General features: G+C 62.3%; 53 protein-coding genes and 3 pseudogenes. 43 read left to right on the plus strand and 13 right to left on the minus strand.

What is annotated here, in order from left to right:
* Positions 1–485 precede the first annotated feature (485 nt).
* From MAXJ12_RS24560 to MAXJ12_RS35650, 13 genes and pseudogenes are all read left to right on the plus strand, one after another.
* Entirely contained in the window at positions 486–1,817 is a 1,332-nt protein-coding gene (locus tag MAXJ12_RS24560) for an ABC transporter substrate-binding protein (protein WP_008838756.1), read from the plus strand.
* A gap of 92 nt (positions 1,818–1,909) precedes the next feature.
* A complete protein-coding gene (locus MAXJ12_RS24565) occupies positions 1,910–2,878 on the plus strand; it encodes a carbohydrate ABC transporter permease (protein WP_008838757.1) in 969 nt (322 codons plus the stop codon).
* On the plus strand, positions 2,875–3,822 hold the full coding sequence (locus MAXJ12_RS24570) for a carbohydrate ABC transporter permease (protein ID WP_008838758.1): 948 nt from the start codon (positions 2,875–2,877) through the stop codon (positions 3,820–3,822). Before MAXJ12_RS24565 ends, MAXJ12_RS24570 begins: the two co-directional genes overlap by 4 nt.
* Positions 3,819–4,025: a hypothetical protein gene (locus tag MAXJ12_RS24575; RefSeq protein WP_008838759.1), complete on the plus strand. Its 207-nt coding sequence runs from the start codon at positions 3,819–3,821 to the stop codon at positions 4,023–4,025. Before MAXJ12_RS24570 ends, MAXJ12_RS24575 begins: the two co-directional genes overlap by 4 nt.
* A 3-nt stretch (positions 4,026–4,028) precedes the next feature.
* Complete coding sequence (locus MAXJ12_RS24580) at positions 4,029–5,126, plus strand: ABC transporter ATP-binding protein (RefSeq protein ID WP_008838760.1); 1,098 nt, start codon at positions 4,029–4,031, stop codon at positions 5,124–5,126.
* Positions 5,119–6,135: an ABC transporter ATP-binding protein gene (locus tag MAXJ12_RS24585; RefSeq protein WP_008838761.1), complete on the plus strand. Its 1,017-nt coding sequence runs from the start codon at positions 5,119–5,121 to the stop codon at positions 6,133–6,135. Before MAXJ12_RS24580 ends, MAXJ12_RS24585 begins: the two co-directional genes overlap by 8 nt.
* Complete coding sequence (gene dhaL / locus MAXJ12_RS24590; RefSeq protein WP_008838762.1) at positions 6,132–6,755, plus strand: dihydroxyacetone kinase subunit DhaL; 624 nt, start codon at positions 6,132–6,134, stop codon at positions 6,753–6,755. Before MAXJ12_RS24585 ends, dhaL begins: the two co-directional genes overlap by 4 nt.
* Positions 6,752–7,141 carry a dihydroxyacetone kinase phosphoryl donor subunit DhaM gene (gene dhaM / locus MAXJ12_RS24595; RefSeq protein ID WP_008838763.1) on the plus strand — a complete coding sequence of 130 codons (390 nt, stop codon included), beginning with the start codon at positions 6,752–6,754 and terminating at the stop codon, positions 7,139–7,141. The genes dhaL and dhaM overlap by 4 nt, the downstream gene beginning before the upstream one ends.
* A 17-nt stretch (positions 7,142–7,158) precedes the next feature.
* Complete coding sequence (locus MAXJ12_RS24600; RefSeq protein ID WP_040587779.1) at positions 7,159–7,470, plus strand: HPr family phosphocarrier protein; 312 nt, start codon at positions 7,159–7,161, stop codon at positions 7,468–7,470.
* Positions 7,454–9,040: a phosphoenolpyruvate--protein phosphotransferase gene (gene ptsP, locus MAXJ12_RS24605; protein ID WP_008838765.1), complete on the plus strand. Its 1,587-nt coding sequence runs from the start codon at positions 7,454–7,456 to the stop codon at positions 9,038–9,040. Before MAXJ12_RS24600 ends, ptsP begins: the two co-directional genes overlap by 17 nt.
* A gap of 2 nt (positions 9,041–9,042) precedes the next feature.
* Positions 9,043–9,471 carry a hypothetical protein gene (locus tag MAXJ12_RS24610; protein ID WP_008838766.1) on the plus strand — a complete coding sequence of 143 codons (429 nt, stop codon included), beginning with the start codon at positions 9,043–9,045 and terminating at the stop codon, positions 9,469–9,471.
* 63 nt (positions 9,472–9,534) lie between these two features.
* The gene (gene dhaK, locus MAXJ12_RS24615) at positions 9,535–10,521 is read left to right on the plus strand and encodes a dihydroxyacetone kinase subunit DhaK (protein WP_008838767.1); all 987 of its coding nucleotides are present in this window, start codon (positions 9,535–9,537) and stop codon (positions 10,519–10,521) included.
* 146 nt (positions 10,522–10,667) lie between these two features.
* A pseudogene (locus MAXJ12_RS35650) lies at positions 10,668–11,350 on the plus strand (NAD(P)/FAD-dependent oxidoreductase).
* A gap of 507 nt (positions 11,351–11,857) precedes the next feature.
* Here MAXJ12_RS35650 and MAXJ12_RS24625 read toward each other — a convergent pair.
* Positions 11,858–12,673 (minus strand): IclR family transcriptional regulator, encoded by an 816-nt coding sequence (locus MAXJ12_RS24625; protein WP_008838769.1) that lies wholly within the window; start codon positions 12,671–12,673, stop codon positions 11,858–11,860.
* Positions 12,674–12,813: 140 nt separating this feature from the next.
* Between MAXJ12_RS24625 and MAXJ12_RS24630 the strand changes: the two genes are divergently transcribed.
* The 13 genes and pseudogenes from MAXJ12_RS24630 (at position 12,814) to MAXJ12_RS24690 (ending at position 23,120) form a co-directional block, all read left to right on the plus strand.
* Entirely contained in the window at positions 12,814–13,692 is an 879-nt protein-coding gene (locus MAXJ12_RS24630; protein ID WP_040587787.1) for a transporter substrate-binding domain-containing protein, read from the plus strand.
* Between the two features lie 69 nt (positions 13,693–13,761).
* Complete coding sequence (locus tag MAXJ12_RS24635; RefSeq protein WP_008838771.1) at positions 13,762–14,427, plus strand: amino acid ABC transporter permease; 666 nt, start codon at positions 13,762–13,764, stop codon at positions 14,425–14,427.
* Between the two features lie 3 nt (positions 14,428–14,430).
* Positions 14,431–15,078 carry an amino acid ABC transporter permease gene (locus MAXJ12_RS24640; protein ID WP_008838772.1) on the plus strand — a complete coding sequence of 216 codons (648 nt, stop codon included), beginning with the start codon at positions 14,431–14,433 and terminating at the stop codon, positions 15,076–15,078.
* 4 nt (positions 15,079–15,082) lie between these two features.
* Positions 15,083–15,871 carry an amino acid ABC transporter ATP-binding protein gene (locus MAXJ12_RS24645; RefSeq protein ID WP_008838773.1) on the plus strand — a complete coding sequence of 263 codons (789 nt, stop codon included), beginning with the start codon at positions 15,083–15,085 and terminating at the stop codon, positions 15,869–15,871.
* A gap of 16 nt (positions 15,872–15,887) precedes the next feature.
* Positions 15,888–16,367, plus strand: coding sequence for a RidA family protein (locus tag MAXJ12_RS24650; protein WP_008838774.1), 480 nt, complete (start codon positions 15,888–15,890; stop codon positions 16,365–16,367).
* Positions 16,360–16,506, plus strand: a pseudogene (locus MAXJ12_RS24655) (aminotransferase class V-fold PLP-dependent enzyme); the annotation flags it as partial. The gene MAXJ12_RS24650 and the pseudogene MAXJ12_RS24655, both read left to right, overlap by 8 nt.
* A 171-nt stretch (positions 16,507–16,677) precedes the next feature.
* Complete coding sequence (locus tag MAXJ12_RS24660; protein WP_244421587.1) at positions 16,678–17,643, plus strand: LysR family transcriptional regulator; 966 nt, start codon at positions 16,678–16,680, stop codon at positions 17,641–17,643.
* A 101-nt stretch (positions 17,644–17,744) separates the two neighbouring features.
* A complete protein-coding gene (locus tag MAXJ12_RS24665) occupies positions 17,745–18,548 on the plus strand; it encodes a carbon-nitrogen hydrolase family protein (protein ID WP_008838777.1) in 804 nt (267 codons plus the stop codon).
* Positions 18,549–18,561: 13 nt separating this feature from the next.
* On the plus strand, positions 18,562–19,227 hold the full coding sequence (locus MAXJ12_RS24670) for an RraA family protein (RefSeq protein ID WP_008838778.1): 666 nt from the start codon (positions 18,562–18,564) through the stop codon (positions 19,225–19,227).
* 58 nt (positions 19,228–19,285) lie between these two features.
* On the plus strand, positions 19,286–20,341 hold the full coding sequence (locus MAXJ12_RS24675) for an ABC transporter substrate-binding protein (protein WP_008838779.1): 1,056 nt from the start codon (positions 19,286–19,288) through the stop codon (positions 20,339–20,341).
* A gap of 21 nt (positions 20,342–20,362) precedes the next feature.
* Positions 20,363–21,451: an ABC transporter ATP-binding protein gene (locus MAXJ12_RS24680; protein ID WP_008838780.1), complete on the plus strand. Its 1,089-nt coding sequence runs from the start codon at positions 20,363–20,365 to the stop codon at positions 21,449–21,451.
* A gap of 29 nt (positions 21,452–21,480) precedes the next feature.
* A complete protein-coding gene (locus tag MAXJ12_RS24685; protein ID WP_050898893.1) occupies positions 21,481–22,314 on the plus strand; it encodes an ABC transporter permease subunit in 834 nt (277 codons plus the stop codon).
* Positions 22,315–22,325: 11 nt separating this feature from the next.
* On the plus strand, positions 22,326–23,120 hold the full coding sequence (locus MAXJ12_RS24690; RefSeq protein WP_008838782.1) for an ABC transporter permease: 795 nt from the start codon (positions 22,326–22,328) through the stop codon (positions 23,118–23,120).
* 285 nt (positions 23,121–23,405) lie between these two features.
* Here the strand turns inward: MAXJ12_RS24690 and MAXJ12_RS24695 are convergent, their stop codons facing one another.
* Positions 23,406–24,452 (minus strand): zinc-dependent alcohol dehydrogenase family protein, encoded by a 1,047-nt coding sequence (locus MAXJ12_RS24695; RefSeq protein ID WP_008838783.1) that lies wholly within the window; start codon positions 24,450–24,452, stop codon positions 23,406–23,408.
* A gap of 107 nt (positions 24,453–24,559) precedes the next feature.
* On the opposite strand from MAXJ12_RS24695, the gene MAXJ12_RS24700 reads away from it, so the two are divergent.
* The 8 genes from MAXJ12_RS24700 to MAXJ12_RS24740 all read left to right on the plus strand — a co-directional run bounded on the left by MAXJ12_RS24700 (position 24,560) and on the right by MAXJ12_RS24740 (position 34,087).
* Positions 24,560–25,462 (plus strand): LysR family transcriptional regulator, encoded by a 903-nt coding sequence (locus MAXJ12_RS24700; RefSeq protein ID WP_008838784.1) that lies wholly within the window; start codon positions 24,560–24,562, stop codon positions 25,460–25,462.
* Positions 25,463–26,040: 578 nt separating this feature from the next.
* Positions 26,041–26,943, plus strand: coding sequence for a LysR substrate-binding domain-containing protein (locus MAXJ12_RS24710; protein ID WP_008838786.1), 903 nt, complete (start codon positions 26,041–26,043; stop codon positions 26,941–26,943).
* Positions 26,944–27,047: 104 nt separating this feature from the next.
* Positions 27,048–28,640 carry an FAD-dependent oxidoreductase gene (locus tag MAXJ12_RS24715; protein WP_008838787.1) on the plus strand — a complete coding sequence of 531 codons (1,593 nt, stop codon included), beginning with the start codon at positions 27,048–27,050 and terminating at the stop codon, positions 28,638–28,640.
* On the plus strand, positions 28,637–29,497 hold the full coding sequence (locus tag MAXJ12_RS24720; RefSeq protein WP_008838788.1) for a transporter substrate-binding domain-containing protein: 861 nt from the start codon (positions 28,637–28,639) through the stop codon (positions 29,495–29,497). Before MAXJ12_RS24715 ends, MAXJ12_RS24720 begins: the two co-directional genes overlap by 4 nt.
* 48 nt (positions 29,498–29,545) lie before the next feature.
* Complete coding sequence (locus MAXJ12_RS24725; RefSeq protein ID WP_008838789.1) at positions 29,546–30,292, plus strand: amino acid ABC transporter permease; 747 nt, start codon at positions 29,546–29,548, stop codon at positions 30,290–30,292.
* On the plus strand, positions 30,289–31,128 hold the full coding sequence (locus tag MAXJ12_RS24730) for an amino acid ABC transporter permease (protein WP_008838790.1): 840 nt from the start codon (positions 30,289–30,291) through the stop codon (positions 31,126–31,128). Before MAXJ12_RS24725 ends, MAXJ12_RS24730 begins: the two co-directional genes overlap by 4 nt.
* On the plus strand, positions 31,112–31,903 hold the full coding sequence (locus tag MAXJ12_RS24735) for an amino acid ABC transporter ATP-binding protein (protein WP_420492391.1): 792 nt from the start codon (positions 31,112–31,114) through the stop codon (positions 31,901–31,903). The genes MAXJ12_RS24730 and MAXJ12_RS24735 overlap by 17 nt, the downstream gene beginning before the upstream one ends.
* 138 nt (positions 31,904–32,041) lie before the next feature.
* Complete coding sequence (locus MAXJ12_RS24740; protein ID WP_008838792.1) at positions 32,042–34,087, plus strand: NADH:flavin oxidoreductase; 2,046 nt, start codon at positions 32,042–32,044, stop codon at positions 34,085–34,087.
* Positions 34,088–34,104: 17 nt separating this feature from the next.
* Here MAXJ12_RS24740 and MAXJ12_RS24745 read toward each other — a convergent pair whose 3' ends face one another.
* Together MAXJ12_RS24745 and MAXJ12_RS24750 are read right to left on the minus strand one after the other, a co-directional pair.
* Positions 34,105–35,400 carry an NAD(P)/FAD-dependent oxidoreductase gene (locus tag MAXJ12_RS24745; RefSeq protein WP_008838793.1) on the minus strand — a complete coding sequence of 432 codons (1,296 nt, stop codon included), beginning with the start codon at positions 35,398–35,400 and terminating at the stop codon, positions 34,105–34,107.
* 25 nt (positions 35,401–35,425) lie between these two features.
* Positions 35,426–36,133, minus strand: coding sequence for an HAD-IA family hydrolase (locus MAXJ12_RS24750; protein ID WP_008838794.1), 708 nt, complete (start codon positions 36,131–36,133; stop codon positions 35,426–35,428).
* A 119-nt stretch (positions 36,134–36,252) separates the two neighbouring features.
* Here MAXJ12_RS24750 and MAXJ12_RS24755 point away from each other — a divergent pair, with 119 nt between their 5' ends.
* Both MAXJ12_RS24755 and MAXJ12_RS24760 read left to right on the plus strand, forming a co-directional pair.
* Positions 36,253–37,194, plus strand: a complete 942-nt coding sequence (locus tag MAXJ12_RS24755; RefSeq protein WP_008838795.1) for a LysR family transcriptional regulator — start codon at positions 36,253–36,255, stop codon at positions 37,192–37,194.
* A gap of 50 nt (positions 37,195–37,244) precedes the next feature.
* Positions 37,245–38,411 (plus strand): mandelate racemase/muconate lactonizing enzyme family protein, encoded by a 1,167-nt coding sequence (locus MAXJ12_RS24760; protein WP_008838796.1) that lies wholly within the window; start codon positions 37,245–37,247, stop codon positions 38,409–38,411.
* Between the two features lie 393 nt (positions 38,412–38,804).
* Here MAXJ12_RS24760 and MAXJ12_RS24765 read toward each other — a convergent pair whose 3' ends face one another.
* The 3 genes from MAXJ12_RS24765 to MAXJ12_RS24775 form a co-directional block, all read right to left on the minus strand.
* Positions 38,805–39,542 (minus strand): GGDEF domain-containing protein, encoded by a 738-nt coding sequence (locus MAXJ12_RS24765; protein WP_244421588.1) that lies wholly within the window; start codon positions 39,540–39,542, stop codon positions 38,805–38,807.
* A 649-nt stretch (positions 39,543–40,191) separates the two neighbouring features.
* Entirely contained in the window at positions 40,192–40,803 is a 612-nt protein-coding gene (locus tag MAXJ12_RS24770; RefSeq protein WP_157999655.1) for an ATP-binding protein, read from the minus strand.
* Positions 40,804–41,127: 324 nt separating this feature from the next.
* Positions 41,128–42,066 carry a LysR family transcriptional regulator gene (locus tag MAXJ12_RS24775; RefSeq protein ID WP_008838799.1) on the minus strand — a complete coding sequence of 313 codons (939 nt, stop codon included), beginning with the start codon at positions 42,064–42,066 and terminating at the stop codon, positions 41,128–41,130.
* Between the two features lie 127 nt (positions 42,067–42,193).
* On the opposite strand from MAXJ12_RS24775, the gene MAXJ12_RS24780 reads away from it, so the two are divergent.
* The 4 genes and pseudogenes from MAXJ12_RS24780 to MAXJ12_RS24795 all read left to right on the plus strand — a co-directional run bounded on the left by MAXJ12_RS24780 (position 42,194) and on the right by MAXJ12_RS24795 (position 46,035).
* Positions 42,194–42,820 carry an FMN-dependent NADH-azoreductase gene (locus tag MAXJ12_RS24780; protein ID WP_008838800.1) on the plus strand — a complete coding sequence of 209 codons (627 nt, stop codon included), beginning with the start codon at positions 42,194–42,196 and terminating at the stop codon, positions 42,818–42,820.
* Between the two features lie 37 nt (positions 42,821–42,857).
* A pseudogene (locus tag MAXJ12_RS37040) lies at positions 42,858–43,395 on the plus strand (DDE-type integrase/transposase/recombinase); the annotation flags it as partial.
* A gap of 1,018 nt (positions 43,396–44,413) precedes the next feature.
* Positions 44,414–45,103, plus strand: coding sequence for a helix-turn-helix transcriptional regulator (locus MAXJ12_RS40375; RefSeq protein ID WP_478212007.1), 690 nt, complete (start codon positions 44,414–44,416; stop codon positions 45,101–45,103).
* 119 nt (positions 45,104–45,222) lie between these two features.
* Positions 45,223–46,035 carry a class I SAM-dependent methyltransferase gene (locus MAXJ12_RS24795; RefSeq protein WP_008838803.1) on the plus strand — a complete coding sequence of 271 codons (813 nt, stop codon included), beginning with the start codon at positions 45,223–45,225 and terminating at the stop codon, positions 46,033–46,035.
* Between the two features lie 591 nt (positions 46,036–46,626).
* On the opposite strand, the gene MAXJ12_RS24800 is transcribed toward MAXJ12_RS24795, so the two are convergent.
* The 6 genes from MAXJ12_RS24800 to MAXJ12_RS24825 all read right to left on the minus strand — a co-directional run bounded on the left by MAXJ12_RS24800 (position 46,627) and on the right by MAXJ12_RS24825 (position 52,896).
* Entirely contained in the window at positions 46,627–47,034 is a 408-nt protein-coding gene (locus tag MAXJ12_RS24800; RefSeq protein WP_008838805.1) for a hypothetical protein, read from the minus strand.
* Entirely contained in the window at positions 47,027–47,293 is a 267-nt protein-coding gene (locus tag MAXJ12_RS24805) for a type II toxin-antitoxin system Phd/YefM family antitoxin (protein ID WP_008838806.1), read from the minus strand. Before MAXJ12_RS24805 ends, MAXJ12_RS24800 begins: the two co-directional genes overlap by 8 nt.
* A gap of 815 nt (positions 47,294–48,108) precedes the next feature.
* On the minus strand, positions 48,109–48,261 hold the full coding sequence (locus MAXJ12_RS37750) for a hypothetical protein (protein ID WP_157999656.1): 153 nt from the start codon (positions 48,259–48,261) through the stop codon (positions 48,109–48,111).
* Between the two features lie 39 nt (positions 48,262–48,300).
* On the minus strand, positions 48,301–49,137 hold the full coding sequence (locus MAXJ12_RS24810) for a DUF1194 domain-containing protein (protein WP_008838807.1): 837 nt from the start codon (positions 49,135–49,137) through the stop codon (positions 48,301–48,303).
* A gap of 1,127 nt (positions 49,138–50,264) precedes the next feature.
* The gene (locus MAXJ12_RS24820) at positions 50,265–51,512 is read right to left on the minus strand and encodes an NAD(P)/FAD-dependent oxidoreductase (protein ID WP_008838809.1); all 1,248 of its coding nucleotides are present in this window, start codon (positions 51,510–51,512) and stop codon (positions 50,265–50,267) included.
* Between the two features lies 1 nt (position 51,513).
* The gene (locus MAXJ12_RS24825; RefSeq protein ID WP_008838810.1) at positions 51,514–52,896 is read right to left on the minus strand and encodes an aminotransferase-like domain-containing protein; all 1,383 of its coding nucleotides are present in this window, start codon (positions 52,894–52,896) and stop codon (positions 51,514–51,516) included.
* 236 nt (positions 52,897–53,132) lie between these two features.
* Here MAXJ12_RS24825 and dctP point away from each other — a divergent pair, with 236 nt between their 5' ends.
* From dctP to MAXJ12_RS24840, 3 genes are all read left to right on the plus strand, one after another.
* Positions 53,133–54,143 carry a TRAP transporter substrate-binding protein DctP gene (gene dctP / locus MAXJ12_RS24830; RefSeq protein WP_008838811.1) on the plus strand — a complete coding sequence of 337 codons (1,011 nt, stop codon included), beginning with the start codon at positions 53,133–53,135 and terminating at the stop codon, positions 54,141–54,143.
* Positions 54,144–54,248: 105 nt separating this feature from the next.
* The gene (locus MAXJ12_RS24835) at positions 54,249–54,845 is read left to right on the plus strand and encodes a TRAP transporter small permease (RefSeq protein ID WP_008838812.1); all 597 of its coding nucleotides are present in this window, start codon (positions 54,249–54,251) and stop codon (positions 54,843–54,845) included.
* Positions 54,842–56,149: a TRAP transporter large permease gene (locus MAXJ12_RS24840; RefSeq protein ID WP_008838813.1), complete on the plus strand. Its 1,308-nt coding sequence runs from the start codon at positions 54,842–54,844 to the stop codon at positions 56,147–56,149. The genes MAXJ12_RS24835 and MAXJ12_RS24840 overlap by 4 nt, the downstream gene beginning before the upstream one ends.
* Positions 56,150–56,538 lie beyond the last annotated feature (389 nt).

Below are 56,538 nucleotides of genomic sequence, written 5' to 3' on the forward strand. Positions count from 1 at the left end.
GCCCAAATAGAAAGCCCGCTGCACCTCCTCCCGCAGCGGGCTTTTGCATTGATTCACCCAGTTCACTTTGCCGTAGCCGTCCCTTTCTCATTGAGCGGACTGGCGGGTATCCGCCGGTTTCGCCGGTGACACTTTTGCGCGACACTTCAAGGCCACTGCCGGCCTCGTACGCCGTATGTGACAGAGGAACGCGAATGGTATGACCACGATACCGGTCTTCACCTGGCACCGCCGGCGCAAGAGGCCGCACGTTCGATGGTTGCCCAGCTCGAGGCAGGCAAGCCTAGAAGCATCAGCGATTGCGAGATCAGTTCAGCGGCCGACGCGTTGTGCGCCGCAGCACACTTTCCCTCTTGCGTGTTTAGTAAATTGCGCGTTTACTAAACAAACAACTCAACATCGCACCTAGCGGTTTGAGGCCCCTGAGGAGAGGGGTTAGAGCTCTGAAACCGTCAACCGGACAGTTTCGCTAATGGGAGGTAGGCATGAAATCGACATTGAAAATGTCGCTCGGCCTGACCGCGGGGCTGCTTGCCTCGTCGGCCATGACGGGCGTTTCCCAGGCTGAAGACCTGACGCTCTGTTGGGCCGCGTGGGATCCGGCGAACGCGCTGGTCGAACTGTCGAAGGACTTCACTGCGCAGACCGGCATCGGCATGAAATTCGAGTTCGTTCCGTGGACCAACTATGCAGACCGCTTCCTCAACGAGCTCAACTCCAAAGGCAAACTGTGCGACCTGATTATCGGCGACAGCCAGTGGATCGGCGGCTCGGCCGAGAACGGCCACTACGTCAAGCTCAACGATTTCTTCGACAAAGAGGGAATAAAGATGAGCGACTTCGTCGACGCGACGGTGGTCGGCTATTCGCAGTGGCCGAAGGGCACCCCGAACTACTGGGCGCTGCCGGCGATGGGCGACGTGGTCGGCTGGACCTATCGCAAGGACTGGTTCTCCAATCCCGACCTGCAGAAGGAATTCAAGGAGAAATTCGGCTGGGACCTGGCCGCGCCGGCCACCTTCGACCAGTTCAAACAGGTCGCCGAGTTCTTCCAGAACCGCGAGATCGACGGCAAGAAGGTCTATGGCGCCTCGATCTACACCGAGCGCGGCTCCGAAGGCGTCACCATGGGCGTCATGGACGTGCTCTATTCCTACGGCTTCAACTACGAGAATCCCGACAAACCTTACGAAATGGAAGGCTTCGTCAACTCCGAGAAATCGGTGAAGGGCCTTGAATTCTACAAGTCGCTCTACGACTGCTGCACGCCGCCCGGCGCGTCGAACAGCTACATGGGCGAAGGCGTTGACGCCTTCAAATCCGGCCAGGTCGCGATGCACATGAACTTCGCCTTCACTTGGCCCGGCCTGCAAAAGGACGAGGCGGTCGGCGGCGAGAAGGTCGGCTTCTTCGCCAACCCGGCAGGTCCCGACGGCGAGCAGTTCGCCCAACTCGGCGGTCAGGGCATTTCCGTCGTTTCCTACTCCGACAAGCAGGAATCGGCGCTGAAATACATCAAGTGGTTCGCCAATCCCGAAGTGCAGAAGAAGTGGTGGTCGCTCGGCGGCTTCTCCTGCCTGAAGTCGGTGGTCGAGGACCCGGCCTTTCCGGACAGCCAGCCCTACGCGAAGACCTTCCTGCAATCGATGGCGATCGTGAAGGACTTCTGGGCCGAGCCGAGCTACGCCTCGCTGCTCCAGGCCTCGCAGAAGCGCTTCCATGACTATGTCGTGGCCGGTCAGGGCACCTCCAAGGAGGCGCTCGACGGTCTCGTGGAAGACTGGACTGAAGTCTTCCAGGACGACGGCAAGATATAGCCGTCGCCTCCCAAGCCCGCCCCGCGCCGTGTAGAGGGGTGCGGGGCGGAGACACCTGAAACATGCAAGACGTGTCCAGCGGAAAACCTGTCGTGACCGACACAACCTCGTCGATATTGGATCGGGCGGCGGAAGCTGCGGCGCGGGCGACGCCCGTAACGCTGGCGAAGCGCGTGCGCGGCATTTCCGACCGGACGGTCGCATGGCTGTTCATCGCGCCGACGATCGTGCTCCTGCTCGCGATCAACATCTTCCCGCTGATCTGGGCGATCCAGCTCTCCTTCACCAACTACCGCGCCAACCGGCCGAACGAGCCGATCAAGAACATCGGGCTCTCCAATTATTCACGCATCCTGACCGACACAGACACCTGGATCGCCATGCAGGCGACGGCGCATTTCGTCTTCTGGACGATCCTGCTGCAAACCGTCATCGGCTTTGCCCTCGCTTATCTCATCGATCGCAAATTCCGCGGCCACGCCTTCTGGACGACCATCATCCTCGTTCCGATGATGCTGTCGCCGGCGGTGGTCGGAAATTTCTGGCGCTTCCTCTACGAACCGCAGATCGGGCTCTTCGCCTATATCGTCTCGTTCTTCACCGGCATCCCGCCGACAGAGATATTGATGCTGTCCTCTGTGACCCTCGCGCCGTGGGCCATCATCATCGTCGATACATGGATGTGGACGCCCTACGTGATGCTGATCTGCCTCGCCGGCTTACGCTCCATCCCGGATTACATCTACGAGGCGGCGGAGGTAGACCGCGCCTCAAACTGGCGGCAGTTCTGGTCGATCACACTGCCGATGGCGCTGCCGTTCATCATGCTCGCTGTGCTCTTCCGCGGCATCGAGAATTTCAAGATGTTCGACATGGTGAACCTGTTGACCGGCGGCGGGCCGGGCTCGACGACGGAGGTCGCGTCGATCACGCTGAAGCGCGAAGCCTTCGAGAAATGGCGCACCGGCTTTTCTTCCGCTTTCGCCATCATCCTCTTCGTCGCCGTCTTCGGGCTCGCCAACATCTACGTCAAAGTGCTGAACAGGGTGAAAAGCCGATGAGCGCCGCCGCCCATTCGGTGGTCGAGCCGAGCACAACATCGAAACGGGTCGCCGCGACGCTGGTCGTCATCTATGCGCTGATCTCGATGATCCCGCTGTTCTGGATCTTCGCGACGAGCTTCAAAACGCCGCCGGATTCCATCGCCTATCCGCCGAAGGTCGTTTTCACCCCGTCGATCGAGGGCTACTGCAATTTGTTCACCACGCGCACGCGTCAGACGCCGGAGTATATCAACGCGCTGCCGCCGGCGACGAGCTTCTGCGACGAGACCACGCGCAAGCGCAACATGGTGATCGCCGGTCCCTCGAACTTCCTGCCACGCTTTGTAAACTCGCTTGTCATCGCCTTCGGCTCAACCTTCTGCGCTGTGTTCCTCGGCACGCTCGCCGCCTACGGCTTCTCGCGCTTTCGCGTGCCGCTCGCCGACGACCTGCTGTTTTTCATCCTGTCGACGCGCTTCATGCCGCCGATCGCCGTGGCGATCCCGATCTACCTGATGTACCGCGAACTCGGCCTTTCCGACACGGCGCTCGGCATGGTCCTGCTTTATACGGCGGTCAACGTGTCGCTGGCGGTGTGGCTGCTCAAGGGCTTCATCGACGAGATCCCTCGCGAATACGAGGAAGCCGCGATGATCGACGGCTACACGCGGCTGCAGGCCTTCCGCAAGGTGGTGCTGCCGCAGGCGACTACAGGCATTGCGGCGACAGCGATCTTCTGTCTGATTTTCGCCTGGAATGAATATGCTTTCGCGTCGCTCTTGACCTCCGGCACGGCGCAGACCGCGCCGCCCTTCATCCCGACCATTATCGGCGAGGGCGGGCAGGACTGGCCGGCCGTCGCCGCCGGAACGACAGTTTTCCTCGTGCCGATCCTGGTGTTCACCATCCTCCTCAGAAAGCAGCTCCTGCGCGGCATCACATTCGGAGCGGTGCGCAAATGAGCACGGTTGTGACAAAGAAGCGCCGGTCGAACTGGCCCGTCTGGCTGCGCCGCGGGCTGCTCGAAAACGTCGCGACAGCGGTCATCGGCATCGGCTTCCTGATGCTGTTCCAGCCATTCGCGCTGACGCTCTACACCTGGTCGTTCGTCACGATGCTCGCCGGCACCGCGATGTTCATCATCGTCTCAAAGTTCCCGGAGTAGGCGATGGCCGAGATACGCGTCCAGAACCTGAGGAAAGAATTCGGATCGTTCGTCGCGGTCCAGGATTCCAACTTCGTCGTCAATGACGGCGAGTTCTTCGTCATGCTTGGGCCGTCGGGCTGCGGCAAGACGACGACGCTGCGCATGATCGCCGGCCTCGAGCTGCCGACCGGAGGACAAATCCTGCTCGGCGGCGAAGAGGTGACGATGCTCAGGGCCCGCGAGCGCGACATCGCCTTCGTCTTCCAGCTTTTCGCGCTCTACCCCCATATGAACGTGCGTAAGAACATGGGTTTTCCGCTGCTCGCGCAAGGCATGTCCAAGGCTGAAATCAGGCAGCGCGTCGAGGAGACGGCGAAGCTGCTGCGCATCGACAACCTGCTCGACCGGCCGGTATCCGGGCTAGCCGGCGGCGACCGTCAACGCGTGGCGCTTGGCCGCGCCATCGTCAGGCGGCCAAAATGTTTCCTGATGGACGAGCCGCTCGGCACGTTGGATGCGGAGTTCCGCGACCTTATGGTGCATGAGCTGCGCGAGTTGCATAACCGGATCCACGCGACCACCGTCTATGTCACGCATGACCAGCACGAGGCCATGGCGATGGCCGACAAGATCGCGGTGATGAACCACGGCGTCATCGAGCAGTTCGGCACGCCGAAGGCAATCTACAATCATCCGGCGACGATGTTCGTCGCCGACTTCATCGGCTCGCCGCCGATGAATTTTCTGAAATTCAACGGCGGGCTGCAGAAGGGCGCCAACGAGATTGTGATCCAGGGCGCGAGCGTCGCAGTGCCTGAAATCCGCCAGGATTTCGCGCCGGCCGACTTCGTGCTGGGCGTCAGGCCCGAGCATATCCGCTTCGACGATGCCTCGAAGCTGCGCGGCTCGATCTACGGCACCGAATATCTCGGCACCACGCAGATCGTGGCTGTCGAGACTGTGGACGGGATGCTGAAGGCGCGGGTACCCGCAGACATCCAGCTGCGCATGGGTGAACCGGTCGGGCTTTCGTTCGATGCCCAGCGTCTGTCGCTGTTCGAAAAGGCTTCAGGCCGGGCAATCCGCACCGGCGCTAGAGGGGAAGCGGCGCATGGCTGACGTTTCGCTGCGCGGCGTGTCAAAGGCATTCGGCGACACGCAAGCCGTCGACGAGCTGACGCTCTCCATAAAGGACGGCGAGTTCGTCGTGCTGCTCGGTCCGACCGGCGCCGGCAAGACGACGACGCTGCGCCTCATCGCCGGACTGGAGCGGCCCGACAGCGGCTCCATCGTCATCGATGGGCGCGACGTGACGAAGCTCGAGCCGGCTTCGCGCGACGTCGCCTTCGTGTTCCAGCAATACTCGCTCTACCCGCATTTGACAGTCGCCGAGAACCTCGCCTTCCCGCTGCGCTCGCCGGCGCGTAAGCTGACCGAGGACGAGATCAACAGCCGTGTCGCCGACGTGGCGAAGCTGGTGCGCATCGACCATAAGCTGGAGAACAAGTCGACGAAGCTGTCGGGCGGCGAGATGCAGCGCGTGGCGATCGGCCGTGCGCTGGTGCGCAAGCCGGTCATCTACCTAATGGACGAGCCGCTGTCCTCGCTCGATGCAAAGCTGCGAGGCGATCTGAGACTTGAGCTCAAGCGCATCCAGGCCGAGCTTTTCTCGACCATGCTCTATGTCACGCATGACCAGATCGAGGCGATGACGATGGCCGACCGCATCGGCATCCTCGCCGAGGGTCGGCTGGTGCAGATCGGCACGCCGAAAGAAATCTATACCGAGCCGGCGAACCTGCATGTCGCCGCCCGGCTCGGCCAGCCGGCGATCAACCTGTTGCCTGCCGACCTGCTGCCTGAAACGGCCGCGCCTGCAGGCACCAGGACCATCGGCGCGCGCACCGAGCACCTGACCATCCGCAAGGCGGCGAACAGCCATGCCGACGGAACGGTTGACTGGGTCGAGCATCTGGGCGACCAGAACCACCTGCATGTGACGGTTGGGAATCGCAAGCTGGTGACGCTGACTGATCCCGATACGCTGTTCGAGAGGGGCGACCGGGTGACTGTGCGCCTGAGGTCCCCGCTCTATTTCGACGGCGCAGGCAAAAGGATTGCAGGATGACAATGGATGCCGCGGCCGTGACGAATATCGATCTTACGACGCTGATCACGGCGGTCGCCGACACGATGGCAGCGCATGCCGACGAGCTGACGGCGCTCGACCAGGCGATCGGCGACGGCGACCACGGACTGAACATGAAGCGGGGCTTCGAGGCAGTGCGCGCCGAAACGGCGACGCTGGCGGAAAAGCCGCTGCCAGAGGCGCTGAAGGCGATCGGCACCAAGCTGGTGATGACCGTTGGCGGCGCGTCCGGACCGCTGTTCGGAACGCTGTTCATGGCGCTGGGCAAGGAGCTGCCGGCCGAGCCCGGCCGTGCCGATTTTTCGGCGGCGCTTGCCAAGGCCATCGACGCCGTCGCTGCGCGCGGCAAGTCGCAGGCCGGCCAAAAAACCATGCTCGACGTGCTTTATCCGGTGCAGACCGCGGTCGCGGCGGGCAAGACCACGCCGGAGGTAGCGGACATTGCAGATCAAGCGGCCGAAGCGACCAAGCCATTGAAAGCAATCCGCGGCCGCGCGTCGGTCCTCGGCGACCGTTCGATCGGCCATATGGACCCCGGGGCGCGTTCCTCGGCGCTGATTACGAGAGCCATCGCCGGAACGCTGGAGCCGCGCGTATGAATAATGTCGGCATCGTCATCGTCTCGCATTCGCTCAAGATCGCCGAAGGCACCGCCGACATGGTGCGCCAGATGGTCGGTGAAGAGGTGCCGCTCGCCTGGTGCGGCGGCAACCCGGACGGCGGGCTCGGAACGCAGGTCGGCGCGATCATGGAGGCGATCGAGAAGGCTTGGTCGGAGGCGGGCGTTGCGATTCTCGTCGATCTCGGCGGTGCCGAGACCAACAGCGAGATGGCGATCGAGATGATCGGCGAGCCGCGGGCAAGCCGCATCGTGATATGCAATGCGCCGATCGTCGAGGGAGCGGTGATGGCCGCGACCGAAGCGTCGGGCGGGGCTTCGCTCAAGGAAGTCGTGGCGACTGCGCATGAGCTTGCGCCGGCATGAATGAACAGGAAGCAATAATGTCGGCAAAAGCAGCGGCACAGGTCGAAATCAAGCACGAGGTCGGGCTCCATGCCCGACCCTCGGTGAAGTTCACCAAATTGGCGAAAACCTTCGCGGCCGACGTGGAGGTGGCGCTCACTCCCGAAGGGCCGTGGTTTGACGCCAAAAGCATCGTCAAGGTGATGGCGGCGAAGGCGCCCAAGGGTACGGTTCTGCACCTGAGGGCCAGCGGTGAAGGCGCCGACAGTGCCGTCAAGGCTTTGGTCGCGCTGGTCGAGCGGGATTTCGACGAGGCGGTCGAGGGCGAAGCCCATGTCCGGACCGCTTAGGCTAACCGGAACGCCCGCGTCAGGAGGCTATGCGGAAGGTCCGGTCTTCCGCCTGGAGAGCGACGTCGCCAGCTATCGTCCCAAAGGTTCAGCAGAGGGCGAAGCTGCAGCGCTGAGGACCGCGATGGAGGCGGCGTCGGAGCAGCTCGCTGTGCTTGCAGCAGCCTCGGCCGGCGAGGCGGCCGACATGCTGGAGTTCCAGCTCGCGATGCTTGCCGACGTTTCGCTTTCAGGGCCGGCCTTCGACGCCATCAGCATGGGAGCACCGGCAGATAAGGCGTGGTCCGATGCGCTGGCCGAGCAGATAGAAGGCTACGAAGCGGCGGACGACGAGTATTTCCGGGCGCGGGCTGCCGACCTCAGGGATATCCGCCAGCAGGTGCTCGACGCGCTGACCTCCGCCGGGGACAGGACCGCTCCGCCGGGTGCGATCCTGTTCGGCGAGGACATCGCGCCGACGCGCTTCCTGGCGACCGACTGGTCGGCGGGCGGCGGAATCGCGCTCTCAAAGGGCAGCTCGGCGAGCCATGTGGCAATGCTGGCGCGCTCGCGCGGCGTACCGATGGTGGTCGGCCTCGGCAGCGCAGTGAAGGACATCGGCGGCATGGCCTTGCTCGATGCCGAGCAGGGCGCCATCGTGCTGCAACCCACGGACGGCGACATCGAGAGTTTCCGCAAATCCTCGACCGCCTATGGCGAACGTCGCCGCCGCGCCGAAGACAGCGTCATGAGGCCGGCGACGACTGGGAACGGCGTGCCGGTGCACGTGCTGGTCAACGTCGCCGATCCCTCCGACGTCGACCGCATAGACATAGCGAATTGCGACGGCGTCGGCCTGATGCGCACGGAGTTCCTGTTCGGCAAGGGGTTGCCCGACGAGAAGACGCAGTACCTCGCCTATCGAACAGTGCTCGAATGGGCTGCGGGCAAGCCGGTGACGATCCGCACCATCGACGCCGGCGGCGACAAGCCGGTGCCGGGCTTTACCGTCGAGGAAAGCAATCCGTTCCTGGGCCTCAGAGGCATCCGCCTGTCGCTCGCGCGGCCCGAAGTCTTTCGCGTACAGATACGTGCGTTGCTGCGGGCGGCCGTGCACGGCAATCTGAAGGTGATGTTCCCGATGATCGCTGTGCCAGAGGAATATGCGCGCGCCGCAGCGCTTTTCGCCGAGGAAGCCAGCAACCTCGCCGGGGCCGGCGTGCCGCACGCCATGCCGCCGCTCGGCCTCATGGTCGAGGTGCCGTCGGTGGCGATCGCGCCGGAGCTGTTCTGCGACGCCGCCTTCTTCTCGATCGGCTCGAACGATCTGACGCAATATCTGATGGCGGCCGCACGCGACAACACCGCGGTGGCGGCGCTGAATTCAGTGACGAATCCCGCGGTATTGCGTCTGATCGCCTCCGTCGCCGCATTCGGCTGGCTGCACGACATCCCGGTCAGCCTGTGTGGCGACGCAGGCGGCGATCCGGCCGCGATACCCTGCCTGCTTGAGGCAGGGTTGCGCGACCTTTCTGTCGCCCCGGCACAACTGGCGCTCGTCAAGGCGGCTATTGCCGGCGTTGCGGTCTAGAGATGGCGAAAGGAACGCCGCCCGATCCAGTCGACGCCGAGGCCGCGATCCGCGCCTACAAATGCGTGCTTTCGGCCGTCATTGAGCAGCGTCCATCCGGCACGCGCCAGCGTCTCGCCGACGTGCTGGGAAAACACCGCAGCTTTATCACCCAGATTACCAGTCCAAGCTATTCGACGCCGATCCCCCCGAAGCACCTGCCGGCTATCTTTTCGGTGTGCCATTTCGGCGCGCCAGAGCGTGACGCGTTCCTGGCCGCCTACCGCATCGCGCACCCGGGCAAGGCCCCGGTCGACGGCTCGATGCGCCGCATGCGCCATATCTCGCTGACCGTGCCGGATCTGGGCGACGACAAGCAGAACGCCGCGCTCGACCGCGCCATCAACGAATTCATCCACAGGATTACCAGCATCGCCGGCAAGGGCGGATGAACCCACGCCGGGTTGCGACTACCGGCGCTCGACGCCGCCGACATGGCAAACGGGAGGGAGACCATGAAAAAATTCATCAACGCCGTCGATGACGTGCTGACGGAAAGCCTCAACGGATTCGCAGCGGCGCACTCGGACATTGTCACGTTGGGCGGCGGCCATAAGTTCATCCGGCGCAAGACTCTGAAATCCGGCAAGGTGGCCCTGATTTCCGGCGGCGGCTCCGGGCACGAGCCGCTGCACGGGGGGCTGGTTGGCCACGGCATGCTGGATGCCGCCTGCCCAGGTCAGGTCTTCACCTCGCCGACGCCGGACCAGATGATGGAAGCGGTGGCCGAGGTTAACACGGGCGCCGGGTGCCTTTTCATCGTCAAGAACTACGAAGGCGACGTGATGAATTTCGACATGGCTGCCGAAATGTCGGAAGGCATCATGCAGGTGATCACCAATGACGACGTGGCGGTTGAGGATTCGCTCTACACGACCGGCCGGCGCGGCGTCGCCGGTACGCTTGTGGTCGAAAAGATTCTGGGCGCGGCGGCGGAAGAAGGCCTGGCGCTGAAGGAGCTGAAGGAGCTCGGCGACAAGGTCAATCGCGTGACCCGCTCGATGGGAGTGGCGCTGACCTCATGCACCGTTCCCGCCGCCGGCAAGCCCAATTTCGAGATCGCGGAAGACGAAATGGAATTCGGTGTCGGCATCCACGGCGAGCCCGGCCGCCGCCGCGGCAAGCTCCTGCCGGCCGATGCCATCGCGGAGGAGATCTGCGCCGCAATCGTAGACGACCTGGGCGCGGCCGCAAAGGGAAACGCGCTACTCTTCGTCAACGGTTTTGGCGCGACGCCGTCGATGGAACTCTATCTGATGTATAACAGCGCACGAAAGATGTTCGAGAAGCACGGTGTCACCATTGCCCGCTCGATGGTCGGCTCTTACGTGACATCGCTCGATATGGCCGGCGCTTCGATAACCCTCACCATTCTAGATGACCACGCAGCAAAACTTTGGGATGCGCCGGTGCATACGGCTGCTCTGAGGTGGGGCATGTAACTCAGGTGAAGCCAATCTGTTATCGGAAGTGGGGTGAGGCCGAAACGGTGGACCGTCGGCAGCCGGCCCGGCTCCTCGATGAGTAGGTAAAGGGCGGCCGCGCCTGCTGGTCGAGCGGCTGGTTCGGTCCAGTCGGGGCCGGCGACCTGCTTAAGCAGAATGGCTGTCTCTATCTCTACGCCTCGAAGCAGGCATTCGCCGCCGCATCCTCCGACATCGCCCTACGGACACGGCACGACATCCCGCAGGAATTCCTGTCCGCCAATCAGGTCGCGGCAGTCGAGCCGAACCTACCGCCATACGAGGGCGGTGGTGTGCTGTTCCCAAACGCAGTCAACCTGACTGATCCGGGCGAGATGATGAAGCGCTTAGCCAAAGCCGCGGCTGCGGCCGGTGTTCGCTTCATCGCGCCGCCAGGGCGAAACGCATCGAGCGTATCGACGGCGGCGTGCGTATCGGCGGCGACGCCTTCGACCTTGTCGCGAAAACGGTCGTCATTGCCGCCGGTGCGCATTCGAAGGCTTTGGCTGCGCAGGCGGGCGGCCACGTGCCGCTTGACACTGAGCGCGGCCATCATGTCGAGTTCGACATGGAGACGCCGCAGGTGTCGCGCCCGGTCTGTCCGACCGAGCGCGGGTTCTATCTCGTGCCAATAAGCGGGCGGCTGCGCGTCGCGGGAACCGTGGAGCTTGGCGGCCTGTCCGCTCCTGCCAATTCGCATAGGATCGCACTGCTCGAACGTGGGGCGCGCGACATCTTTCCTGACCTCGGCAAACCCGATCGCACCTGGCTCGGCTTCGCCTCTCGATGCCGGATTCTGTTCCGGTGATCCGTCCCTCGCGCCGCGGCAACGATGTCGTTCTTGGCGTTCGGCCACCGCCATCTCGGTTTGAGCTGGCGCCGGTGGCGGCTCGCATGGTTGGCGCAATCATCGCAGGTCGATGAAGTTCTACGGTGGCCTCATCTGAAACGAGGCGGAATGTTTCGCCAATTTGAACAGGCGTCAGTTTGCCGATTGCGACGTCGGTTTCTCTCCAAGTTGAATCCCGAAAAATTCGCTCACTCGGCGGGTTGTCGCATCAAATATCGCCTGAACCGATCGGAGACGCGGGCAAATGGCGTCGCCACGTCCACACCATGCCGGAGGTGGCTGTCTGCTTCGCGAACATGCCCGGCCGAAGGGCGGCTTTCGGAAAGGATCTTCAGGAGTTAGTACGCAGAACCATAGGCGGCGGTCGAAAATCCGCGGACGGGCCGTCCCGGGACTTTTGCACGGGTGCGTCATCGTCGACGATGCCGTTGCATCCTTGGCGGTTTTTCGCTCACCGGATTAGGGTTACATCATTGAGCGCTCGCCGGTACCGGCGACACCTCTGGAGCCCGCCAGAGATATCGATCTTGATGCTTCTATCAATCTTGATTCCAGCTCGCCCCTTTTTTCGTCCGAAATATCTATTGGTAGAACGAAGCATATCGTCGCCTCGATCAGGCCGTCGTGATTTGTGATTGGCGCCGCGAGACATTGGGTGAAGCTGTTTATCATGCCGACCGTCATGGCAAGCGGGCGGTTCTTGGAAGCATGGCATTCGGCGGCGAACGCTTCGATGTCGATAGGCGCACCATTAGGCATCGTGCGGTCTTCGTCCCCCAGAATCGATTTGATCTCCGCCAAGGACATGTGTGACAGCATCAGCCGACCGGAAGCGGTCCAAGGGATTGGAATCTGAGAGCCGATCTCCGAACTGATCCGCAGCGGCCGGGAACCGGGGCAAGCATGCACGATGACCTGTTTGCCGCGGAGGCGGATGCAGAGTTCGCTCGTCTCACCGGTTTCTTTCGCAAGCGCATCCACCATCTCCCTGCCGCGGGCCATGACGTCGTTGGCCCGAAGATAGCTCGCACCGTAAAGATGCATCAGTTTGCCGAAATAGACCTGACTGTCCTTACCCCTGAGTTCGAGCAGTCCTGCTTCGGCCAGAATGCTCACCAGGTCGTAGATGGTCGATTTGGGGGCATCCAGCGCAAGCGGCAGTTCGGCCAACCGGACAGGAGCGCCATTTTCCTGCAAATAGGAAAACAGCTTCAGGACTCGGTCGACCCCGCGTTCCCGCGGCCCCCGTGCAGTGCGGGTTTTGGAAACATGCTTCGCCACCAGTGCTCAATCCTTTGCTATCGCGGTTGCCAGCACATCCGCGCTGATGTATCGTCTTAAATATAAGAACATAGTCCAGTATATAAGACTATGCAAGACCACCCAGAGAATTGAACGACATCAACAATGTGGAGGCATCAATGACAGCAGGAACTGAACGCCGCGACATTCTGAAACTCGGACTTGGAGGAATGGCGCTTGGTGCGGCCGTCACCTCGGTCGTTTTGAACCCGAAAGCGGCAGCCGCACAGGCAGCGAGTGACAGCCTCTTGCGGACCGTGCTCGACCGGGGTCACCTCATCGTCGGCACTGGAAGCACGAATGCCCCATGGCATTTCGAGAACGACGCCGGCGAATTGGAAGGCATGGACATCACCATGGGCCGTATTCTCGCCCAGGCGCTGTTCGACGACCCGACCAAGATCGAATTCGTCAAACAAGATGCTCAGCAGCGCATTCCCAACATTGTCACAGGCAAGGTCGATATCACCTTGCAGTTCATGACGATCTCAGGCGTGCGCGCGCAACTCATCAATTTCACCCGGCCCTACTATGTCGAAGGCGTCGCGCTGATGACCAAGCCGGATGCGGCGGCGAAGACCTATGACGAACTGAAGGCGAAAGGCAGCGACGCCCGGGTGGCCATCCTGCAGAATGTCGACGCCGAGACGACGGTGCATAAGGCGTTGCCCGAGGCGCAAGTGATGCAGATCGATACCCAAGCCAATGTGTTTCAAGCGCTCGATTCGAACCGTGCGGACGCCTCGGCGGTCGACCTTTCCAACGTGCGCTGGCTGGTCTCGAGGAACCCGGACCGGTATTTCGACGCAGGCAAGCAGTGGAACAGCATGCTCTATGGCGGTGGCGTCCGACAGGGCGACTTGGACTGGCTGCAATTCGTCAACACCGCCTTCAGCATCGCCATGTTCGGCCACCAGAACGAACTCTACGATAAGGCCTTCAAGGATTACTTCGGCGTCCAGCCACCGGAGCGCAAGCCAGGCTTCCCGAGTATCTGATCGCGACCGCCCGGCCACCACAATGGCCGGGCGCACTTCCTGCCGATGCGACAGTCCAGCGAAGCTTGAATGAATTATCACCTCAATTTCAATCTCATCTGGAGGCATTTCGACAAACTGTGGCAGGGGCTGATCCTCAGCCTGGAACTGGCCGTGCTGTCGATCCTGATCGGCGCGATCATCGGGCTCGTACTGGCTATCTGGTATGTCTCCGCCGGCAGGGTCGTGCGGGGAGTAATTTCGGCCTATGTCGAATTTATCCGCAACGTGCCGCTGATCCTCCTGGTCTATATCGTCTTCTACGGAATCCCCACGGTCGTCGACTTTGCCTACAGCGCGACGGTGTCGTTCGTGGGAACGCTGTCGCTTTATGCGGGCGCCTATCTCGTCGAGGTGTTCCGCTCCGGGCTTGAGGCAGTGCCGCGCGGGCAGATCGACGCAGGCAAGGCGATCGGGCTGACGCCCTTGCAGCGCCTGCTCCACGTGCGCCTGCCGACCATGGCGCGAATAACCCTTCCCGCTCTGTCGAACACGTTCATCTCACTGTTCAAGGACACCTCCGTGGCCTCCGTCATCTCGGTGCCTGAGCTGACCTACGGCGCGCAATGGATCAACTTCAACACTTTCCGGATCGTCGAGGTCTATATCGTCACGACCGTCATGTACCTGGTCACCGGCTATGGGATCCTGTTCGGACTGCGGCTGATGGAACGTCGCTTCAGGGCGGAGCGCTAGCCAATGGCGGCGGTTCTCTATGCCCTTCCGTTTCTTTTGCAGGGGCTCCTGATCACCCTTTGGGTCTCCGCCCTCGTCGTGGTGTTCTCGCTGGTCATCGGCGTGATCCTTGGGGTGGGGCTGGTCTATGGCCCGCGTCCGGTTCAATGGCTCGTCCGGCTTTTCAGCGACTGCATCCGCGGCATTCCGATTCTCGTGCTGATATTCGTCGTCTATTACGGCTCCCCGCCGTTGGGCATCGCTATCGACTCGTTCTGGGCCGGCGTGGTCGCCCTGACACTGTTCAAGGCGGCCCAGGTGATCGAATATGCGCGAGGCGCGATTTCGTCGATCCCAAAGGGACAGATGGAGGCCGGCAAGGCGATCGGCCTGACCTTCCTCCAGCGCCTGCAATCCGTCATCTTCCCACAGGCCATACGGCGCTTCCTTCCGCCGTGGATCAACGGCGTGACCGATGCGGTCAAGGGAAGCGCGCTGATCTCGCTGCTGGGCGTCGTCGATCTCATGCAGTCGATCAACGAGGTGATCGGGCGGACCTACGAGGCGATGCCACTCTATCTGCTCGGTGCCGTCATCTATTTCGTGATCAACTATTCGCTGTCGCTGACCAGCCGGTACGTGGAACGGCGCTACGCATACATTCGGGACTGAGACCATGGACGCAAACGAACGGCCGCTGCTCAAGATCGAGGGCCTGCAGAAGTCATTCGGACAGATCGACGTCCTCAAAGGTATCAGCATGACCGTGCGCAAGGGAGAAGTGGTCTCGATCATCGGACCTTCGGGCAGCGGCAAGACGACGCTGCTGCGCTGCGTGAACTTCCTCGAAACCTACGAGCACGGCTCGATCCAGATCGCCGGCCAGGAAGTCGGGTTCCGCGACAGCAGCAACCGCCAGCGGCGCGGCGAAACCGACCTCGCCCGCATGCGCGCCGAAACCGGTATGGTGTTCCAGAGCTTCAATCTGTTTCCGCACCTCACTGCGGCCCAGAACGTAATGCTGGGACTGGTCAAGGTGCGCAAGAAATCGAAACAGGAGGCCCGTGAAATCGCCGAGCACTGGCTCACGCGGGTTGGCCTCGACCACCGCATCGACAATCTGCCGTCGGAACTTTCGGGAGGCCAGCAACAGCGGGTCGGGATCGCCAGAGCCGTCGCCATGGAGCCGAAGATCCTGCTGCTCGACGAGATCACCTCGGCGCTCGATCCAGAACTGGTCAACGAGGTTCTCGATGTCGTGAGGCAACTGACCGAGGAAGGCATGACCATGCTCATGGTGACCCATGAGATCGCGTTCGCCCGCGACGCCAGCAACCGCATCGTCTTCATGGACGACGGCAAGGTCTCTGCCGAGGGTCCGCCCAAGGAACTGATGGCGCAGGCGGGGTCCAACGAGCGGCTGGACGCCTTTCTGTCGCGTTTCAGAACCAGCCATCTGCATTGAGAAACTCAGGGCCACCATGTCATCCCATGACCAGATCGCCGCGCTCCACTTCGAGCTTCCGCCGGTTCCGGCGCCGATCGGCACCTTCCGCAACGTCCTGCAGGTTGGCAATATACTCTATGTCTCGGGGCAGGGCCCGCTCGATCGCAACGGCGTCCTCTACAAGGGGAAGGTCGGCCGCGACGTCAGCGTCGAAGCGGCCTACGAGCATGCGAGACTCACCGGGTTGAACATCTTGTCGGTCCTGTCCGCGCATCTCGGCGACCTCGCCCGGGTGAAGCAGTTCGTGAAGCTCCAGGGTTTCGTCAACGCCACCGACGACTTCGCCGACCATCCCCGCGTCATCAATGGCTGCTCGGACCTCTTGGTCGAGGTGTTCGGGGGAAGGGGCATACATGCGCGCACGTCGATCGGCGTCGCCTCGCTGCCCAACAACATCACCGTCGAGATCGAGGCCATCGTCGAAATTTTCTCCGAAGGAAAAAGTCATGGATAACGGTTCAGATCTCACCGAAGCCAAGCGCAACCAGACGAAACGCGAACGTCTGGGCCTGCGGCCGATCATCAATGTGTCCACCACCATGACAGCGCCGGGCGGCTCGATCATGGTCCCCGAGGCCATTTTGGCAATGGCCGTAGCAGAGCGGTCGGGACCGGCCGCGCTGAATTCCGGCGGCGCGTAAATCGGATCTGGCAGTTGGCGCCTATAATACCTGCAAGAATCGGCGCTCCTGACCTCCTGACCGGCCCAGACCGGGCATTCCCCGTTGCGAGAGGGCATTTTGTGTGCCGATGTTCACCGGGGTGTGAACTCGCTTCTTCGGCCGCCTTCTGTCGGTGAAACAGTCTTATTCCAGAGCGTTTGGTCACCAATGAATCTAATTTTCGTCGAAACCTTCGTCTGGGTAGCGCGGCTCGGCAGTTTTCGCGCCGCGGCCGATCGTTTGAATGCCACCCAAGCTGCGGTATCGAACCGCATCGCGACGCTCGAGGCGGAAATGGGGTGCGAATTGTTCGAGCGCATTCCCGGTGGCGTGCGTCTGTCGACGATAGGGCAGCGTGCCTTGCAACCGGCGGAGGAACTGCTGCGCGCCGCTGCAAGTTTCAAGGTATCCATTGGCAATCCAGAGCAACTCAAGACTACAGTCCGGATAGGCACGATTGACTCCGTCGTGCATGCCTGGCTGCCGCGGTTCATCGAGATGGTGAAAGTGCGGTTTCCATCCCTCGCGCTCGATCTCAACGTCGACACGTCGCTAGGGATCGGGGCGGAACTCGCCGAGCGAAAACTGGATCTCGCTCTTCTCATGGGGCCGGTTCTGCGACCGGGCTTGAAGAATATCGATCTCGCCAGCATGAATTGCGTATGGGTCGCAGCGCCGAAATTCGGTCTCGGCGGCAAGCAGCTCGGCCTCGAGGATTTGCAGGCACATCCCGTCCTGACATTTTCGCGCAACAGCATTCCGCATATCTGGCTGTTGCGGCAGTTCGAGGAACTCGGTATCTCGCCACCGGTTATTTCCAACTCGAATTCGCTGTCAGCCATGTTGAGGCTCGCCTGCGACGGCGTTGGCGTGGCGCTGTTGCCCACACCCATGGTGGCGACAACGGTCGACGCCGGTATTCTCGAAATCATTTCGATCGTACCGGAGTTTCCACCGCTGAAACTACACGCGGTTTATGCGGACGACCCTGAAAATATCATCCCGTCGATCTTGTCGGTGATCGCCCGGGAAGCGTCGCTGCAGATCCCCAACACGCCACCCGACTAAAGCAACACAAGATTTTTCTATCACTCACGATAGTTCTTTGTCGTTTGCCAAAACACACCCTGCGACCTGAGATTTCGCCAACTCAGACGCGGAGGATGTCGATGAAAGTCAGTCTCATTCAAATGAACTCGGATGCGGACAAGGCCAAAAACCTTGACGAAGCCGAACGGCTGGTGCGCGAAGTGGTCGCGGCGGAAAAAGCTGACCTTGTCGTGTTGCCGGAATATTTTGCCTTCCTGGGTGAGGGGCGTGATGCCGTCCATGGCAGTGGCGAGGCTTTTCCTGACGGCCCGGTCTACAAACGCATGGCTGCGCTCGCAAAGGAACTAGGCGTCACGCTCCACGCCGGTTCGATGGTGGAGAAGTCCGGCAACAATCATTTCAACACCTCGATTGTCTTCGGTCCGGATGGCCAAGAGATAGCAAAATACCGCAAGATCCATCTGTTCGACGTAGACGCTCCAGGCGGCATTTCCTACCGCGAGTCGGACACGATCAGCCGCGGCGAGGACGTCGTGACGTACAAGGTTGGTGACACGACCGTGGGCTGTGCAATCTGCTACGACATCCGGTTTCCCGAGCTGTTCCGCGCGCTTCGCGACAGAGGGGCAGAAGTGATCGTGCTGCCGGCCGCTTTCACGCTGATGACCGGCAAGGACCACTGGGAAGTGCTGTCCCGCGCCAGGGCAATCGAGACGCAGACCTATTTCGTCGCCGTCGGTCAGACCGGGGCTCACGCTGACGGCCAGAAATGGTGCTGGGGCCACTCGATGGTGATCGATCCGTGGGGCCACATGATCGCGCAGTGTTCTGATGGCGTTGGGACCACATCCGCCAGCCTGGACTTGGCGCGCATCGACAAAGTGCGTCGCGACGTCCCGGTCGCTCAGCACCATGTGATGTAAGGATTGCTTTTGTATGTTTGTCGTCAACAAAATGCCTGAGCAGATCGTTCCATCGCTGATCAAGAAGATGGAGCAGGTCGAGACCGCAACGGCGGGCCATTTCCTGCATTCCGGGTTTATGGATCGCGAACTGCGTGCCGTACTGCCGGAAAAGCGCATCGCCGGCACCGCGGTCACCGTTCGTTTGCCGCATGCTGATTCCACAATCCTGCATTATCTCACCAAGCTGGTGCGGCCGGGCGATTTCATCGTGGTTGACCGCTGTGGGGACGACAAGCACGCCTGCTGGGGTGGCGTCGTCACGCATTCCATGAAGCTCGGCGGCATTGTAGGCGCGGTGATCGATGGACCGGCTACGGACTTTTCCGAGATCCGGCGCGTCGACCTGCCAATGTGGTGCCGGGGCCCTTCGCCGATCACAACGAAGATTCTCGGGCTCGAGGGCGCAATCAACGTGGCGGTCAGCGTCGGCGGCCAGACCGTTAATCCCGGCGATGCGATCATCGCGGACGAGAGCGGCGTCCTCGTTCTTGCGCCCGACCGGGCTGAGTGGGCGACCGATAAGGCCATCGAGATGCAGAAGAACGAACTGGTGCTGCTGAAACGCCTGCGCGAGGGCGAAAAACTGCCCGATATATCCGGAGCAACGAAGATCGTGGAGGCTTCGGTCGCTGTATGAGGCGATCGAATGTGGGGCAATCGACAACGAGAATTTACGCTACCAACGGGAGGAACTTATGACTGGATTGAAACGCGCGGCAGGCATCAGCCTGACCGCACTGTCCCTGTCGCTCACGGCGAGCGCCGCGATGGCCGACAACATCGTATTATCCGCCTATTCGGGCATCTTCCAGGAGAACTATCTCGCTGCAGTCGTGGAGCCTTTCATGAAGGCCAACCCCGACATCACCGTTGAGTTCTACGGCATGCCGAACTCGGCGCAGATGTTGGGCACCCTGCGCGCCCAAAAGAGCGCACCTCAGATCGACGTGATGATTATGGACGTTTCGGTCGCCAAGGCGGCGACCGACGAAGGGCTGTTCGATCCGATCGACGAAACCGTGAGCCAGCACGTCGCCGACCTTTATCCGCAGGCTAAAGTGGAAGGCGTCAACGCAGTCGGCGTTACCTTCGACAATCTGGTGCTCCTCTACAACACCGATAAGATCAAGGATCAGCCGTCCTCCTGGAAGGCGCTGTGGGACAAGCAATATGCCGGCCAGGTCTCGATTCCGGCTGTTCCCGACATCCAGGGCACGACCCTTACCATCATCAGCGACAAAATGGCTGGTGGCACCAATTACAGGGAGAGCGTCGAAGCCGGCATGAAGCTGCTGGAGGAGCTGGCACCGAACGTCCAGACCTGGGAGCCACGGCCCGACGTCTACCAGCCGATCTCGAGCGGCACGGCCGCCATCGGCATAGGCTGGAACGCTCGCGCGCAAGTCTATTCCGACTTGTCCAACGGGAAGCTCGGCGTCGTTCTTCCGGAGGAAGGCAGCGGGTTTCAGATCAATGTGATCGGTCTCGTCAACGGCGCCCCGGCAAGCGAAAGCGCAAAGAAATTCATCGACTACGCCCTCAGTCCCGAGGCGCAAGCGGCGTTCACCGAGAAGATGTTCTATGCGCCAACCAATTCCAAGGCCGCGCCATCGATCTCCGAAGCCGCGATCAAGCGCACGGCAGCCGGCGCAATGGACAGGATGATCGAAATCAACTGGCTGGAAGTCGCGAAGATCCGCGACGCGATTACTGAGCAATGGCGCCGCCGCGTCATCCCGCTCAGCCGCTGATACCGACCGGCAGGGTCAATTATGCCTGTCTCGCAATCCGCGGAGGAACATCTCAAGCTTGATGGCATCAGCGTCAGCTTTGGCGCCGTCAACGTTATTCCCTCGCTGGACCTGTCCGTGTGCAAAGGCGAGATGGTCGCCCTTCTCGGCCCCTCGGGCTGCGGAAAGACGACCACGCTCCGGATGATTGCGGGGCTGATCTCGCCGTCGAGCGGACGGATATTGGTGGGGGGCCGCAACATCACGCGGCTACCCATCCACGACCGGGACATGGGCATGGTGTTCCAGAGCTATGCCCTGTTCCCCCACATGGATGTGCTGCGCAACGTCCAGTTCGGCCTGCAAATGCGCAACGTGTCCAAGCAGGACATCGAGCAGCGATCGAAAGAAGCACTCGAACTGGTGCAACTCGGGCAGCTTGCACAGCGAAAGCCGAAGGAACTTTCCGGCGGCCAACAACAGCGTGTCGCGCTGGCGCGAGCTCTCGTGATTCAACCGTCCATTCTGCTCCTGGACGAGCCGCTGTCCAACCTAGACGCCAAGCTGCGCGATGAAATGCGACTGCAAATCCGCGCCCTGCAGCAGCAGAGCGGCATCACCGCGGTCTTCGTCACGCACGATCAGGTGGAGGCGCTATCGATGTGCGATCGCGTTGTCGTCATGCGCAACGGCCGGATCGAACAGTTCGGCACGCCGACGGAAATCTACGAACGTCCTGCCACTGCCTTTGTAGCCAATTTCGTCGGCCGGACAAATAGGTTGAAAGGCACGGTCGGCTCCGATGGCCGTCTGTCGGCGGCGGGCCAGCCTCTGCGCGCAACCGCCAAGCTGTTGCCTGGCCCGGTCGATGTCCTGGTCCGTCCCCACCGCATTGCACTGAAACCGTCAAATGGCCTAGCGGCTGCGGGAGACGGCAATGTGGTCGAAGGCACAATGTCGGGCATTATCTTCATCGGCGATCTTGTGCAGTATATCGTGCGCGCTGGCGGTGCGGAAATCGTGGTGGAGGAAGCGACGCGGCGCGAGCGCCCATCACTTGGCGTCGGCGACAAGGTTCAGCTCACCTGGTCGCCCGACGACACGTTGGTTTATCCGGATGACGACAAGTGACAGTCCCGGCCGTTGTTCCATCCCGCACGATGCGCAGCGGCGAACTCGCCGTCCTACTGCTCTTGCCTATCGCGATGATCAATACGATCGGCTTTATCCTGCCCGTCCTCAACCTCGCGCGCCTTTCCTTTAACAAGGTAAGCCTCGGCGGCGGTATCGAGAACGTCTTCACCTGGGAAAATTGGTTCGGGCTGTTGACCGACAGCTTCTATCTCGAACTTGTCTTCAACTCCGTCTGGATCAGCCTGGCGATCACACTCACGACCCTGGTTGTCTCCTATCCGATCGCGCTGTATCTGCACCGCTCCTCAGGGCCATGGCGGACCTTCCTCACCGTACTTGTCATCTCGCCGCTGCTGACTTCGGCGGTGGTGCGCACTTATGGCTGGATCGCAATTCTGATCGATGACGGGCCGGTGGTCAGCGCCATTCGAGCGCTGGGTCTGCCGGTGCCAAGCTTGATGTTCAACATAAAGGGGGTCTTCATCGGCCTGACCGAAATCCTGATGCCCTACATGATCCTGGCGCTGATGGCGGGTTTTGGACGCCTCGACCCGCGCGTCGAGGAAGCCGCCCGGACGCTGGGTGCCACGCCGGCGCGCACGTTCAGCAAGGTCATCCTGCCGCTGACACTCCCAGGTATAGCGCTGGGCTGCCTGCTGTGCTTCGTGCTCGCGGTGTCATCCTTCATTACACCCAAGCTGATGGGCGGGGGTCGCGTCTTTCTGCTCGCTACGGAAATCTACGACCAGGCGATCGTGACGCTAAACTGGCCCCTGGCCTCGACGCTGTCGATTCTGGTGCTGATCGTGTTCGGCGCGGCGTTGTGGGCCTATTCAGTCGTCCTGCGGCGTCTGGACTAGGGAGGAGCGTGATGGAAATCCACAAAACCTCATGGCCGATGCGGGTTCTCGTCTTCGCACTGTTCCTCTATCTCCTGGCGCCGGTGATCCTCGTGTTCCCCATTTCGTTCTCGGGCGACCAGGTGCTGCGTTTCCCGCCGACCTTCTGGTCGACACGCTGGTATGCCGCGCTGTTCCAGAACACTAAGATGCTGAACGCATTCTGGACAAGCGTTGTCCTGGCGGCAGTGGTGACTGCGTTGTCGATTGCCATTGCCGTGCCGGCGGCATGGGCGATGACGCGGCTGAAATTTGCCGGCAAGGACGTGCTGTTCAATCTGTTCACCGCGCCCCTGTTGCTTCCGACGATCGTGCTCGGCCTGGCCATCCTGATCGTGTTTGCCTCTTTCGGTCTGCTGGCGACGATGCAGGGCCTGGTGTTTGCCCATCTGGTTGTAACGCTGCCCTATGCACTGCGTGTTCTGGCGGTCGCGCTGAGTACTCAGGACCAAGCCTGCGAGGAGGCCGCCCGGACCTTGGGCGCAAAGCCGTTGACGGTGTTTTTTCGGGTCACCTTGCCGATGTTGATGCCCGGCATCGTTGCCGCAGCGGCCTTGTGTTTCCTGGTCTCGTTCGACGAAGTTGTGATCACGCTGTTCCTTACCGGCCCACGCATCAGCACCTTGCCGGTCGAACTATACAACTACGTCTACAACCAGGCCGACCCGCTGGTGGCAGCAGCCTCCGTCCTGATGATACTGCTCACGCTTGGTATCATCATGATCGTCGAGCGGGCGATGGGGCTCGGCAAAACGTTTGTCAAATAGGGTGTGGTCGCCGCTGGAACCTTTTGGTCTGCAATGCCAGTAAACCCGCGAGACGGCTGCTACCCAAGCGAAAGAACAGGTTCGGTGAACCGAAGGTCCATTTTTGAACAGCGCAATCAACGTCTGGCAAGGTAGAGGCGGCGCGCATCAGTATTCAGCATGGCGACGAGAGCGTCCGCAGGAATTACAGGTGTGCGCCTTTGTCTCTGAATTCCACCTTCCAGCGGCCATTCCACGTGCACTACCAATCGTGGTGATTGACGTGTTTCGTTTGGTATGGGTCGTCTACCGCGGCATTTTCATCACGATTTTGCCGAATGGCCCGCGGGCCAGATGATCCAGCGCGGCCGGCAAGTCGGCAAATGCGTACTCCGCATCGACTACAGGCTTGAAACCGGTCTGATCGATCGCGCGGACGAAATCCTCAAGTGACTTGCGGTGGCCGACCTGAATGCCTTCAACGGTCAGGTGCTTGAGCGCCAACGGGGCGAAATGGCCTGAAATCTCGAAGCCTTCGAGCACGCCGATGAGCGAGACGCGCCCGAAGACGGCCGCCGCCTGCAGGGCGCGTCCCAAATGTGCACCGCCGACGATTTCGAGGATGTGATCTGCGCCGCGGTCTCCCGTCAGGCGGTAGATCGCCTCCACCCAGTCTTCCTTTTTGCGGTTGATCCCATGCCTTGCTCCCAGCGCCTTTGCGCGCTCGAGCTTGTCGTCGTCGCCCGAGACCACGATCACATCCGCGCCGTGAGCAGCCGCGATCTGGAGGCCGAACAGCGCAACCCCGCCGGTGCCCTGCACCACCACTGTCTGGCCGGCATGAAGGCGCCCGCGCTCGACCAGCGCGGTCCAGGCCGTGAGGCCGGCGCAGGGCAGCGTGCTTGCCTCGATATCATCCAGGCCTTCGGGCGCCTTCACCGCCCAATCCTGATCAAGCACGATATACTCGGACAGCACACCCTGCATGGCGCCGCCCAGCGTGCGGTAGTTCGGCTCACGCGCTGTGCCGAAGCCGGGACCGTCGATCCAGCCGGGAATGAAGGTCGAGATCACCCGCTCCCCCGGCTTGAAACGCGTTACGGCAGTCCCTGCCGCAATCACCACGCCCGCCGCGTCGGAGGCCGGCACGAACGGGTCCGCCTTGGCGGCAAAGCCCAGGCCGTCCTCGATGAGGAGGAGATCGCGATAATTCAGCGAAACGGCGGCAACTTTCACCAGGATCTCGTGTTCGGCGGGCGTCGGCACCGCGGCCGAAACCAACCCGAGATTGGCGCGGCCGACATCCTTCAGCGTCCACTGCTTCATCGTATCCGTCCTGACATGCTGGTTCATCGATTTTGCTCCTGTTGAACGTTGACCGACAATCTATTCGCTCCATTGGAGTTGCAGTGCGGATGATTTCTCCTCTAAATGTATCCATTCATTCTACAAAGGTGCGCATGACGGACCGGCTGAGCGGCATTCGCGAATTCGTCACGGTCGTGGAGGCGGGCAGCTTCGCCGCCGCGGCCGCGCGGCTGAACCTGTCCCGTTCGGCCGTCGGCAAGGCGGTGGCGCGGCTGGAGGGGCGGCTTGGCGTGCGCCTGTGTCACCGCACGACACGGGTGCTCAGCCTGACGGAGGACGGGCTTGCCTTCTACGAGCGCTGCACACGCGCCCTGCGGGAGCTGGAGGAGGCGGAGCAGGCGCTGGAAAGCGGACGCGCGGAGCCGACGGGGAAGGTGCGCGTCACGGTTCCGGTCGTGTTTGGCCGGCATTGCGTGGCGCCCATCCTCTACGATGTGGCACGCGAGCATCGTGGGCTCGTGCTGGAAATCGCCTTCACCGACCGGCCAGTGGACATTATCGAGGAAGGCTATGACCTGGCGGTGCGCAATGGCACGTTGCCCAAGGATCCCGGCCTGATGACCCGCACGCTCGCCCGCCAGAGCATGTCGGTCTGCGCGTCTCCGGCCTATCTCGAAAGGCACGGCCGGCCTTCTACGTTGGCCGACCTGTCATCCCACCAGGCGATCGACTATGCAAATCCGCGCTACACCAGGACTTGGCTGTTCCCCGACGGGCAAGGCAACAATGTCGAGATCATTATGAAGGGCCGCTTGCGGCTCGACGACCTCGAGGCCATCGGTGATGCCGCCGCGGCCGGTCTGGGGCTTGCGTGGCTGCCCCACTGGCTGGTCCGCTCGCGCATCGCCAAGGGCGAGCTTATCCGCCTCTTCGACGATCTGCCCGCAACCGAATTCAACAGTTCAGCACTTTGGCCGCGCACACCCTTCCTGCCCTCGCGCGTACGCGTCCTCATCGACAGGCTGGCGGCGCGGATGCCTGCAATGATGGGGTGAGCTCCGCGATCTTCCAATCGCGGAGTCACCTCAGTCGCCGCCAGCAATCGTAGCTTTCGTCGTTCACTATCCGTGCTCGAGCTTCCGTCGTTCACTATCCGTGCTCGAAAAGTCGTATAAGAGGCAGTGTGGAACGCGTTTAGCGTTCGTCTACGCAGTTCCTCTGCCTGCTTGGTCCCGGTGAATGTCCAGACCACGCGACGTCGCGACTTTGCCAAGCTGGAAGACCTCTGTCGCCTGGCCGCGCCCGCGCAACTTGTGCTTGCCCGCCGGGATCGTTTCGAACTTTTCGTCGAGCCGAAAAGCAGTCACGCCGGATCCCCAAGCCTGGGGCAGGGCGATCCCGGTCCTGTCGCGCTCGGCATTCTCGGTTCGGCCCAACTCTAGACTGGCGCTGACGCGCTACCCTTCCTGTGATAGCCGTCGTTCAGACCAACCGTCCAACACCCGCTCCACTTAAGCCACCGCGCCAGCAATCTTGTTTCCAGCAACACAATGGACCTGATGCCCCATACTGGATCTGAGTGGCTATTGAATTCAGCACAAACGGCGAAAGACCAGAACCCTTGATACGCACATTGAATCTCCTGCACTACGCGGCCTTTCGGGCGATCATGCTGACCGGCACGGTGAGCGGCGCGGCGGAGCTTCTAGGGCGCAGCCAGCCGGCGGTCAGCCGGCTTCTCGACAAGCTTGAATACGAACTCGGCGTTTCGCTTTTCGAGCGGCGCAGAGGCCAGGTCACGCCGACGCCTATTGCCCATCTTCTGCTCGATGAAATCGAACGGGCCTATGTCTCGCTGGAGGCGCTGAGCAGCTTCGCCTCGCGGCTGGCAAGCGGGGAAGGCGGCGAGATCAGCCTCGCCGTGATGCCGGCGTTGGGCATCAATTTCGTGCCACGCCTGCTGGCGGAGTTCAGGAAGGATTGGCCGAAGACCAAGGTCGTCCTGAATGTCCGCATGTCGGTCAAAATCGAGGAATGGGCTGCCGCGCAGCAGATCGATTTCGGCCTTGCGGAGACGCCTTTCAGGCGATCCGGATTCCGCACCGAGATCTTCAGCGACGCGCCCTATATCGCGGCCGTGCCGTGCGACCACTCGCTTGCCGACCGTTCCCGCCTCGTCCCGGCCGATCTGCGCGAGGGACCGTTCATTTCTTGGACGTCCTTTGTTTCGGCGCGACATCTGCTCGACCAGGCCCTGCAGTCGAGCAGCGTCACAGTGGATGCGGCCTATGAGACGACCTTCTCGGTCTCGGCATATGAGATGGTCAAGCAGGGCATCGGCGTAGCGATCATCGATCCTTACACGGCGGTGGAGCAATTGGACAACAGGGTGAAGCTCATTCCCTTCTCACCAAAGATACCGTTCAATGTCGCGCTGCTGCGGCCGGAGTCGCGGGCGGCCAATCCTGCCGCGGACGCCTTGCTGGAACTGATGGCGAAAAGACGCGATCGGCTTTTGGCACAATTGCCGCTCTAGTTCAGTATGCATTTCATGCATATCGCTCGCTAAAGATTCTATTTTGAACATTGCCCTTTCATCTATTTATTGGCGCGATCGATCATGCAGGGAACGGGCCGCCAATGCCGCCGAAACTTACCGAGATGCAAGGCACAGATTACGACGTCGTCGTGATCGGTGCTGGCATCAACGGTGCAAGTGCGGCGCGCGAACTGGCGTCGGCGGGTTACAGCGTCCTGTTGGTGGACAAGAGCGATTTCGCCGCGGGGGCCTCGAGCCGCTCCTCGCGCATCCTGCATTGCGGCCTTCGCTATTTCGAAACGCCTAGTCCCGTCCGCACCTTCGCCTTTCACCCGTTGCGCCTTGCCGGGGCGATGCGCATGGCGCGCGCGGGCATGGAGGCCAGGGCGGAACTCGTGGCTCTGGCGCCGGAAAGATGCAAACCTTTCACCATGTGTTTTCCTGTCTATCCGGGCAGCCCGGTCCGGAGTTGGCATCTCGATCTCGGTTTCCGCATCCTTCGAGGTCTCGGGCCGCAGGAGCCACCGCTCGCCTATCGCAGACTGACGAGGAATTTCGGGGAACACCTGCCGTTCGCGAGCCATCTGCGCGACAGGGAGCGGCTCCGGTCAATTGCCACCTATCGCGAATACATCATGGACTGGCCGGACCGGCTGTGCGTGGACGCCGCCTTGGACGCGGAGGAGAACGGAGCCGAAATACGCCTGTTCTGCGAGGCGGTGATCGTCCGGAGGCAGGAGAGCGGCTGGCTAATCGAACTCAAAGACCACGACAACGGCGAAACGGCTGAGATACGTGCCGCGATCGTGCTGAACATGGCCGGGACCTGGATAGACAAGGTGAATGCCGTCACCGCGACCGGCAACGCCGCCCCGCGGCTCATCCGGGGGACCAAGGGCGCCCACATCGCAGTACGGCTGCCCGATTCCTATCGCGGCTACGGCATAACCACGATCAACCGCAGCGGCATGCCGTTCTACTGTCTCCCGTCCCATGACGACTGCTTCTATTTCGGGCCGACCGAGACACCCTTCGACGGCGATGCCGCCGACGTCGCGGCAACTGGCGACGACATCGATTTCCTGCTCGGCGAAGCCAACTACATGCTTCCCGGACTAGGACTGACCCGCCGCCATGTCGAGTTCACCTGGGCCGGCGTGCGGCCGCTCACCTTCGATGCACAGCAACCCATGGGCCGGCGCACGCGCGAAATTCATGATCTCGCCGGCGCCGGGAAGCCGGGCATCTTTGCCATGACGGCGGGTCCGGTCATGACCCATCTGAGCGCCGGGCGCGAGATGCGAAAGATCGTCGAGAAGCTTCTGGGGCCCAAACGCAGAGCGGCTGGAAGACGCAGCCCAGCCACACACTACCGCAGCGTGGAATTCGGCATTTCCAAGCCGCTTGCCGAGGGCAGACGCGCCGCCTTCCGCAGAGCGGTGTCAGCGGAGCGTGCCCGAGACCTGAAGGGCATTCTCTACACCAGGACAGGGCTGGCCTGGCGTCAGCACCTGGATCGCCGGGAAGTGGAGGAAGCGGCAAGCTCCGTCGCCGATCTAGCCGGCTGGTCGCCGGAGAGAACCGCTGGGGAAGTGGAAAAATTCATCCGATACCAGAAGGCGGTATTCCGCACCGCATCGGACCCGGTTCAATCAACAGAAACGACATCAACAATGGGAGATGTTCAAGCATGAAACGCAATTCCGCATTGAAAAGCATTGCCGCCCTTGCCGTCACTTTGACCGCAAGCGCGGTCCTTTCCGCCAGCAGCGCGCAGGCAGCCGACGCGTATCTCAAACAGATCCTGGACCGAGGCGTTGTGCGTGTCGGTGTGCAGGGAGCTTTCAAGCCCTGGTCTTTCCCCGCGCCGGACGGTTCCATGCAGGGTATCGAGGTTGATCTCGCCCAGTCGGTCGCCGATGCGCTCGGCGTTGAGCTCGAGCCGGTCATGATCACGTCGGCCAATCGCATGCAGTTCCTGCAGCAGGGTAAAATTGATCTGATTATTGGCGGCATGTACGACACAGCCGAGCGGCGCAAGGTTATCGGAATAATCGAACCAGCGTACTGGAGCTCCGGTCCGACGCTGCTTGCGAAGGAAGACGTCATCAATGATTGGAAAGACATCGCCGGCAAACCAGTCTGCGGCAAGCAGGGCAATTACTACAACAAGCAGGTCGAGACCGAGTACGACGCGACCATTATTTCCTTCACCGGAAACACTGAGGCCAAGCAGGCGTTAAGGGACGGAAAATGTATCGCGTGGCTCTATGACGATGCGCCTATCATGGCCGATCTCGCATCCGGCGAATGGGAAGGCTACGAAATGGCAGTCCCCGTCCTTTACGACAATCCGTGGGCCGCGGCAGTGCCGCTGCCGGAGGTTGACAAGGCCTGGGGTGTGTTCATGTCGGGCATGGCCTATCGCTGGCAGGCTTCCGGGACATTGGTCGAGCTCGAGAAAAAGTGGAAGGTCAAGCCGTCGGACTGGATCGCCGCGCAGCATGAAAAGGCGCAGTGGGACACCAGCTACCTGCAAGGCGGCAACTGAGCCGATGCGCGACGGGATGTCGATCCGTGACCGGTCGGCGGAGCTGAAATGTTCCAGTTGATCGCGCCATTCTTCCAGGATCTCTACGAGCGCACGGGCCTGAATTTCATCGTCTTCTACGACAGTTATGAATACGAGCGGTTCCTGTCCGGCGTCAGCGTATCGCTGCAACTGATATTCTGGTCGATTGTCGTGTCGCTGGTGATCGGCGTGGTGGGGGCCTGGGCGCAGAACGCCCGGTCTCCCATCCTGCGCGGACTGATGGACGTCTATATCCAGGCATTCCGCAACACGCCGCCGATGGTCCAGCTCCTGTTCTTCTATTTCGCTCTCGGCACCTTCACACCGCAGGTCGACATGGGAGGCTATTACCAGCCGCTGATCTCTTCGTTCATGTGGGCGGTCATTTCGCTCGGCATTTTCGGCGGCGCCTTCAATGTTGAGATCTTCCGCGCCGGCCTCGAAGCCGTGCCGGAATCGACGAAGGAGGCCGCAGAGAGCCTGTGCATGAGCAAATGGCAGACATACTTATACGTCACTTTGCCGCTGGCATTCCGCATCAGCCTGCCGGCGCTCACCAACAATCTTGTCAGCTTGGCCAAGACCACCTCGCTCGCCTACGTCATCGCTGTCCCGGAGATGACCTCCACGTTGAACCAGGTCTGGTCTGCTAACGTGAACGTGCCGGAGATGATGCTGCTTCTGTTCCTCTTTTACGTGCTCGTCGTGTCGCTTCTGGCCAGCGCGCTCCACTTCATCGAGCGCAGGCTTGCCCTGCCGGGATACGGGCAATGAGCGGCGACGCTTTCCGTCTAGACGCCCGTCGCTTCGGCCAAGGCAGCTTCTGCTCGCGCATCCATTGGCGGCATGGCCTCTGGCTCGGCCTGGCCTTTTTCGGCTCACTTGCCTTCGCCTATGCGCAATCGGAACCCGAACAGCAGGTCCCATCGGCCATCGCCACGCTGATCCTATGGCTGCCCTTCATCCTCAAGGGCTTCGGGCTCAATCTCCTGATGAGCTTCATCGCCATGGCCGCCGCGACCGTTCTTGGGATCGGATTGGGGCTGCTGCAGGTCAGCCGTTCGCCCCTGTTGCGAGCGCCCGCGTGGTTCGTGACGCATCTGTTCCGCAACTCACCATGGCTGGTGATCCTGTTCATGATCATGTTCCTGGTGCCGTTCGAGATGCGTCTGCCCGGCGGCGAAACGGTCAGGATACCGGACTGGGTCAAGGCCACGTTCGCCTTCTCGCTGCCGGTGATGGCCAATATCAGCGAGATCCTGCGCGGCGCCATCAATTCCATCCCCAAGGGCCAGTGGGATTCCGCCGAGAGCCTGGCCTTTACGCGCGGCCAGACATTGCGCTGGATCATCCTGCCTCAATGCGTCAGGCGCGCCATCCCGCCGTGGATGAACTGGTATGCGCTGCTGGCGCTGGCGACTCCGATGGCCTCGATCCTTGGCGTGCGCGAGGCGGTCGGCAATGCCCAGGCGGCCATGGAGGCGGCAGGCGCGCGCCCGGAATTGCTCATCCCGTTCTATCTTTTCCTGCTGTGCCTGTTCTTCGCCTACATCTACCCGATCGCAATCTGGACGCGGAAGCTTGAGCGAAAATATGTTGTTGCAAACTAATTCGAACGCCCGCGGAGCGAACCCGCAAACGAACTGGTCGCCGGACATGCCGATCATATCGCTGCGGGACGTGCACAAATCCTTCGGCGCCGTCGAGGTGCTCAAGGGGATCAGCTTCGATGTCCGCAAAAGCGAGGTGATCTGCATCATCGGCCCGTCCGGCTCGGGCAAGTCGACGCTGATCCGCTGCATAAACGGCCTCAACAATATCCAGAAGGGCTCGATCAAGGTCGAAGGACAGGAGGTGAACGACCCGAAGCTCGATCTGCTTGCCCTGCGCAAGAAGGTCGGCATCGTCTTCCAGCAATACAATCTCTTCCCACACAAGACGGCCCTGCAGAACGTCATGATGGCGCCGGTCCTGGTGTTGAAGGAGCCGAAAAGGGAAGTCGAGGAGCGGGCCCGCGCGCTGATCGCCAAGGTCCGCCTGCAGGGAAAGGAGGACGCCTATCCGGGAGAGCTTTCGGGCGGTCAGCAGCAGCGCGTCGCCATTGCGCGCAGCCTGGCGATGCGCCCCGACATCATGCTGTTCGACGAGGTGACCGCCGCGCTCGACCCCGAGACGGTGAAGGAGGTGCTGCTCACAATCAGGGAACTCGCAGCCGAGGGCATGACCTGCATCCTCGTCACCCACGAGATGGGTTTTGCCCGCGAAGTCGCGGACCATGTCTATTTCACCGATCGCGGCGTGATCGTGGAGCACGGTCCACCCGATCAGTTCTTCACCAAGGCAACTGACCCGAGAACGAGGCAGTTCCTGAGCCAGATTCTTTAGGATCGTAGGAGTTTTGGTCCAAAGCTTTCGAGCTATGGACCCGGGACACATGAACAGACAGGCCGGCGACGGCGGCGTGCGGGCGACCCTATCCGCGCGGTCGATCGTGCTTGGCCAAAAATTCGGCAGGAGAAAGAAATGAACGGGCCGGAACCGGGGACCATTAGCAGGGATCCGCTGCTGCAGCCGCTGACCATCAAGAAGCTGACGTTGCGCAACCGCATCATCAGCACCAGCCATGCCTGCGGTCTCGAAGTCGGCGGAATGCCGCAGGAAGCATACCAGCGCTATCATGAGGAGAAGGCCAGGGGAGGGCTGGCACTTTCGATGTTCGGCGGCTCGTCCAACGTCGACCGCGATTCACCCAACATCTTCCGCCAGCTCAATGTTGGCACGGATGCGATCATCCCCCATCTCCAGCGCTTCAGCACGCGCATGCATGATCTCGGTGCTGCCTTGATGTGCCAGATCACACATCTGGGCCGCCGCGGCGATCCATATGCGGGCGACCGGCTCTCCACGATCGGTCCCTCGCCGGTGCGCGAGACCCTTCACCGCAGTATCCCCAAAGAGATGGACGAGCACGATATCGACCGTGTCGTGAAGGCCTATGCGTGCGCTGCCCTGCGTTGCAAGGAAGGCGGGCTGGACGGGATCGAGACCTTGGCGGCCGGACATCTGATCGGCCAGTTCCTGTCGCCGGTGACCAACCGCCGAACCGACCGTTTCGGCGGCTCGCTGGAAAACCGCCTGCGCTTCGGCCTCATGGTGCATGAAGCCATTCGAAAGGCAGTGGGGGACGACTTTCTCGTCGGAATGCGCGTCGTGGTGGATGAGGGCCCTGACGGCGGGTTGGGCTTCGAGGAATGCGTCAAAGCGGCCCTGATGCTCAAGGAGGCGGGGGCCGTCGACTTCTTCAACGCCATTTACGGCACCATGGATACCACACGCGCGCTGGCCGAGGAGAACATGCCGGGCATGGGCTCGCCTCTGGCGCCTTGGGTCAAGCCGGTCGGCGCATTTCGTTCGGAAGTCGCACTGCCCGTGTTCCATGCCGCGCGCATTGCCGATGTCGCTTCCGCACGCTTCGCCGTAGTGGAACGCATGTTGGACATGGCGGGCATGACACGCGCCCAGATCGCCGATCCTCATCTGGTGGAGAAGCTCGCCAGCGGGCGCGAGACCGAGATCCGGCCTTGCGTCGGCGCAACGCATTGCCAGTCGCCATATCGGCCCTCCTGCCTGCACAACGCCGCGACCGGCCGCGAACTGACACTGCGCCATGTGATCGAGAAGGCACAGGGACCGGCGCGAAAGGTGGTCATCGTCGGTGGCGGGCCAGCCGGTCTGGAGGCGGCGCGCATCAGCGCGGAGCGGGGCCATGCCGTTTCACTCCACGAAGCGGGTAGCGACCTTGGCGGACAGATCCGCATCGGCGCGACCGGCTCCTGGCGACGCGATCTCCTAGGCGTTGTCGAGTGGCGCGCGGCCGAACTGCAGCGCCTCGGCGTATCGGTCCACACCAACAGCTATCTGGAAAGCACCGATATCGCCGCTCTCGAACCGGATGTCGTCATCCTCGCCACGGGCGGCCTGCCGCAGATCGACCTACAGGAGGGAGCGGATCTGTGCCTTAGCACTTGGGACGTCCTGACCGGACAGGTTCCGCTACAGGGCGAAGTGCTGATCTATGACGGAACCGGCCGGCACCCGGGCCCGCTTGCCGCAGAGCAGGCCCGGCAAGCGGGTGCCGAGGTCATCTACGTCTCGATAGACGCACAGCTGTCGGAGGAGCTGACCTATGCTGAACGCCTGCGGTGGAAAAAGCGGTTCCTGCAGATCGGCGTGAAGCCGGTCTTCGAGAGCCGGCTTTTCGCCGTTAGGCGCCGGGATAACCGGCTGGAAGCAAGCTTTCTCAACGAGATCTCGCGGGAGGTGACGAGCGTCCTGGTGGACCAGGTCATCGTCGAGCAGGGCAGCATCCCAATGAACGATATCTATTTGGAGCTTCGTCCCCAATCGGCGAATGACGGCGTCACAGATCTCGACGCCATGGTGAAAGCGGCGGCCCAACCACGCCTGCGGGACAGCGGCTTTGAACTGCACCGCATCGGTGACGCCGTTTCGAGCCGGAACATTCACGCCGCGGTGCTGGATGCCTTAAGAATATGCAGCGCGCTATGACTGTTGGTACGGCGGTGTCAGCGACCGATGGCGTCGAGAAACTGATACCAGCCCGCGACGGTGCGAACCGCCGGCTCGCGCAGGAAATAGAACGGGATGGGTTTTGGACCATCCCGTTCGATGAGACCAAGGTCCGGCTTATCCCCCAGCATCAGGTCGACGACGCGACTGCCCATGAGGCTCGACAGGGCAATGCCGGCTCCGTTGTAGCCCAGCGCAAAGCCGGTCCGCTCATCGAGCACGCCGACCTGCGGCAGGCTATCCATGGTCATCGCCACGAGCCCGGACCAGCGATGGGTAATCGCGGTGCCGGCAAGCTGGGGGAATATGTTCTTGAGCGCTCTTTCGAGAGCCTGGAAGGCGGAAGCGGAGTCCTCGCGCCCGAAAGCGCCGCGTCCGCCAAACAGCATCCGGTCGCCGGCAGGGCGGAACCAGCGCATCATGCGGCGTGTCTCGCTGTAGCTTCGGCCATGCGGCATGAGCGTGGTGCGAAGCTTGGGGCCAAGCGGTTCCGTCGCGATCATGGCGCTGCGGAAGGGAATGACCGTTCCGCGCACCGGCGCCGTGGCGGCCGTGATGTCGGAATAGCCGTTGGTGGCGATCAGGACATGCCGGGCGATGACTTCGCCTTGCGCCGTCGTCAAAACGGCGCGGTCGCCGTCCTTGTTGCGCGCCAACACCGCCGAATGCTCGAAGATTTTGCCGCCGTCCGCATGCACCGCGGCGGCAAGCCCGCGCGCATAGCTCAGCGGATGGATGACGCCGGCATGGGTCGAAAGCACGCCGCCGACGAAATCGGCCGAACCGGTTTCCTCCCGTACCTGGTCGGCACCGAGTACGGTCAGGCTGGTGTCGCCGAACATGTCCCGCGCCGTCTCCGCCTCGGCCACGAGCCGCGTCTGGGCAAGGTCGTTGTGCGCGCAGCGCAGGTTGCCGGTCCGGGCAAAGCCGGCATCCGCGATCCCCAGCTCTTCGATATTCCGCTCGACACAATCCATCGCGTCGTGACCGATGCGGTGCATGCGCCGGGCTATTTCGAGATCATGGTGCCGGGCGATGTCGCTTAGCGAGACACGGAATTTCGTGGAAACGACTCCGCCGTTGCGGCCGGATGCGCCCCAGCCGATCTCGGCCGCTTCCAGCACGACCGGGTGCAGGCCGCGTTCGATGGCGCGCAACGCGGCGTTAAGGCCGGTATACCCGCCGCCGATAATGGCGATGTCTGCATTGACCGCATCGGAGAGCATGACCGGGGCCGGCGCGGGCAAGGCCGTTTCCCGCCACAGCGATCGAGGATGCTCGATCTCGTTCATCGCGCCGTGGCTCCCTCCTTGCTCGTCAGCCGCCGAATTCCGCTTCGACCGCATCGGCAAGCGCGGCGAGCGTCGCGAAATGGAAATCGGGCGTGGTCACTTCGCCCGGATGCGGAGTGCCGCCATAGCCTTCCTGGTGCATCCGCCGCTCGATCCAGCAGGCCTTGTAACCGAGCGAGCGGGCGACGCCGATGTCATGATACTGGCTCTGTGCGACGTGCAGTATGTCTTCCTGGCGATAGCCGAAGGCGGATTGCCGCCCGAGATTATGCGAGAAGAAGCGCGGGTCAGGCTTGGCGCACCTGGCGTCGTCCATTGTAACGGCGTCATGGAATGGGTTCCCCAGCGTGTGCGAGTAGGCACTGAAGGCGACGCGGTCGGCGTTCGTCATCGCGACGAGGCGAAAATGCCGGCGCAACCGCTTGAGCGCCTCGGCGGAATCCTCGAATGCCGGCCAGCGCAACACCGCGATCTGGAAGGCGTCGGCCGAGCCTCCGTCGACAGGCAGATCGAGCTTACGCGCCACATAGAGATAGACCTCCGCCATAACCTGGCTGGAACGGCCGGGATGCTCGACACGTGCATCCAGATAGGGGGCGAAGAGGTCGTCGTCGCTCAGCCCCTCTGCGGCCTTTCCGCCGATCTGGCGGAAGGCGTCGAGTATCCCCTTCTCGAAATCGATCAGCGTGCCCACGACGTCGAAGGTCAGGAGTTTGAAATCCTTGAAGGGCATTCGGCGGTTCCTCTTTGCGGTTTCAAGTCGACCTTCCCGGGAAGGTTAAGATGCAATCAACAGCAGGACGGCCGCCCCCGCAATTCCACAAATGGTAACCGGGGAGGTTACATATTGTAATGGCACGGCTTCGCCACCTGCTTCCCTCGTTCAATGCGCTTGTCACCTTCGAAGCTGCGGTGCGCTGCGGCACCTTTGCCCGCGCCGCGAAGGAGCTCTGCGTCACCGGCCCCGCGGTCAGCCGGACCATCGGGCGGCTCGAAGCGCACCTTGGGCTCGTCCTTTTCCACCGCACGGGCGCGGGCGCCGTGCTGACGGAGGAAGGAAGCGCACTTTTTTCCGGCATTTCGGGCAGCTTCGACTCCATCGAAAAGACATTGCTGCGGGTGCAACAGGCACGGCGCTCGGGGGTACAAACCGTCGTTCTGTCGGCCTCGTCGGCCTTCGCAACACATTGGTTCATGCCCAGGCTTGCCGACTTCCAGGAAAGGTTCCCAACGGTTGATATCCGCTTCCAGCTCATCAGCGGACCGCTTGGCGGATCCGTGAATGGGGCCGACATCGCCATGCGCTTCGACCATGGCAGCGGCCCCCGCCATGTTGCCCGCGCAGTCATGCCGGAGCTGCTGGTTCCAATCCGCGCTCCCCACTTCCGCGGTGCGGAGGCATCTGCCGGTGCGTTCATGCCGACCGTTGATCGCATAATCAATCTCAGCACCGCCGGGCCGGATTGGTCGGGGCTGTTTTCCGATGATACGCCAGACGAAAGGCCGGGCGGGCTGCAATTTTCGGACTATACGGTCGTGGTTCAGGCTGCCCTGCTTGGGCAGGGTGTCGCGCTCGGCTGGCTCAACGTCGTCTCACATCTGCTGGCTCGCGGCGATCTTGTGCCGGTCGGACAGGTCAAGAGGACCGGCCGGACATGCGAACTGGTCACGACTTGCAACCCCGAAACGCCGGTCATCGTCGAGATCTGCGATTGGATCGGCGCCGAGTTCGATGCCGATCTGGCACGTATCAATATGCAATATCCCGACCTCGGACTCGGCGCTTTTAAGTGATGGCGCCGTCACTGCGGAGCAATGCCTGTAGCTGAAAATGGTGACGCTTGATGAAATTGAAGACAGCCAACATTTATCTCATTCAGAGCGGAGGCATTCGGCCGGTACTGCTCGAACTGATAACCGATGACGGCGTGACAGGAGTCGGCGAAGCTGGGCTGGCCTACGGCCTCGGCGGACTGGCAGCCACGGGCATGCTCAAGGAGATGATCGAGCGCTACCTGGCGAACGGCCAGGGGCCTTTCGGCGTGCAGAGCCTTTGGGCGGAAATGTACGACCACAGTTTCTGGACCAAAGGCGGCGGGCCGGTGGTCTTTTCCGCGATGAGCGCCATCGAGCAGGCCTTGATGGACATCAAAGCCCGCGCTTTGGGAATTCCCGTATATGAACTTCTGGGCGGCCGCATGCGCGACGGACTGCGCACCTATGCAAATGGCTGGTACTTCGGTTGCACGTCCGACAGCGATCTGCCGAAAGCCGCGGTTGGCGCAGTGACAGACGGTTATGGCGCCCTTAAGTTCTATCCTTTCGCCACCATTTTGCCGGACGGCAGGTTGCGTCACCCCTCGCTGCGCGGGGCGAGCGAGCCAGAGCTTGTCCGACAAGCGATTTCGCGCGTTGCCGCAGTCCGCGAAGCGGTGGGGCCAGAGGTGGAGCTAATGCTCGATCTGTCCGCCGGGGCCACTCCCGACGACACGATACGGTTCTGTCATGCGATCGAGAAATTCGACATCACTTATGTGGAGGAGCCGGCCGATCCGGGCGACATCGGTTCGCTCATCAAGGTCGCAAACGCCCTCTCCCAGAGGGTGGCGGTCGGCGAGCGCGTCTATACCCGGTATGGCTTCCGCGACGTTCTGGAGTCGCGCGCCGTGGACATTCTCCAGCCGGATATCGGCAATACCGGTGGCCTCCTTGAGGCCCGCAAGATCGCGGCTATGGCGGAGGCCTACAGCGTCAAGGTGCAACCGCATATCTGCGCGAGCGCCTTGTCCACCGCGGTCGGCATGCACTTCAGCGCGTCGATCCCCAACTTCTACATTCAGGAGCATTTCCCATACTGGGATCGCATTCCCGGCCACATCGAAGTCCTCGAGGACCCCATCGAGCCGACTTTGAAGAACGGCGTCATACCCATTCGTGATAGCCCCGGCTTCGGAGTGACGTTCAGGCGGGAGGCGCTGAGGGACTGCCTATATCAAACCGTGGCCCTTTAGCCTTCCCACATAAAGGCAGAGCACTTCGTAAGCGCTTATTGCGTTTGAGAGAAAATACGGACATGTCGTTGTTCGAGAGATCCAGTTCTGGCGCACTGGGGCGCAGCCCCACGCATGATCCGAGGGCCCAGGACCGACATTCAAACGCACCTACAGTAATGTGCCTTGCACTGGCGTCGCCAGAATAAGGATCTGGGTTCCGGCTTCGGCACCATGACCAGTTGCTCGTCGGGGGAACCCGCTGCAGCGTCCTGCCCTCGCGCAAAACCGGGGCGGATTGTCACGGGTTGCCAGCGCAGTCCCACATCAATTGCAATCTACGAGCAGATGAGTGATTTCGATGGTCCGCTGCCCCGCTTTCGATTTTGGCAGGCCAATGGCAGCGGGTTGCGATCAGTGAATGCCGACCTGCGCGTTTGGGGACACCGGCGAAGCGTGATGGACGATCTCCACGCGGTTGCGGCCGTTCCGCTTTGCTTCGTACAGCCGCTGGTCGGCATGGCGGTAGAGTTCGCTGAAGGATGTCTCGCGGTCGAAGGTGACGCCGCCGACGCTGACCGAAAGCCTGCAGCTTTCCTCGCCGAGATTAAGTTCGGTAGCCAGCACTTCCGTGCGGATGCGGTTGGCGACAATGCCTGCGCGGTCGGGGCTGACGCCAGGCAGGAATACGCTGAATTCCTCGCCTCCGATGCGCCCGAATATGTCGAATTCGCGCAGCGCCTGCCTGATCGCCTGGGCGATGGCCTTGAGCGCCTCGTCGCCGCAGACATGCCCGAAACGGTCGTTGATCGTCTTGAAGTGATCGATGTCGATGACCAGGAGCGCACCGGAATGCCCGGCCTCCTGGGCGGCGATGCGATCAAGATAGCGGTCGACCATGGCCGTGAACGCCCGGCGGTTCAAGCATGAGGTGAGTGGGTCGGTCGAGGCGACGACCATGAGTTCGCGATGCGCTATGGCCAGTTCGCGCTGCTTGCCGAGCAGATAGCCGAAGAATGGCGGGGCGAGCAGCAGGGGAATGATCACATTGTTGAGCGGCTGTGAGCCCCAGCGCCAGGTGCCGGTCTCGAAGGAATAGCTGTCGATGCCGAAGGCAACGGCGATGCAGCACAGCGTGCCGAGTGTGCTCAAAATGACGATCCGCCCCCGGCCCACAGCGGAAAAGTCTAAAAATTGCTTGATCATCTTCGTTTGCGGTGCCCGGCCCATCCAAGGCGCGAGCATAGCCGACGAGGGTTAACTCAGTCTTTGCGCCGACCGGCGCTTTTTAAGAGATCGCGCAGACCGCCTCTTAGCCAACCGGAGCGGCGGTCGCTTTATGGCCGGTTCAAAACTCTGCCACCTCGCCCCCAGCGGATGCATTGAGGCGTTCGGCCCCACAGGGCAGGGGATTGACTATTCGGAGCGGATCCGGTGATCAGGTCAGCGATCAAATGGCACGCCCGGGAGCCTATGCCGTCTCAACGCCGATCGGCACGACAAAGCATGAAATCCTAGGAGCCGGCAAGGTGGTGCCGATTCCAACGCAAGGCGTGGACGTGTATCCCTTCCACACCGGAGGCTTTCCTGCGCGGTTTATCCGCCGCGCACGGGATCAGCCTACCGGTTTTTGTTTTCATCTGGAACAAGCATTCGACCGCCCAGTTCTAAGGCTCCAGTGGGTACTGGCTGGTAAGCCAAGGGCCCGCCGCTCGTTCGGCTCACTTCAGCGGCGGGTTCTTCGCGTCCCGCCTTGCGTTCTCAAAGCCGGCGTCTGTTCGGAGGCGTTTGCTTTTGCGTTTCAGCGCTTTGGAGTAGGGAAATGCGAAGCAGTGGCCACCACGTCGCGCTCGATAATGCTGTCGACATAGTTCGAGGATCGGCCCATCCGGTCGCGGTCGGGAAGTTGGCGCATTTCCGGGAAGCCGCCGCGCACGACGAGATCGATGATCTCCGGTCGATCATAGGAGCGCGGTTTGGGGAGCAAAGGTAGTGGATTTTTCGGGTCAGCTGCGACCGCATCAAGAATGCGGCATGGAGCTGCACGATAAATCTCGGCGGTGCTGAACGGACGTAGCGTGAGCGTCGTGACTCGGCCTGCAAGGGAGTCGTAAGCCTTGCCGGATGTGAAAATATCGGCTGATCCGGTCAGCACGAAGTGGCCGCGGCGGTTGTCTTGGTCGACGATGCGCTTAAGAGCGAATGTAAGTTCTGGGAGGCGCTGGACCTCGTCGATAACGACGGGCAGGGCAGAATCCTTAGCCTGGTCAGAGAGCGCCTTGAGCTGGTTGCAGGGATCCTCTTCCAGCGAGCGCCGGGCCGCGTCATCGTCCAGCGTTACGTAGGCCGCAGACTTCAGGAGATCGCGGACCAAGGTTGATTTCCCCTCTTGCCGGGGGCCGACTACGTTCACGATCCGGCTGTTTGCTAGGCTATCGGCGTAAAAGGCATGGTTTGTCCAGCAGAAACCACGGTTAGACTGCTTACGAATCGGCTATCGGCATACTCGCAGATCTGCGATTAGACAACACGGGAAAATGCTATTAGCGTGACCGCAAAATTCCTGTTAGGTGGCGTGCAATTTGACTTTGGTCCGCCCAGCCCCCTAGCTGGGGGTCAAAGTTCGGCGCTTGTTCACAGATTGACTGAGCGGACTATTCCCGGCGGCCCCGTCGGCCAACTCCGCTCGTTCTCTCGGCGCAACAGCACAAGCTTAGACTGGCAGCCGACCCTCATCCTACCGTGCCGGCGTGCCTCGCATCCATGGCGAGATCTTGGCGCATCCGATCAAGTGCTCGCGGAAGCTGTCGACCATCCAGCGCGTCGCCGGCCCCGGCGGGTTGGCGGAATGGTGGAGCATGAAGAGCGGCCGCGCCACGACAGGGTAAGAGGGAAGGTCAAGTGCTATGAGACGACCCGCCGCGATGTCGGGATGGACCATAGAGGCCGGCAGACCGCCCCAGCCGAGACCGGCCAGGATCAGCGCATGCTTCATGCCCATATCGGTCAGGCTCCAGGTCTTGAAGGACAGGACGCCGAAATCCTTGCCCTTGGTGTGCTCCGTCAGGTCGGCAACAACGAGCTGAATATGCTCGCGGACGATTTCCAGCGGAACGGGCGGCTTCGCCTCGGCGAGCGGATGACCGGGTGCCGCGACCGGCACCATCGCCGTCGTGCCGATCTCCGTGGCGATGACGAGATCATCCTTAAGCGCCAGCTGGCCGCCAATGCCAATGTCGGCTTGGCGATTGGATACAAGATCGAAAACCGCGCCGAGCGCACCGGCATGCAGATGCACGCCCACGGTCGGATAGTGCTGCTGGAATTCCTTGAGCACATGGACCAGCGCCACATCGGGCACCGTCACATCGACGGCCAGCGAGATCTCTGCTTCGAGCCCCTCCGACAGGCCGCGCGCCCTGGCGCGCAGGCCCTGCAGCCCGGCGACGACCCGGCGCGCATCCTCCAGCATCGCGTTGCCCGCCTCCGTCAGCCGCGGCTGGCGCGTACCCTTGCGCTCAAAGAGGCTGACCTGAAGCTGGGCTTCCAGATTGGCGATCGTGTAGCTGATGACCGATTGCGAGCGGCGGAGCTTGCCCGCGGCCGCCGAGAATCCGCCGTTATCGGCGACGGCGATGAAGACCTGCAACTGGTCGAGGGTGGGATTCGCATCCATCTAATTTCTCGATAAGAAGGACCAATATTTTCCCTGTTTTTTTGATCGTCGTCCAGATCCATTTTTCGCTCCGAACGAAGCGTTCCGGGAAATCCGGGTATTTGCAAAGCAGAATTGGAGCACCAGAATGTCGAAAATCCTTCTCGTTACGTCCAGCCCACGCGGCGAAGCGTCGTACTCCACCCGCGTCGCAAAGGAATTGGCCGGAAATCTGCAGGCCAAGGCACCAGGTGCCACGATCGTGCATCGTGACCTCGCTGCCGATCCGCTGCCGCACATAGGCTCGCAATTCGCAACGGCGGTAAAGGCGCCGGCCGATCGCCTCACCGAAAAGCAGGCCAAGCTGCTTGCTGGTTCCGATGCGGCGACCAACGAGCTGCTCGCCGCCGACGCGGTGGTGATCGCCGCAGGCCTCATCAATTTTGCAATCCCTTCGACGCTGAAGTCCTGGTTCGACCATGTGGCGCGGGCGCACAAGACGTTCCGCTACACGGCAGAGGGGCCGGAAGGGCTCGCCAAGGGCAAAAAGGTCTATGTCGTCATCGCCTCGACCGGCATCTACACCAATGGCAGCCCCGCTGCGCCGCTCGACAATGCGCGCCCCTATCTGAAGACCATACTTGCCTTCATGGGTATGACGGATGTCGATTTCGTCAATATTGAGGGCGTGGGCCTCGGCCTGGAGCCCGATGAGGAAATCCTGCAGCGTGCGCTTGGCGCGGCAAACGGGGTGGAGCTGTCTACCGCTGCCTGATTATGGATCGTTTCCGGCCCCATGGTTTGGGTTCCCCGACGCGCTGGATGTCTCCCGTTCGGGTTTCCATGCCTGGCTCAACCGTAGCCCCAGCGCTCGTTCCCGGCACGATGGGATGCTGGTGACGGCAATCGACCGCAGCTTCGAGAGCAATGACCGTACCTATGGTTTTCGCCGCGTCTGGCACGACGTGCTGGCCGAGGGTCCTTCCGTCTTTCCTGCGGCCTGCATCGTATGAACGTCTGATGCGGGAAAACGGGCCGCGTGCCCGCCATCGCCGCCCCCGGATTGCCGAAGGATACCGGCGGGCGCTCGGCAGTGTCGGACAACCTCTTTGACCGCGCCTTCGAGGCGTCGGCCCGAACCAAAAAATGGATCGCCGCCGCCGTCGTCGATCTGTTGTCGCAGCGTGTCGTCGGCTGGGCGATGAAGGCAGAGATGACGGCCCAGCTCGTTACCGACGCCCTCATCATGGCGATCTGGCGCAGAGGCAAGCCCGACAGCCTGCTGCACCACTCCGCCAGGGATCGCAATATACAAGCGAGCAACGGCATACAGGTGCGACTGGTCACGGGGCGTTGGAAGTCAAGCAACGACGATATGCCTCGGCCACCAGTCAATCGCCGGCGAATTGTGATAAAAGGTCTGATGGCACGGACCTCCTCGATCATCCAGGGGCGAGAGGCGTTCGCCCAGCAGAAATGGAGAGAGGCTTACGAGCACCTGTCCGCCGCCGACCGCGGGCAGCCTCTCGAGCCGGCTGACCTGGAACGGTTTGCGACGGCGGCGTATCTCGTCGGTGAGGATGCCCACGCAGCTGCGATCTGGACACGCGCGCATCATATCCTCATCGATCAGGGGAACGTGGAACGCGCCGCCCGATGGGGCTTCTGGCTCAGCCTCCACATGCTTCTCGCCGGCGAGATGGCCCAGGCAATTGGCTGGCTCGGCCGTTCGCAGCGGTTGCTCAAGGACCGCGAAGAGGCGTGCGTGGAGCAGGGTTACGGGCTCATCGTGTCGGGCCTGCTCGCGATGGGCAAGGGAAACATCGAGAGCGCCGGCGCCAGTTTCCAGCAGGCAGTCGCGCTCGCCGAGCGCTTCGAAGATCCCGATCTTCTGGCGCTGGGTCTGCTCGGCCGCGGGCAGAGTCTGATCCAGTCAAAGAAGAGCGCCGACGGCGCCGCAAGGCTCGACGAGGCGATGGTGGCGGTTACGGCGGGAGACGTGTCGCCGGTGCTGGCGGGAATCGTCTATTGCGCCGTCATCCTGACCTGCCAGCGCATCTTCGATCTCCGCCGGGCGCGGGAATGGACCAGGCAGCTCGATGCCTGGTGCGCCTCCCAGCCCGATCTGGTGCCTTATCGCGGCCAGTGTCTGGTGCATCGATCCGAGATCCTGCAGTTGGACGGCAACTGGCAGGGCGCTCTCACCGAGGTAATGAAGGCCCGCGAGCATCTTGCCGAAAGATCGGAAGCCGTCGTTGGGCGCGCCTGCTATCAGCAGGGCGAACTCCACCGCCTGCGCGGCGAGTTTGTGCAAGCCGACGAGATGTACCACGAGGCCGGCCGGTACGGATGTGAACCGCAGCCCGGCATGTCACTGCTTCGGTTGGCCGAGGGCAGGCTTGAAACTGCCGCGGCGTTGATCCGCGGCGTCGCGGATGCTGCCGGCGCGGGATCGTCGCACCCCAAGCTGCTCGGCCCGTATGTCGAGATATTGATCGCCACGGGCGACATCGACGCCGCGCGTGCAGCCGCCGACGAACTGACGCAGATCGCCACGGCAATCGACGCGCCCAGCCTTGTGGCGACCTCAGCCCAGGCCACCGGCGCCGTCCTGTTCGCGGAAGGCAAGATGAGAGCGGCCCTCGCCCTCCTGCGCGAGGCATGGTCGATCTGGCAGCAGCTTCGGACGCCGTACGAAGCCGCACGCGTGCGGGTCCTCATCGGGCAGGTCTGCCGACAACTCAGCGACCGCGAGACGGCGCACATGCACTTCCAGGCCGCGCGGGCCGTTTTCGAACAGCTGGGCGCCGCGCCCGATCTGGCTGAACTCGAACGGCTGACGGCCACCCGCAGCGCCGGTCCCTTCGGCGCACTGACGGACCGCGAACGCGAGGTGCTTTCGCTCGTGGCTTCCGGTGAGACCAACCGGCAAATCGCCACCGCGCTCGGCATCAGCGAGCACACCATTGCCCGCCACCTTAGCAACATCTTCGACAAGCTTGGCGTTACGTCCCGAACCGCGGCCAGCGCATTCGCCCACAAACACAAGCTCGTCTGACCGGCACGACTGGTCAATTTTAACCATATGTCGGCCGACGCCGCGTGGGCAATTCGAGCGATGCGCGGCGTGTCCCCTCCTTCGTAGGATGTTGGTGTTCCAACGAAAAGGAGGATACGATGAACCAGCATCAGGTCTACGGCAAGAACTACAAGGGGACCGCCGCCGAGAACTATCAGCGCTTCTTTGTCCCGGCCATCGGTGCGCCCGTGGCGGACGATCTCACCGCCATCGCCGATCTTCAGCCTGGAGAGCGCGTGCTCGACGTCGCGTGCGGCACAGGGGTGGTGACGCGGCTGGCGGCGGAGCGCGTCGGCGCCACCGGCTCGGTGACCGGCCTCGACATAAACCCGGGAATGCTGGCGGTCGCCCGTTCGGCAACTCCGCCGAACATATCGATCAAGTGGCAGGAGGCGAACGCCGAGTCGTTGCCGTTCCCTGACAATGCATTCAATGTCGTGCTCTGCCAGATGGGCCTTCAGTTCGTCCCCGGCAAGCTCGCCGCGCTACGCGAGATGCGGCGCGTTCTGGAGACGGGCGGACGGGCCCTCATCAGCGTACCCGGGCCCAAGCCGCCCTTGTTCGCGATCATGACAGACGCACTCGCCCGCCACCTCAGCCCGGAGGCCGCATCGTTCGGCGACCTGGTGTTCTCGATGCACGATGTCGACGAGCTCAAGGAGCTCATGCGCAGCGCCGGCTTCCGGAACGTCGATGTCGAGGCAAAGCCCAAAACCCTTCGTCTCCCGGCGCCAGCCGACTTCCTGTGGCAATACATCCACAGCACGCCGCTCGCCGAACCGGCGTCTCAGGCCGGCGAGGCCAAGCGTGCCGCGCTGGAGCGCGAGGTCTGCGAACGGTGGCAGGCGTTCGTGGTGGACGGCTCCCTGTGCCTTCGGGTGGGCATGACCACAGCGACCGCCCTGAAGTAGATGCAGGAGATCGAAACCGTTCGGCAATGCCCCAGGTTCGGGGCAGCGCTCCCGGAGGCGGATGAAACAGCCACCGCGGATGGTTTGAAACTGTTTCTGCGATTAATACCGTCAGTACATGAGCGAGCGGGCGTGCCGCATCGCGATGGCAGCGCCCTGCAGAGCCGCGTCCATGAACCGCGGCAAGGTGGTGGTGCGGGCTCTCGGCATCGCCGCCCTAACGTGCTGGCCCACGCGCCAGGCGGAGGTTTCATTGTCAGATACGGATACAGGAATTCGCGTAGCAGGAGCCTGGATGGCTATCGCCTCTGTTCTCCTGGCAGGTGTATTGGTCGGGCACGGGCCAATTCATCCCGACATGAGCCGCCAGATGGGGTGATGGCGGACGGGTCGATCCGATGGGCGATCGTCCACTGGGCTGCCGCCGCAGCGCTGTCGCTGTTTGCCATCGCAGGTCTTTCCTGCGGCTCCGTTCGCTGCGAGCCGTCCGGCGTGGCCGGCCGAGTAGAGGCGGTGCGGGGGAGGGCGCGCGCCGTCGCGGCCCGCTCGGTGCCGGCGCAGAAGCGGCTGCTGGCCGTCAGAGCTTGCGGTCTATGCGGCTTTGTCTTGCGGCGAGCATCGGGCGGATCGCACGCCTGATCTCTTCCATGAAGCTCGGGCCGAACTGCCGCGCGGCTTCTGATTCGGCTCGAAATAATAGGATCGTTCGGCGATGTCGTAGTTGTATTCGCCGACCGTGATCCTGCCGCGCTTGAACATCGATAGGCCCGCGCGGCGGATTTCGAGCAGCGGAATCTCTAGCGCCACTTGCCCTTGGTAAGGTGGCGTGCCGGAAATCGGCAGGATGACGAGATGGGTTATCTCGCGTTCAGGATCTCGAACCGTGATCGCGAGACAGACGGGGCGATCCTTTTCGGCATTCTCCCGCCTCTCGTCTTGCTGCCAGCGCCAGAGATAGGGATAGCTGACGATCGATCCGCTCGAAAAGCGGTCAGTCATTCTTTCCGGCCTCGTATTCGGCCGACTGGCGGTCAAGCTCGGTCACAAGGATTTTGGCCAGTTTCGGCGGCGTCTCGCCGGCGGTGTAGGCGCGCCGTGGGTCATCTTGGGCTATCAGCCGCTCGAAGATTTCGGCCGAAAGGACGACAACCGAGGCACGGCCATGCTTGGTGAGGATGATCGGGGCGCGCTGCGCCTCGTCATGGTAGCGCCCGAAATGCCGGATAAATTCGGCGGTGGAGACTGACTTGGTCTGCATGTCGGCTCCAGTCTGTGTTTTCTGAATTATACAGAAAACCAGTATAACTGCAAACGGGCCGGAAACGTCCGGCGCGTCGCTGCAATCCGGCTAAGCCTTCGCCTCAAACTCCGACGCCACCGACTCTATCTACAGAGGCGGATCCGCAAACTCGCTGTAAAGTGTGATGACAGGGGAGGCACCGTCGGGAGACGTCACGCTTGAATCGGGCATCTATATCCTTCGCGGCCGCGGCGGGCAGATAAAGCTCGGCGGCAATGGCCGGTTGGTTGGAGAGGGGTCACGATTTTCCTCATGACGGGGCGAATTTCAGTCCAATGCCAATGAGGTCGTGCAACTGTCCCGCCGACGACGGACCATATGCGGGCATTACAATCTACCAGGAACGCGGCAATACCTCTCCTCTGAGCATAAACGGCGACTCCGGCTCGGACGTGAGCGGCTTCATTTACGCCCCGAGCGGGCATGTGTTTTATGCCGGAAATGCTTCTAAGTCCGGGCCGGGGACTGCATTCGGATCGTGGGCACACGATCGAGCTGACCGGAAACGCCAATGTCAGTGCAAATTGTGAGGTCGAGCTTGACGGCAGAGAGATAAACGCCGGTCGCCAAATATCGCTCGTGCGCTAGATGAACTCATTGCCGCAACCGGCCGGATATTTCGTGGATTCGGCCTCGCCGCAGCAAACCGCTTGGCCCAGACCCCGGAAGCGATCTTCTCGCGTCGACGCTAGCGTGGCGTAGCGACAACTGGTTCCGCAGCCGACAATCCAGCGTGATGGCACATGCGCCGCGCAGGTTGACTACTCTGTGGTTCAGGAGATCGTTGGTCCGCGTCTGAGCGGGTTCGTGGTGAGCACGACGTCGGTATCGGAGAGTTGGGCATCCTCAAGGCGGTTGTTGAGTTCGTCGACCCATCTCGCGGGTGTGGCTTGGGGGTGGTGGATGCGGACGTCATCCGTTGACATCCGCCCTTCCGGCGCGCTAAGCGCGTGTTACCGGAAGTCTCACCTCCAGGAACGGTCGCGCCAAAGCTTCTCGCCGACCAAGCAATCATACGGCGAAGGGCTTTGTGCGGCGAGGGCGGGAGGGTTGGCCGCCTCATCCGCTGTCCGCGCCGGCGACGCCGGTGCCGCGAGTTCGAGCACGAGCTTGCGGCGAACGGCTTCCGGAAACTGCGACCAGTCGTTCACCGGGATCATGAAGGCACCGGGCCCGCCGATCACGCAATCGGCATAATACCGGTCGAGATCGCGAATGTCGTAGACGCTCGTCAGGCCGCGATTGGTCATCAGGGGCAATCCGTTGATGGTGATGCCTTGCCTGAGTACAGTGTTCCGCATTTTCTCGATCGGCGGACCCTCGTTGTTGGGCCCGTCCCCGGAAATGTCGATCACCCGTTTCGCGCCGCGAAAGCCGCTCTCGGCAAACAGGTCCGCGCCGAATTGGAGCGCGCCCGCGATCGAAGTGCGGCGCGCGCCAGCCGGCGGATTGGCCGAGAGCTGCCAGGCGACGCGCTCGGCATCCTCGCGCGATGCGATCACCGTCCAGGGCACGACAACGCGTTGCGTCGTGTGGCCCGCCCATTCGAAATAGGTGATGGCAATTCTCCCGTGGGCGCCCTGCTCGATTGCCTGGATCACCCGCTCGTCAGTGAGAGCGGCAGCATAGCCCCTGCGTTGGACCTCGAGCTCCGCCGGCGACATCGAGAGTGAGACGTCGACCGCAAGCGCCAGCTCGACATCAACTGCCTCCGCTGAGCTCGCCTCCCGCACGTAGCCCGAGGTGAACGTGAGTACTAAGCCCACAATCAGGCTTTCCCATACGTGAACCAGGCGGGACATGCTGCAAGAGTAGGCGATAATTCCCGCGCACTGAAGAGGGGACACATCAAACGGTGAAACGGCTGCTCACAATTGCGCGAGCGCTACAGGGCCTTGACAGGAATCTTGGCTGTTGGCGCTCCTCCGTTGGGAGCAGCCGGAGCGGGCGCCATTCCGTCGGCGGTGTCCATCCCGATCTCCGAGGCGTGTGGCGCCATTTTTTATGATCGGTGAATGGGTGCTGCGGACCGCCTGCGGCGAAGCGGCAACCTGGCAACATCCGCTCGCAATCAGCGTCAACGTCTCCGCCATGCAAGTCCATGGAGGGGACTTGCCCGAGCTGGTCGGGCAGTGCTGACAGAAAACCGGTCTCGATGCGTGTTACGCTTATCTTAATGACCAGGATGGGATCAGGCCGGTTCCGTTGCGTCCGCCGTCCATCTCCTCGGCGAAGGCCGCCGACACATCGACCCGATAGAGATTTCCTTCAGGAACTCAATGCGGAGGCTGCCATAAAGCGAGGCTTCGACGTCGCCTTTGATGGGACTTGATCGGTCCAGTCGCCGGCTCGGCCGTTCATCTTTTGGGAGAGTGGCGGCCCAGGCCTGACCGGATCGGACAAGCCCTTCGGCAAATGTCATCCAGGTCTTCTGGATGTCAATCGGCCCGAGCAGCCAGACGGGCCGGCTGCCTGAAAGGGAATCTCGATCAACCGCGCGCCAAGTCGGCGTGAGCAAAGGCGGCTGGTGGGAAACTCCTCTAGAATTTCCGGAAACTCAAAACAGCGGAAGCAGAAGCATCACCAAAAGCATATTTTGCGACCTATGTGTCGCAAAGCTAAGGGTAAGTTGGCCAATGCGCGTGCCACCAGATCGGCATTGGTCAGGCCCGTTCGAGTGCTGTCACCGTCACTCGGGCGGGCCGCCTCAGGCAGGCATTGCACTAGCCGCTGTGCGGAAAACCGGCGGCGGGGCGAGGGATCTATCGCGACGCCGGGCCCGTTCCCAGCCGTGTGTGGATGCATCCTCGCGCGCCTGATTTGCCCCAGGCAGGACTAGACAGGCGTGACAATTGACCAACGCATTGATCATCGCGACCGGCAGTTGCCTGGCCATGGCCGACTTGAAGCGGTTTTGGCGAGGAGCGGTTCACCAAAATCGCGACGGGGAACAAGCTTCGGCCGAAGGCGGCGCTCTACGCTTGGCAACCAGGTCGCCAACAATGCGTGCGGTGACCGGGGCCAGAGTCAGGCCGAGATGGCCATGACCGAAGGCCAGGATGACATCGCTGCCGCCCCGCGACGGTCCGATCACCGGAACTGAATCCGGCATCGATGGCCGGAAGCCGAGCCACGTCCGGTCAGGCTTGCCGAGTTCAGGAAAGATCGATTTCGCGCCGCGTTCGAGTAGCGCAATCCGCCTGGGATTGGCCGGCGCGGAGAGGCCGCCAAGCTCTACCGTTCCCGCGACACGCAGTCGCCCCGCCATCGGCACGAGATAAAAACCCTTGGACGTCGGGCAGACCGGCCGCGAAACCGGCGGCGTCTCCATGTCGAACTCGACATGATAGCCCCGCTCGGTATCGAGCGGCACGCTGTCACCAGCCTGGGCCGCCAGCCGCTTCGAATGCGCGCCGGCAGCGATAATCACTGTTTTCGCTTCGATGTCGAAGGGCGCCGCCGAGACGCGAACACCGCTGCCGGTACGCTCGATGCGCTCGGCTTTGGCGGCGAGGAGCTGAACGCCGGCGGCTCGCCCCGCAATGGCGAGGCGGTTCATCATTGCGGCGGGATCGGTGAGGTTGACCGCATGCGGAAACAGTACGCCCCCGCCTTCGAATGGCGGCAGCTTTGGCTCGAGCGCCGCAACGTCACTGGCCGAAAGAAGCTCCTGCGCAACGCGATGTTCCCGACGCAACGCAATGTCCAAACCAGCCGATGCAAAGGCGGCTTTCGTTTCGTAGAGATACAGGCAACCGTCCTGCCTCAACAGGTGCTCCGCGCCGGTTTCGGCCGCGAGCTCGCGCCAGGCCGGCTGGGCATCCGCCAGAAGCGCGGCGAGCGCGGCGGCGTTCCTCCTCGCCGCATCCGGCAGCGACTGGCGGGCGAAGCGCAGCAGCCAAGGCGCCAGCGCAAGAAGCGCGGAGCGCCGGATCGAGAGCGGACTGTCGCGGTTGAAGAGCAGCGATGGCAGATTGCGCAGCACCACCGGCGTGCCGACTGGGATTACGGCATAATCGGCGATCGTGCCGGCGTTGCCGTGGGAAGCCCCGGACCCCGGCTCGTTGGGTTCGATGATGACGACTTCCCAGCCCTCGCTGGCAAGCCGCAGCGCTGTCGTGAGGCCGATGACCCCAGCGCCGATGATCGCGATTTCGGCCGAGACCCGCTCGGCCATCTCAGATCATCGCATCGAACAGCCGTCGGTCGCCCGACAGGATCGCCCGCAGGCCTTGCAGCGCTCGGGCGAGGTCGTCGCGGGAACGCGCTGCGCCGACGTTGATGCGCACCGCATGCGGAACCGAGTCGCGATCGACCGCGAAAGCTTCGCCCGACAGAACACCGACTCCGTTCACACTCGCCGCGCGCACGAAGGAATTGCCGTGCCAAGGTTCCGGCAGCTGCAGCCAGGCATGGGTCGCCGCGTCGTCGGTCATGACGTCGAAATCCGCCAGAACCTCCCGCACCTGGGCCTGCCGGCGCGCGAACTCCTCACGCTGCCCGGCTATCACCCGCGCCACCAGCCCGTCCTCGATCATGCGCGTCGCGATCAGCGCGTTGAGAGGGCTGGTGCTCCAGCAATTGATGCGGAGCATGGCGGCGATGTCAGCCACCATCGCTTTCGGCGCCAGCACCGCGCCCAACCTCAGACCCGGCGCCACGCATTTGGAGAGGCCGCCAATGTGGACAGTAATGTCGGGGTCGGAGGCAATGAAGGCTGCCGGCGGGTTCACCTTCAGCGGCCGGTAGACATCGTCTTCGATGATCAGCGCCCGGTGATTGCGGGCGATGTCGGCAAGCGCCCGCCGCCGTTCGGCGTCGAGCGTGATCGTGGTCGGATTGTGCAGCGTCGGAACCAGGAACACGGCGCGCGGTCGGTGCTCGGCGCACATCGCCTCCAGCGCCGCGGGTCGCATTCCGCCACGGTCCATCGCCACCGGCTTCAGGGACAGGTCGAGCGAACGGCAGAGCGCGCCGATGCCCTGATAGGTGACGGCATCGGCGAGAATCGTATCGCCCTGGCGCGCCAGCGCACCGAGAACGCAGGCAAGACCGTGCTGCGCGCCGTTGGTCATGATGATCCGGGACGGCTCGCTGACGCCCGACGTGGGCGCCAGCCAGGCCGCCATCGCCTCGCGCGCCCAAGCGGGGCCTTCAGGCGCGTGAAAATCCTGCAGCGCGGCATAGCGCGGGTCGCTCGGCAGCTGGGGCATCAGCGTCGCCAGCGCCTGCAAATAGCCGGTTGTCGCCGGCCGGTTGACCGAAAGATCGATAAATCCCTGCTCATCGAGCGGCGCGGACTTGAAGCTCGCCGTCACCGACGGATCGGCGATGATTGAACCGCGCCCAGGTCTGCTCTGGACGAGACCCTGCTCCTGGAGGGCGGCAAAGGCGCGCGTAACCGTGGTGAGGTTTACGCCGGCCATGCGCGCGATGTCGCGCTGCGGCGGCAGCCGGTCGCCGGCAGCCAATCCGCCGTCGGCGATTTTTTCGGCGATCAGGTCGGCGATCTGACGATAGATCGGTACCTCCCCGGTTTTGAATTGCGTGCGCTCGAACATGCCTGACGATCGAATCCCTTCGGTCCGCGTTGTGCCACACCCAAAGGCATCATGCAATCTCGATCCCGGTGAAATTAGCTGTCGTACAATTGCGGCTTTAATTCGAAAAGTCGCATTTTGGCGATATTGACGAAAGGTAATGGCCAATGCTAGCCTAAAATAGCTGACTTGTATGGTCATACAATTTCATCGCCTCAAGCTTCGGCGGGCGGATGATCGAACGGAGGAGAACGACGATGGCAGTGCATTCCCTTAAACTGACGGCCCGCACATTGGCGGTGAGTTTCGCGCTCCTTCTCGCCGGCGCGGCGCATGCCGAAACGCTTCGCCTCTCGACCCTCAAGCAGCCGGGCTCCGAAGGCGCTGCGGCAGCCGAGAAATTCGCCAAGCTCGTGGCCGAGCGCACGCAGGGCCGCGTCGAGGTGAAGGTCTATCCCGCGAGCCAGCTTGGCGATTGGACCGAAGTTTATGAGCAGGTGATGCAGGGCGCCGTCGACATGGCCATGCAGCCGCTCGCTACCGCAGACGACAAGCGTCTCGCCATCACCTGGTTCCCTTATGCCTTCACCAATTACGACACCGCCAAGCAATCCCTGTCGCCCGGCGGTGCAGTGTTCGGCATCGTCAGCGCGGCGATCGCCGACAAGGGCCTGACGCCGCTCGGTGTTTATGGCGAAGGCATGGGCGGCGCGGGCTTTGCCAAGGCGGTCGAAGCGCCGGCCGATCCGGAGGCCAAACGCAATCTGAAGGTTCGCGTCTGGCCCGGCGGCACCACCCACCGCGTGCTGCTGGAGCGCTTTGGCTTCAACACGGCGACGCTGCCCTGGGCCGAACTCTACACCGGCATGCAGACCGGCGTCGTCGACGGCCAGATCGGTGGCACTGCGGGTATGGCGCTCGAGAGCTTCAAGGACATCACCAAGACGTGGGTCCAGTACAACGATCATTTCGAGGGCGACTGGTTCATCATCAATTCCGAGCGCTATGCGGGCCTGCCCGAAGCCGACCAGAAGATCCTTCTGGAAGCGGCCCAGGAGGTCAGCGCCGAGCGCTTCGAAGAGGTCAAGGAAGCCGACCAGCGCCACCTCGAGACCATGCGCACGGCCGGGATCGAGGTCGTTACCTTCGATGATGCGACGCTCGAAAAGCTCGCCGCCGTCGCCCGCAAGGATGTGTGGCCGCAGATCGCCGGCGAACTCGGTGAGGAGACGCTCGGACAGTTGAAGACCTCCCTCGGCCTCAACTGAGGCCTGCCTGCCGGGCCGGCCGGGCCGGCCCGGACTTTTCCGGCGTTGACGCGGGAGATTCCTCCTTCAGCAATGCCTTGCCAGGGGAATTTGGGAGGACGCTGAATGACGATCGATCACGGTCCGGGCGGGCATGCGGCCGAAAGCGTCGCCGTCCCCGGCGGCTTCCATCCGGGCGGCGTCAACACGCCGCCCTTCCTGAAAGGCACGGCGCTTGCCCTGTGGAACGCCAAGCTCCGGCTGCAGCGCATCGTCCTTCTCCTGTGCAGCGCGCTGCTGACCGTCCTTATCGCCGTGCAGGTCTTCACCCGCTATGTGATGGGCATTTCGCTCTTTGGCATCGAGGAACTGGCGAGCTTCATCGCCGTCTATATGTATTTCATCGGCGCGGCCCATGGCGCCTGGGAACGCGGCCACATCTCGGCAAGCCTCGTCGATCTCGTCTTTGCCGAAGGCCGCGTGCGTGCCGGCATCGCGCTCGTCGCGAATTTCATCACCGTTGTCCTCTCGGCCTGGATGAGCGTCTGGGCCTGGCAGTATCTCGCCTTCACGATCAAGCGCGGGACGATGTCGCTCGAGACCGGCATCTCCATGGTTTGGATCCACGGCATCATGCCGGTCGGGCTGTCGCTGATGACGCTCTATTTCGCCGTCGAACTCCTCGACAATTGGAGCCGCTTCCACAGGGGCGCGGCGCAATGAATCCGTTGATCATCGTCGACGCGATCCTCCTGACCCTGCTTCTGGTGATCGGCGTGCCGGTCCCGCTCTGCTTTGCCGGGGCGGTGCTGGTGCTGATGCTGTTCGGCGATCTCGGCGCCGCGACCTTCCTGATCGGCGCCGGCTATGCGAAAATGTCGTCGCTGGTCATCATCGCCATCCCGCTTTACATCCTCGCCGGCGGCATCATGAGCCAGGGCGGCATCGCCGGCAGGCTGGTCGACCTTGCCGATTCGATCTTCGGCCGCACGCGCGGTGGCCTCGGCATCGTTGTCATCATCGCCACGGCCGTGTTCGGCGCCATATCAGGCATGGCCTCCTCGGCGGTCGCGGCGATCGGTACGATCATGATCCCGCGCATGGAAGAACGCGGCTACGATCGCGGCTACGCCACCGCACTGGTTTCGGCCTCCGCGGTGCTGGCGCTGCTCATTCCACCGAGCGCCTCGATGATACTCTATGGGTGGGTGACCGGCACCTCGATCCTGGCCTGCTTCCTGGCGCCGGTCTTGCCGGGCCTGCTGCTTTGCGCATTCCTAGGCTTCTGGAACTACGTTCTGACCCGCAAGATGAAGCTGATCGAGCCGGAAAAGGTGAGCGGAAAGGAATTTGTTCGTCAGGTCGCCTCGCGCACGAAGCGCGCCGGCTTTGGGCTCGCAATGCCCCTTATCATTCTCGGCTTCATCTATGGCGGCGTCACCACGCCGACGGAAGCCGCCGCGGTTGCAGTGGTCTATGCCGTGCCGGTTTCCCTCTATATCTACCGTGACATCAACTGGCGCGATCTTGGCGAAGTGTTCTGGCGCGCCGGGCAGACCACCGGCGTGCTCCTGGTGCTGATCTTCTTCGCCGCCATGCTGGCGCGAGTATGGACGATGGAGAACGTGCCACAGCAGATCATGGACGGTTTCCTGACGATCAGCGACGAACCAATCGTGCTTTTGCTGCTCGCCAATCTGTTTCTCATGGTCATCGGCATGTTCATGGAGGATGTTAGCGGCATCCTGCTCGCCTCGCCGCTGCTAATGCCGGTCATGTTGCAGGCGGGCGTCGACCCGATCCATTTTGCCGCCATCATCGCCACCACTCTCGGAATGGGGCTGATTACGCCTCCGACCGCGCCGATCCTCTATTTCGCGGCGCTGATCGGCAAGACCTCGTTGGGGCCGATGCTGAAACCGAGCCTGGTGTTCGTGTTCCTCGCCTATATGCCCGTAGTGCTGCTCACCACGTTCATCCCGGGCCTCTCCATGGCGCTGCCGCGGCTGGTGCTTGGCCTGCCCTGAAAAAACATCCCCAAGTTATGGCCGAGTCATCCTTCCCGCCTTCCTCGAGATGGCTGCTGACGTCCGATGTCAGCTTCGACAAGGATTCGGCCCCACCTTCCCGAAAGGTGTCGGACGCGCCTTAATCGCGTTTGTCCAAACTTTGCCGTTTGCGCTACGGCTGCAGTCCCCCCCAAAGCAGCCATTGAGAGGCATGTGCTTGCTCCTAACTTGGGAAAACCGCGCTCTTTCTAACGCGGTCACCCGCTGCGCCAACTCGCCTTGCAGACAGCCTGACCGCCATCATCACGAAGGCGCTTCGAGCGCTCGAACCGCCGGCATAGCCGGAAGGCTCACCTCTTCTGCGACCGAGAAGAACGTGAAGAATCTCACCCGACTGAGACATGGAA

Origin of the sequence: Mesorhizobium alhagi CCNWXJ12-2 (assembly GCF_000236565.1) — a bacterium.
In the GTDB taxonomy this organism is placed as follows: Bacteria; Pseudomonadota; Alphaproteobacteria; order Rhizobiales; family Rhizobiaceae; genus Allomesorhizobium; species Allomesorhizobium alhagi.

Bases quoted from the DNA above. Each gene is read 5' to 3' on its own strand.
- MAXJ12_RS24745 (WP_008838793.1), bottom strand. From the start codon at position 35,400: ATGAACGAGATCGAGCATCCTCGATCGCTGTGGCGGGAAACGGCCTTG.
- MAXJ12_RS24695 (WP_008838783.1), bottom strand. From the start codon at position 24,452: ATGAACCAGCATGTCAGGACGGATACGATGAAGCAGTGGACGCTGAAG.
- MAXJ12_RS37750 (WP_157999656.1), bottom strand. From the start codon at position 48,261: ATGTCAACGGATGACGTCCGCATCCACCACCCCCAAGCCACACCCGCG.
- MAXJ12_RS24700 (WP_008838784.1), top strand. From the start codon at position 24,560: ATGACGGACCGGCTGAGCGGCATTCGCGAATTCGTCACGGTCGTGGAG.
- ptsP (WP_008838765.1), top strand. From the start codon at position 7,454: ATGTCCGGACCGCTTAGGCTAACCGGAACGCCCGCGTCAGGAGGCTAT.
- MAXJ12_RS24630 (WP_040587787.1), top strand. From the start codon at position 12,814: ATGACAGCAGGAACTGAACGCCGCGACATTCTGAAACTCGGACTTGGA.
- dctP (WP_008838811.1), top strand. From the start codon at position 53,133: ATGGCAGTGCATTCCCTTAAACTGACGGCCCGCACATTGGCGGTGAGT.
- MAXJ12_RS24795 (WP_008838803.1), top strand. From the start codon at position 45,223: ATGAACCAGCATCAGGTCTACGGCAAGAACTACAAGGGGACCGCCGCC.
- MAXJ12_RS24755 (WP_008838795.1), top strand. From the start codon at position 36,253: ATGGCACGGCTTCGCCACCTGCTTCCCTCGTTCAATGCGCTTGTCACC.
- dhaL (WP_008838762.1), top strand. From the start codon at position 6,132: ATGACAATGGATGCCGCGGCCGTGACGAATATCGATCTTACGACGCTG.
- MAXJ12_RS24690 (WP_008838782.1), top strand. From the start codon at position 22,326: ATGGAAATCCACAAAACCTCATGGCCGATGCGGGTTCTCGTCTTCGCA.
- MAXJ12_RS24680 (WP_008838780.1), top strand. From the start codon at position 20,363: ATGCCTGTCTCGCAATCCGCGGAGGAACATCTCAAGCTTGATGGCATC.
- MAXJ12_RS24730 (WP_008838790.1), top strand. From the start codon at position 30,289: ATGAGCGGCGACGCTTTCCGTCTAGACGCCCGTCGCTTCGGCCAAGGC.
- MAXJ12_RS24575 (WP_008838759.1), top strand. From the start codon at position 3,819: ATGAGCACGGTTGTGACAAAGAAGCGCCGGTCGAACTGGCCCGTCTGG.
- MAXJ12_RS24650 (WP_008838774.1), top strand. From the start codon at position 15,888: ATGTCATCCCATGACCAGATCGCCGCGCTCCACTTCGAGCTTCCGCCG.
- MAXJ12_RS24740 (WP_008838792.1), top strand. From the start codon at position 32,042: ATGAACGGGCCGGAACCGGGGACCATTAGCAGGGATCCGCTGCTGCAG.
- MAXJ12_RS24810 (WP_008838807.1), bottom strand. From the start codon at position 49,137: ATGTCCCGCCTGGTTCACGTATGGGAAAGCCTGATTGTGGGCTTAGTA.
- MAXJ12_RS24760 (WP_008838796.1), top strand. From the start codon at position 37,245: ATGAAATTGAAGACAGCCAACATTTATCTCATTCAGAGCGGAGGCATT.
- MAXJ12_RS24720 (WP_008838788.1), top strand. From the start codon at position 28,637: ATGAAACGCAATTCCGCATTGAAAAGCATTGCCGCCCTTGCCGTCACT.
- MAXJ12_RS24670 (WP_008838778.1), top strand. From the start codon at position 18,562: ATGTTTGTCGTCAACAAAATGCCTGAGCAGATCGTTCCATCGCTGATC.
- MAXJ12_RS24580 (WP_008838760.1), top strand. From the start codon at position 4,029: ATGGCCGAGATACGCGTCCAGAACCTGAGGAAAGAATTCGGATCGTTC.
- MAXJ12_RS24645 (WP_008838773.1), top strand. From the start codon at position 15,083: ATGGACGCAAACGAACGGCCGCTGCTCAAGATCGAGGGCCTGCAGAAG.
- MAXJ12_RS24665 (WP_008838777.1), top strand. From the start codon at position 17,745: ATGAAAGTCAGTCTCATTCAAATGAACTCGGATGCGGACAAGGCCAAA.
- MAXJ12_RS40375 (WP_478212007.1), top strand. From the start codon at position 44,414: ATGTCACTGCTTCGGTTGGCCGAGGGCAGGCTTGAAACTGCCGCGGCG.
- MAXJ12_RS24725 (WP_008838789.1), top strand. From the start codon at position 29,546: ATGTTCCAGTTGATCGCGCCATTCTTCCAGGATCTCTACGAGCGCACG.
- MAXJ12_RS24585 (WP_008838761.1), top strand. From the start codon at position 5,119: ATGGCTGACGTTTCGCTGCGCGGCGTGTCAAAGGCATTCGGCGACACG.
- MAXJ12_RS24825 (WP_008838810.1), bottom strand. From the start codon at position 52,896: ATGTTCGAGCGCACGCAATTCAAAACCGGGGAGGTACCGATCTATCGT.
- MAXJ12_RS24735 (WP_420492391.1), top strand. From the start codon at position 31,112: ATGTTGTTGCAAACTAATTCGAACGCCCGCGGAGCGAACCCGCAAACG.
- MAXJ12_RS24840 (WP_008838813.1), top strand. From the start codon at position 54,842: ATGAATCCGTTGATCATCGTCGACGCGATCCTCCTGACCCTGCTTCTG.
- MAXJ12_RS24560 (WP_008838756.1), top strand. From the start codon at position 486: ATGAAATCGACATTGAAAATGTCGCTCGGCCTGACCGCGGGGCTGCTT.
- MAXJ12_RS24800 (WP_008838805.1), bottom strand. From the start codon at position 47,034: ATGACTGACCGCTTTTCGAGCGGATCGATCGTCAGCTATCCCTATCTC.
- MAXJ12_RS24750 (WP_008838794.1), bottom strand. From the start codon at position 36,133: ATGCCCTTCAAGGATTTCAAACTCCTGACCTTCGACGTCGTGGGCACG.
- dhaM (WP_008838763.1), top strand. From the start codon at position 6,752: ATGAATAATGTCGGCATCGTCATCGTCTCGCATTCGCTCAAGATCGCC.
- MAXJ12_RS24685 (WP_050898893.1), top strand. From the start codon at position 21,481: ATGCGCAGCGGCGAACTCGCCGTCCTACTGCTCTTGCCTATCGCGATG.
- MAXJ12_RS24715 (WP_008838787.1), top strand. From the start codon at position 27,048: ATGCCGCCGAAACTTACCGAGATGCAAGGCACAGATTACGACGTCGTC.
- MAXJ12_RS24835 (WP_008838812.1), top strand. From the start codon at position 54,249: ATGACGATCGATCACGGTCCGGGCGGGCATGCGGCCGAAAGCGTCGCC.
- MAXJ12_RS24610 (WP_008838766.1), top strand. From the start codon at position 9,043: ATGGCGAAAGGAACGCCGCCCGATCCAGTCGACGCCGAGGCCGCGATC.
- MAXJ12_RS24600 (WP_040587779.1), top strand. From the start codon at position 7,159: ATGTCGGCAAAAGCAGCGGCACAGGTCGAAATCAAGCACGAGGTCGGG.
- MAXJ12_RS24635 (WP_008838771.1), top strand. From the start codon at position 13,762: ATGAATTATCACCTCAATTTCAATCTCATCTGGAGGCATTTCGACAAA.
- MAXJ12_RS24820 (WP_008838809.1), bottom strand. From the start codon at position 51,512: ATGGCCGAGCGGGTCTCGGCCGAAATCGCGATCATCGGCGCTGGGGTC.
- MAXJ12_RS24775 (WP_008838799.1), bottom strand. From the start codon at position 42,066: ATGGATGCGAATCCCACCCTCGACCAGTTGCAGGTCTTCATCGCCGTC.
- MAXJ12_RS24780 (WP_008838800.1), top strand. From the start codon at position 42,194: ATGTCGAAAATCCTTCTCGTTACGTCCAGCCCACGCGGCGAAGCGTCG.
- MAXJ12_RS24805 (WP_008838806.1), bottom strand. From the start codon at position 47,293: ATGCAGACCAAGTCAGTCTCCACCGCCGAATTTATCCGGCATTTCGGG.
- MAXJ12_RS24675 (WP_008838779.1), top strand. From the start codon at position 19,286: ATGACTGGATTGAAACGCGCGGCAGGCATCAGCCTGACCGCACTGTCC.
- MAXJ12_RS24640 (WP_008838772.1), top strand. From the start codon at position 14,431: ATGGCGGCGGTTCTCTATGCCCTTCCGTTTCTTTTGCAGGGGCTCCTG.
- MAXJ12_RS24570 (WP_008838758.1), top strand. From the start codon at position 2,875: ATGAGCGCCGCCGCCCATTCGGTGGTCGAGCCGAGCACAACATCGAAA.
- dhaK (WP_008838767.1), top strand. From the start codon at position 9,535: ATGAAAAAATTCATCAACGCCGTCGATGACGTGCTGACGGAAAGCCTC.